Origin of the sequence: Amycolatopsis melonis, assembly GCF_040064235.1 — a bacterium.
Classification (GTDB): Bacteria; Actinomycetota; Actinomycetes; order Mycobacteriales; family Pseudonocardiaceae; genus Amycolatopsis; species Amycolatopsis melonis.
In genome coordinates this window covers 1-56,198 of sequence record NZ_JBDZYD010000011.1, presented here as the reverse complement: position 1 = coordinate 56,198, position 56,198 = coordinate 1, and the positions used below count along the sequence as shown (strand labels likewise).

The 56,198-nt window shown below is 72.1% G+C and carries 56 protein-coding genes (1 of these 56 running past the window's edge); 33 read left to right on the top strand and 23 right to left on the bottom strand.

From position 1 onward, the window contains the following. Positions 1-654: the 3' portion of an ATP-binding protein gene (locus tag ABJI51_RS27975; protein WP_348954038.1), read on the top strand. 648 nt of this gene lie to the left of the window's left edge; only the last 654 of its 1,302 coding nucleotides appear in the window; the start codon falls outside the window, past its left edge; its stop codon occupies positions 652-654. A 19-nt stretch (positions 655-673) separates the two neighbouring features. Next, entirely contained in the window at positions 674-1,342 is a 669-nt protein-coding gene (locus ABJI51_RS27970; protein ID WP_489617907.1) for a response regulator, read from the top strand. Here ABJI51_RS27970 and ABJI51_RS27965 read toward each other — a convergent pair. Then, positions 1,339-2,250, bottom strand: a complete 912-nt coding sequence (locus ABJI51_RS27965; RefSeq protein WP_348954036.1) for a DMT family transporter — start codon at positions 2,248-2,250, stop codon at positions 1,339-1,341. The genes ABJI51_RS27970 and ABJI51_RS27965 overlap by 4 nt on opposite strands. A 105-nt stretch (positions 2,251-2,355) precedes the next feature. Here ABJI51_RS27965 and ABJI51_RS27960 point away from each other — a divergent pair, with 105 nt between their 5' ends. Together ABJI51_RS27960 and ABJI51_RS27955 are read left to right on the top strand one after the other, a co-directional pair. Next, complete coding sequence (locus tag ABJI51_RS27960; protein ID WP_348954035.1) at positions 2,356-3,258, top strand: LysR family transcriptional regulator; 903 nt, start codon at positions 2,356-2,358, stop codon at positions 3,256-3,258. 85 nt (positions 3,259-3,343) lie between these two features. Beyond that, the gene (locus ABJI51_RS27955; RefSeq protein ID WP_348954034.1) at positions 3,344-3,613 is read left to right on the top strand and encodes a hypothetical protein; all 270 of its coding nucleotides are present in this window, start codon (positions 3,344-3,346) and stop codon (positions 3,611-3,613) included. Here ABJI51_RS27955 and ABJI51_RS27950 read toward each other — a convergent pair. The 7 genes from ABJI51_RS27950 to ABJI51_RS27920 all read right to left on the bottom strand — a co-directional run bounded on the left by ABJI51_RS27950 (position 3,610) and on the right by ABJI51_RS27920 (position 10,830). Further along, on the bottom strand, positions 3,610-4,707 hold the full coding sequence (locus ABJI51_RS27950) for a serine/threonine-protein kinase (RefSeq protein ID WP_348954033.1): 1,098 nt from the start codon (positions 4,705-4,707) through the stop codon (positions 3,610-3,612). The genes ABJI51_RS27955 and ABJI51_RS27950 overlap by 4 nt on opposite strands. 13 nt (positions 4,708-4,720) lie before the next feature. Further along, on the bottom strand, positions 4,721-6,346 hold the full coding sequence (locus ABJI51_RS27945) for a serine/threonine-protein kinase (RefSeq protein ID WP_348954032.1): 1,626 nt from the start codon (positions 6,344-6,346) through the stop codon (positions 4,721-4,723). A gap of 215 nt (positions 6,347-6,561) precedes the next feature. Further along, positions 6,562-7,416, bottom strand: a complete 855-nt coding sequence (locus tag ABJI51_RS27940) for a hypothetical protein (protein WP_348954031.1) — start codon at positions 7,414-7,416, stop codon at positions 6,562-6,564. Positions 7,417-7,678: 262 nt separating this feature from the next. After that, positions 7,679-9,244, bottom strand: coding sequence for a hypothetical protein (locus ABJI51_RS27935; protein WP_348954030.1), 1,566 nt, complete (start codon positions 9,242-9,244; stop codon positions 7,679-7,681). A gap of 334 nt (positions 9,245-9,578) precedes the next feature. Beyond that, positions 9,579-9,893, bottom strand: a complete 315-nt coding sequence (locus tag ABJI51_RS27930; protein WP_348954029.1) for a hypothetical protein — start codon at positions 9,891-9,893, stop codon at positions 9,579-9,581. A gap of 52 nt (positions 9,894-9,945) precedes the next feature. After that, positions 9,946-10,242 (bottom strand): chorismate mutase, encoded by a 297-nt coding sequence (locus tag ABJI51_RS27925; RefSeq protein ID WP_348954028.1) that lies wholly within the window; start codon positions 10,240-10,242, stop codon positions 9,946-9,948. A 162-nt stretch (positions 10,243-10,404) separates the two neighbouring features. Next, on the bottom strand, positions 10,405-10,830 hold the full coding sequence (locus tag ABJI51_RS27920; protein ID WP_348954027.1) for a DUF1707 SHOCT-like domain-containing protein: 426 nt from the start codon (positions 10,828-10,830) through the stop codon (positions 10,405-10,407). A 160-nt stretch (positions 10,831-10,990) separates the two neighbouring features. Here ABJI51_RS27920 and pcrA point away from each other — a divergent pair, with 160 nt between their 5' ends. Beyond that, the gene (pcrA, locus tag ABJI51_RS27915; RefSeq protein WP_348954026.1) at positions 10,991-13,402 is read left to right on the top strand and encodes a DNA helicase PcrA; all 2,412 of its coding nucleotides are present in this window, start codon (positions 10,991-10,993) and stop codon (positions 13,400-13,402) included. Positions 13,403-14,479: 1,077 nt separating this feature from the next. Here pcrA and ABJI51_RS27910 read toward each other — a convergent pair. After that, the gene (locus tag ABJI51_RS27910) at positions 14,480-15,160 is read right to left on the bottom strand and encodes a M23 family metallopeptidase (protein WP_348954025.1); all 681 of its coding nucleotides are present in this window, start codon (positions 15,158-15,160) and stop codon (positions 14,480-14,482) included. Positions 15,161-15,967: 807 nt separating this feature from the next. Here ABJI51_RS27910 and ABJI51_RS27905 point away from each other — a divergent pair. The 9 genes from ABJI51_RS27905 (at position 15,968) to ABJI51_RS27865 (ending at position 26,083) form a co-directional block, all read left to right on the top strand. Further along, positions 15,968-17,797 carry a hypothetical protein gene (locus ABJI51_RS27905; protein ID WP_348954024.1) on the top strand — a complete coding sequence of 610 codons (1,830 nt, stop codon included), beginning with the start codon at positions 15,968-15,970 and terminating at the stop codon, positions 17,795-17,797. Continuing rightward, positions 17,787-18,110 carry a hypothetical protein gene (locus ABJI51_RS27900; protein WP_348954023.1) on the top strand — a complete coding sequence of 108 codons (324 nt, stop codon included), beginning with the start codon at positions 17,787-17,789 and terminating at the stop codon, positions 18,108-18,110. Before ABJI51_RS27905 ends, ABJI51_RS27900 begins: the two co-directional genes overlap by 11 nt. Before the next feature lie 117 nt (positions 18,111-18,227). After that, positions 18,228-19,397, top strand: a complete 1,170-nt coding sequence (gene sucC / locus ABJI51_RS27895; protein ID WP_348954022.1) for an ADP-forming succinate--CoA ligase subunit beta — start codon at positions 18,228-18,230, stop codon at positions 19,395-19,397. Position 19,398: 1 nt separating this feature from the next. Then, entirely contained in the window at positions 19,399-20,289 is an 891-nt protein-coding gene (sucD, locus tag ABJI51_RS27890; RefSeq protein ID WP_348954021.1) for a succinate--CoA ligase subunit alpha, read from the top strand. A gap of 206 nt (positions 20,290-20,495) precedes the next feature. Then, the gene (locus tag ABJI51_RS27885; RefSeq protein WP_348954020.1) at positions 20,496-21,269 is read left to right on the top strand and encodes a DUF5336 domain-containing protein; all 774 of its coding nucleotides are present in this window, start codon (positions 20,496-20,498) and stop codon (positions 21,267-21,269) included. Between the two features lie 267 nt (positions 21,270-21,536). Next, positions 21,537-22,994, top strand: a complete 1,458-nt coding sequence (locus tag ABJI51_RS27880) for a cell division protein PerM (protein WP_348954019.1) — start codon at positions 21,537-21,539, stop codon at positions 22,992-22,994. A 77-nt stretch (positions 22,995-23,071) separates the two neighbouring features. After that, positions 23,072-23,689, top strand: a complete 618-nt coding sequence (gene purN, locus ABJI51_RS27875) for a phosphoribosylglycinamide formyltransferase (RefSeq protein WP_348954018.1) — start codon at positions 23,072-23,074, stop codon at positions 23,687-23,689. Next, complete coding sequence (gene purH / locus ABJI51_RS27870; RefSeq protein ID WP_348954017.1) at positions 23,679-25,247, top strand: bifunctional phosphoribosylaminoimidazolecarboxamide formyltransferase/IMP cyclohydrolase; 1,569 nt, start codon at positions 23,679-23,681, stop codon at positions 25,245-25,247. The genes purN and purH overlap by 11 nt, the downstream gene beginning before the upstream one ends. A gap of 68 nt (positions 25,248-25,315) precedes the next feature. Further along, positions 25,316-26,083: a hypothetical protein gene (locus tag ABJI51_RS27865; RefSeq protein WP_348954016.1), complete on the top strand. Its 768-nt coding sequence runs from the start codon at positions 25,316-25,318 to the stop codon at positions 26,081-26,083. 18 nt (positions 26,084-26,101) lie between these two features. Here the strand turns inward: ABJI51_RS27865 and ABJI51_RS27860 are convergent, their stop codons facing one another. Together ABJI51_RS27860 and ABJI51_RS27855 are read right to left on the bottom strand one after the other, a co-directional pair. Then, a complete protein-coding gene (locus ABJI51_RS27860; RefSeq protein ID WP_348954015.1) occupies positions 26,102-26,860 on the bottom strand; it encodes a hypothetical protein in 759 nt (252 codons plus the stop codon). A gap of 63 nt (positions 26,861-26,923) precedes the next feature. Next, positions 26,924-27,385 carry a GNAT family N-acetyltransferase gene (locus ABJI51_RS27855; protein ID WP_348954014.1) on the bottom strand — a complete coding sequence of 154 codons (462 nt, stop codon included), beginning with the start codon at positions 27,383-27,385 and terminating at the stop codon, positions 26,924-26,926. A 54-nt stretch (positions 27,386-27,439) separates the two neighbouring features. Here ABJI51_RS27855 and ABJI51_RS27850 point away from each other — a divergent pair, with 54 nt between their 5' ends. From ABJI51_RS27850 to ABJI51_RS27830, 5 genes are all read left to right on the top strand, one after another. Continuing rightward, positions 27,440-28,000, top strand: a complete 561-nt coding sequence (locus tag ABJI51_RS27850) for an HD domain-containing protein (RefSeq protein WP_348954013.1) — start codon at positions 27,440-27,442, stop codon at positions 27,998-28,000. Between the two features lie 153 nt (positions 28,001-28,153). Beyond that, positions 28,154-28,846 (top strand): hypothetical protein, encoded by a 693-nt coding sequence (locus tag ABJI51_RS27845; protein ID WP_348954012.1) that lies wholly within the window; start codon positions 28,154-28,156, stop codon positions 28,844-28,846. Positions 28,847-29,237: 391 nt separating this feature from the next. Continuing rightward, positions 29,238-30,833, top strand: a complete 1,596-nt coding sequence (locus tag ABJI51_RS27840) for a DNA polymerase Y family protein (RefSeq protein WP_489617906.1) — start codon at positions 29,238-29,240, stop codon at positions 30,831-30,833. Between the two features lie 2 nt (positions 30,834-30,835). After that, positions 30,836-31,252, top strand: a complete 417-nt coding sequence (locus ABJI51_RS27835; protein WP_348954011.1) for a Rho GTPase-activating protein — start codon at positions 30,836-30,838, stop codon at positions 31,250-31,252. Further along, complete coding sequence (locus ABJI51_RS27830; RefSeq protein ID WP_348954010.1) at positions 31,253-34,558, top strand: error-prone DNA polymerase; 3,306 nt, start codon at positions 31,253-31,255, stop codon at positions 34,556-34,558. On the opposite strand, the gene ABJI51_RS27825 is transcribed toward ABJI51_RS27830, so the two are convergent. After that, a complete protein-coding gene (locus tag ABJI51_RS27825) occupies positions 34,541-35,272 on the bottom strand; it encodes a class I SAM-dependent methyltransferase (RefSeq protein ID WP_348954009.1) in 732 nt (243 codons plus the stop codon). The genes ABJI51_RS27830 and ABJI51_RS27825 overlap by 18 nt on opposite strands. 69 nt (positions 35,273-35,341) lie before the next feature. Here ABJI51_RS27825 and ABJI51_RS27820 point away from each other — a divergent pair, with 69 nt between their 5' ends. Together ABJI51_RS27820 and ABJI51_RS27815 are read left to right on the top strand one after the other, a co-directional pair. Continuing rightward, a complete protein-coding gene (locus tag ABJI51_RS27820; RefSeq protein ID WP_348954008.1) occupies positions 35,342-35,824 on the top strand; it encodes a VOC family protein in 483 nt (160 codons plus the stop codon). A gap of 44 nt (positions 35,825-35,868) precedes the next feature. Next, a complete protein-coding gene (locus ABJI51_RS27815) occupies positions 35,869-36,456 on the top strand; it encodes a pentapeptide repeat-containing protein (RefSeq protein ID WP_348954007.1) in 588 nt (195 codons plus the stop codon). A 64-nt stretch (positions 36,457-36,520) separates the two neighbouring features. Here the strand turns inward: ABJI51_RS27815 and ABJI51_RS27810 are convergent, their stop codons facing one another. After that, on the bottom strand, positions 36,521-39,499 hold the full coding sequence (locus ABJI51_RS27810; protein ID WP_348954006.1) for a TNT domain-containing protein: 2,979 nt from the start codon (positions 39,497-39,499) through the stop codon (positions 36,521-36,523). Between the two features lie 223 nt (positions 39,500-39,722). On the opposite strand from ABJI51_RS27810, the gene ABJI51_RS27805 reads away from it, so the two are divergent. Beyond that, entirely contained in the window at positions 39,723-40,577 is an 855-nt protein-coding gene (locus tag ABJI51_RS27805; protein ID WP_348954005.1) for a bifunctional methylenetetrahydrofolate dehydrogenase/methenyltetrahydrofolate cyclohydrolase, read from the top strand. Then, complete coding sequence (locus ABJI51_RS27800) at positions 40,577-40,900, top strand: DUF3017 domain-containing protein (protein ID WP_431605667.1); 324 nt, start codon at positions 40,577-40,579, stop codon at positions 40,898-40,900. Before ABJI51_RS27805 ends, ABJI51_RS27800 begins: the two co-directional genes overlap by 1 nt. Here the strand turns inward: ABJI51_RS27800 and ABJI51_RS27795 are convergent. Next, positions 40,897-42,084, bottom strand: a complete 1,188-nt coding sequence (locus tag ABJI51_RS27795; RefSeq protein WP_348954003.1) for an MFS transporter — start codon at positions 42,082-42,084, stop codon at positions 40,897-40,899. The genes ABJI51_RS27800 and ABJI51_RS27795 overlap by 4 nt on opposite strands. A 183-nt stretch (positions 42,085-42,267) precedes the next feature. Next, on the bottom strand, positions 42,268-42,591 hold the full coding sequence (locus ABJI51_RS27790; protein WP_348954002.1) for an ArsR/SmtB family transcription factor: 324 nt from the start codon (positions 42,589-42,591) through the stop codon (positions 42,268-42,270). A gap of 108 nt (positions 42,592-42,699) precedes the next feature. Here ABJI51_RS27790 and ABJI51_RS27785 point away from each other — a divergent pair, with 108 nt between their 5' ends. Next, entirely contained in the window at positions 42,700-43,878 is a 1,179-nt protein-coding gene (locus ABJI51_RS27785; protein WP_348954001.1) for an MFS transporter, read from the top strand. Positions 43,879-43,884: 6 nt separating this feature from the next. On the opposite strand, the gene ABJI51_RS27780 is transcribed toward ABJI51_RS27785, so the two are convergent. Beyond that, positions 43,885-44,073 (bottom strand): DUF1918 domain-containing protein, encoded by a 189-nt coding sequence (locus ABJI51_RS27780; protein WP_348954000.1) that lies wholly within the window; start codon positions 44,071-44,073, stop codon positions 43,885-43,887. 257 nt (positions 44,074-44,330) lie between these two features. Between ABJI51_RS27780 and ABJI51_RS27775 the strand changes: the two genes are divergently transcribed. Together ABJI51_RS27775 and ABJI51_RS27770 are read left to right on the top strand one after the other, a co-directional pair. Further along, positions 44,331-44,681 (top strand): TrmH family RNA methyltransferase, encoded by a 351-nt coding sequence (locus ABJI51_RS27775; RefSeq protein ID WP_348953999.1) that lies wholly within the window; start codon positions 44,331-44,333, stop codon positions 44,679-44,681. Between the two features lie 13 nt (positions 44,682-44,694). Continuing rightward, on the top strand, positions 44,695-45,243 hold the full coding sequence (locus ABJI51_RS27770; RefSeq protein WP_348953998.1) for a hypothetical protein: 549 nt from the start codon (positions 44,695-44,697) through the stop codon (positions 45,241-45,243). Here the strand turns inward: ABJI51_RS27770 and ABJI51_RS27765 are convergent. The 3 genes from ABJI51_RS27765 to ABJI51_RS27755 are packed head-to-tail and all read right to left on the bottom strand — an operon-like array spanning position 45,240 to position 46,921. Next, on the bottom strand, positions 45,240-45,821 hold the full coding sequence (locus ABJI51_RS27765; protein WP_348953997.1) for an HhH-GPD-type base excision DNA repair protein: 582 nt from the start codon (positions 45,819-45,821) through the stop codon (positions 45,240-45,242). The genes ABJI51_RS27770 and ABJI51_RS27765 overlap by 4 nt on opposite strands. Positions 45,822-45,825: 4 nt before the next feature. Next, positions 45,826-46,128 carry a DUF2165 family protein gene (locus ABJI51_RS27760; protein WP_348954328.1) on the bottom strand — a complete coding sequence of 101 codons (303 nt, stop codon included), beginning with the start codon at positions 46,126-46,128 and terminating at the stop codon, positions 45,826-45,828. A 16-nt stretch (positions 46,129-46,144) separates the two neighbouring features. Further along, complete coding sequence (locus tag ABJI51_RS27755; protein ID WP_348953996.1) at positions 46,145-46,921, bottom strand: helix-turn-helix domain-containing protein; 777 nt, start codon at positions 46,919-46,921, stop codon at positions 46,145-46,147. A gap of 50 nt (positions 46,922-46,971) precedes the next feature. Here ABJI51_RS27755 and ABJI51_RS27750 point away from each other — a divergent pair, with 50 nt between their 5' ends. Further along, positions 46,972-47,385, top strand: coding sequence for a DUF2000 family protein (locus tag ABJI51_RS27750; RefSeq protein WP_348953995.1), 414 nt, complete (start codon positions 46,972-46,974; stop codon positions 47,383-47,385). 25 nt (positions 47,386-47,410) lie between these two features. On the opposite strand, the gene ABJI51_RS27745 is transcribed toward ABJI51_RS27750, so the two are convergent. Genes ABJI51_RS27745 through ABJI51_RS27735 form a run of 3 tightly spaced genes read right to left on the bottom strand, consistent with a single transcriptional unit; the run spans position 47,411 to position 48,963 of the window. Then, a complete protein-coding gene (locus tag ABJI51_RS27745; protein WP_348953994.1) occupies positions 47,411-48,037 on the bottom strand; it encodes a class I SAM-dependent methyltransferase in 627 nt (208 codons plus the stop codon). A 10-nt stretch (positions 48,038-48,047) separates the two neighbouring features. After that, positions 48,048-48,428 carry a DUF2203 domain-containing protein gene (locus tag ABJI51_RS27740; protein WP_348953993.1) on the bottom strand — a complete coding sequence of 127 codons (381 nt, stop codon included), beginning with the start codon at positions 48,426-48,428 and terminating at the stop codon, positions 48,048-48,050. Positions 48,429-48,453: 25 nt separating this feature from the next. Then, positions 48,454-48,963 (bottom strand): hypothetical protein, encoded by a 510-nt coding sequence (locus ABJI51_RS27735; protein WP_348953992.1) that lies wholly within the window; start codon positions 48,961-48,963, stop codon positions 48,454-48,456. A 237-nt stretch (positions 48,964-49,200) separates the two neighbouring features. On the opposite strand from ABJI51_RS27735, the gene ABJI51_RS27730 reads away from it, so the two are divergent. Beyond that, positions 49,201-50,424, top strand: a complete 1,224-nt coding sequence (locus ABJI51_RS27730; protein WP_348953991.1) for an NADP-dependent isocitrate dehydrogenase — start codon at positions 49,201-49,203, stop codon at positions 50,422-50,424. Between the two features lie 194 nt (positions 50,425-50,618). Further along, positions 50,619-50,915 (top strand): SH3 domain-containing protein, encoded by a 297-nt coding sequence (locus ABJI51_RS27725; RefSeq protein WP_348954327.1) that lies wholly within the window; start codon positions 50,619-50,621, stop codon positions 50,913-50,915. A 626-nt stretch (positions 50,916-51,541) separates the two neighbouring features. Here ABJI51_RS27725 and ABJI51_RS27720 read toward each other — a convergent pair. After that, positions 51,542-52,312: an MBL fold metallo-hydrolase gene (locus ABJI51_RS27720; protein ID WP_348953990.1), complete on the bottom strand. Its 771-nt coding sequence runs from the start codon at positions 52,310-52,312 to the stop codon at positions 51,542-51,544. A 71-nt stretch (positions 52,313-52,383) separates the two neighbouring features. Between ABJI51_RS27720 and ABJI51_RS27715 the strand changes: the two genes are divergently transcribed. The 4 genes from ABJI51_RS27715 to ABJI51_RS27700 form a co-directional block, all read left to right on the top strand. Next, positions 52,384-53,214 carry an exodeoxyribonuclease III gene (locus ABJI51_RS27715; RefSeq protein ID WP_348953989.1) on the top strand — a complete coding sequence of 277 codons (831 nt, stop codon included), beginning with the start codon at positions 52,384-52,386 and terminating at the stop codon, positions 53,212-53,214. Positions 53,215-53,545: 331 nt separating this feature from the next. After that, a complete protein-coding gene (locus ABJI51_RS43605; protein WP_431605666.1) occupies positions 53,546-54,259 on the top strand; it encodes a hypothetical protein in 714 nt (237 codons plus the stop codon). 46 nt (positions 54,260-54,305) lie between these two features. Then, the gene (gene trpS / locus ABJI51_RS27705) at positions 54,306-55,340 is read left to right on the top strand and encodes a tryptophan--tRNA ligase (RefSeq protein WP_348953988.1); all 1,035 of its coding nucleotides are present in this window, start codon (positions 54,306-54,308) and stop codon (positions 55,338-55,340) included. A 51-nt stretch (positions 55,341-55,391) separates the two neighbouring features. After that, the coding region (locus ABJI51_RS27700; RefSeq protein WP_348953987.1) for a YhjD/YihY/BrkB family envelope integrity protein at positions 55,392-56,198 on the top strand (807 nt) is incomplete at its 3' end.

Genomic DNA, 56,198 nt, shown 5'->3' with positions numbered 1-56,198 from the left:
ATCCCCTTCTGGCTGCGGCTGGTCCGGGACCTCTCCGACGAGCGCAAGGCCCGCATCCGCACCGACGAACGCGCCGAGATCGCCGCCCACCTGCACGACTCCGTGCTGCAGACCCTCGCCCTGATCCAGAAACAGAGCGAGTCGCCGCGCGAGGTCGCGCGGCTGGCGCGCAGCCAGGAACGCGAGCTGCGCGGCTGGCTTTACGGTCCCAACGGCTACGGCAAGCCTGCCGAGAAGATCGAAGAGGCCGCGGGCCAGCTGTCCGAAGCACTCGCCACGGCCTGCGGCGAGGTCGAGGACACCTTCGCGATCTCCGTCGGCCAGGTCGTCGTCGGGGACGCCGCACTCGACGAGTCGCTGGTCGCGCTGGTCCAGGCCGCGCGGGAGGCCATCGTCAACGCCGCCAAGCACGCCGGGGTCGACGAGGTCAGCGTCTACGCCGAGGTCGAACCGACGTCGGTGACGGTCTTCGTCCGCGACCGCGGCAAGGGCTTCGACCCGGACCTCGTCCCGGACGACCGGCACGGGCTGGCCGACTCCATCCGCGGCCGGATGACCCGGCACGGCGGCACCTGCAAGGTCCGCACCGCGCCGGGCGAGGGCACCGAGGTGCAGCTCGCCATGCCGGTGAAAGCGGGCAAGGGTGCGGCGTGAGGCGGCTATGCTCGACGACGTGACGCAGAGCCAGCGGGAACCGGTCAAGGTCTTTCTCGTCGACGACCACGCGCTGTTCCGCGCCGGGGTGCGCACGGAACTCGACTCGATCACCGACGAGGTCCGCGTCGTCGGCGAGGCCGGGTCGGTCGCCGAGGCGGTCGCGGGCATCGCCCGGACGAAACCGCAGGTGGTGCTGCTCGACGTCCACATGCCCGACGGCGGCGGCGCCGAGGTGCTGCGCCGGGTGCGGCCCGAGCTGCCGGACGTGGTGTTCCTGGCGCTGTCGGTGTCGGACGCGGCCGAGGACGTCATCGCGGTCATCCGGGCCGGCGCGCGCGGGTACGTGACGAAGACGATCTCGTCGAAGGAGCTGGTCCGCGCGGTGGTCCGGGTCGCGGACGGCGACGCGGTCTTCTCGCCGCGGCTGGCGGGGTTCGTCCTGGACGCCTTCGCCGACCGCCCGGGATCGGCCCCGATCAACGACCCGGAGCTGGACCTGCTGACGCCCCGTGAGCGTGACGTCCTGCGCCTGCTGGCGCGGGGCTACGCGTACAAGGAGATCGCGTCGGAGCTGTTCATCTCGGTGAAGACGGTGGAGACGCACGTGTCGAGCGTGCTGCGGAAGACCCAGCTGTCGAACCGCTACGAGCTGTCCCGCTGGGCTTCCGACCGCCGCCTCGTCTAGACCGGCTCCTCGATCCGCACCGGCACGGGTGCCGGGACCCGTTTCGGCAGCCGCGTCAGCGCGACGCCGCCGAGCACCACGACCATGCCCGCGATCACCCGCAGGTGCAGTTCCTCGCCGAGGAACAACGCGCCCAGCAGCACCGACACCACCGGCAGCAGGTACCCGACGACCGAAGCCGCGACCGCGCCTTCGCTGGCCAGCAGCTGGTAGTTCAGCGCGAACGCGATGCCCGTCGAACCGAGGCCGAGCACCAGCACTGCCAGCAGCGGCCCGGTCGACACGTGCACCGGCGCGAACCCGCCCAGCGGCAGCGCCAGCACCAGGAAGCCGCTGGCCAGCAGCATCTGGCCGGCCGCGATCGCGTACGGCGAGTCGCCGGTGCCCGACAGGTACTTGCCCTCGTAGACGAACGCGAAGCCGTAGCTCGCCGCCGCCGCGAGGCAGGCCAGCGCACCCCAGCTGAGCAGGCCCGACGCCTGCCACGGCGCGAAGATCAGCAGGATCCCGCCCAGGCCGACGACCAGCCCGGCCACGCGGGTCCCGGTCATCCGCGACGACGTCCCCATCATCGGCGCCGCCAGCAGCACCCACAGCGGCGTCGTCGAGTTCAGCACCCCGGTGATCCCCGAGTCGACGGTCGTCTCGCCGACCGCGAACAGCAGGAACGGCAGCGCGTTGTGGAAGAACGCCGCCACCGCCAGGTGCCCCCACATCCGGCGGCCCCGCGGCAGCCGCGCCCGCTGCAGCCGGCACAGCAGCACCAGCGTCGCGGCGCCCAGCACGAGCCGCGCCAGCACGAGCTGCACCGGCGAGAACATCCCCAGCCCCAGCTTGATCCAGAAGAAACTCGAGCCCCACATCAGCGCCAGCGCGGCAATCCTGAGCAGGGTCTTCGTTTCACCCACCCCAGTCCTCCTTCGACGATCCCGCGTCAGCTTCGCCGGAGCCAGACGTAAGGACAAGCGAAAATAACTGCAGGAACGCTTAAGCCCAGCTGTACGATCAGGGCCATGCTCGACGTCCGCCGCATGCAGGTCCTGCGTGCCGTGATCACCAGCGGGTCGATCACCGCCGCGGCCCGCAACCTCGGCTACACGCCGTCCGCGATCAGCCAGCAGCTGTCGGCGCTGGAACGCGAAGCCGGTACCGAGCTGCTCGAACGCGTCGGGCGCGGGGTCCGGCCGACCCCGGCGGGTGCGCTGCTGTCGGAGCACGCCGAGACGCTGAGCGCCGAGCTCGCGAAGGCCGAGGCGGCGCTGGCCGAGCTGAAGGCGGGCCGCACCGGCCGCGTCGCCATCCGCTACTTCGCCACCGCCGGCGCGTCGCTCGTCCCGCCCGCCATCGCCGCGGTGCGCCGCGAGCACCCGGGCGTCCAGCTCGACCTCAAGCTCGTCGAGCCCGACGACCCGATGATGGACGTCGAGGCGGGCAACGCCGACGTCGCCATCACGGTCTTCCCGCGCAGGACCCCGCCCGGCAAGGGCGTCGAGCTGGTGCACCTGCTCGACGACCCGTACCGCGCCGTGCTGCCGAAGGCCCATCCGCTGGCCCGCAAGCGCGTGCTGGACCTGACCGAGTTCGCCGAGGAGCCGTGGGTCGGCGTCGATGGCCTTCCCGGCGTCTGCCGCGACATCCTCGACAGCGCCTGCGCGTCCGCCGGGTTCGCGCCGAACATCGTGGTCGAGTCCGAGGACTACCAGACGGCGCAGGGGTTCGTCGCCGCCGGCATCGGCGTCGGCCTGATCCCGGAGCTGGGCCTCGGCGCGCAGCACCCCGGCGTGGTCGTCCGCCGGATCCGGAACCCGGAGCCTGCCCGCGCGATCCACGCCGCGGTCGCATCGCGGGCCTGGGGTCATCCGGCCGTCCGCACGCTGCTGGAAGCCATGCGCGCGGCGACCGCCAAGGTCGCCTGATCTCCTCATCGCGGTGGATGCGGTCACCGCCCCGCGCGTCCTATGTTCGACGGCCGTTGCAGTAACCACACGAAAGAACGGCTTGATGAACAAGGTGGAACGAGCGGCGTCCGGCCACACCGGCCTGGCGCCCCTGGAGCTGACCGTCCCCGCGCAGCCGGCGCTGTGCCTGGCCCAGGCGGCCGAGTGGGCCGTCCGGGTCATCGCGGAAGCCCGCTACGCGACCCGTCACGCTGCCGAGTTCGGCAGGCACCACGACACCGGGACGTTCACCCGGAGCACCGCGACCGGCTCGGTGGCGGGCAGCGAACCGATGGCGTTTTCGCGCCTGCTGGAGCAGTTCTCCGGCTGCTAGACGAAGAACAGCTCCGAGACGAGGATGCCGACCAGCACCGCGGCCAGGATCGCGGCCACGGTGACCAGCGTCTTCTTCGACACCGGCAGGTTCCACTCCTCGGCGGGCTGCGCCGGGGGAACGGGCGGCGGCACGTACTGCGTGGCCTGTGCCGCGTTCGGCACCGGCGGAATCTGCTGCGTCGCCCCCTGCAGGGGGTAGCCGGGCGGCGGGGTCACGTGGAGCTGCTGCTGGAACTGCGGTCCCGACGGTGGCATCGGGGGACCCGCGGGGTGCCTCGGCGGCGGCCCCGCGGGCATCGTCGGGATCGCGGGCGCGGTCGGCGGGATGAACGCCGTCTCGCGCCCCTCGGTGATCGCCTTCATCGAGCGGACGGTGTCCGCCATCGTCGGCCGGGTCACCGGGTCCTGCCGCAGCATCTTCCGCAGCGCCTCGGTCAGCACGCCCGCGTTGTGCGGCGGGCGTTCGGACGACTGGCCGTCGTCGCCGAACGGCGGCACGCCCTCGACCGCGGTGTACAGCGTCGCGCCGAGGGAGAACACGTCCGCGGCCGGCGTCGGCGGCAGGCCACGGGCGACCTCGGGCGCCACGTACGCCGGGTTCGGGCCGCCGCCGCTGATGCCGATGTCGGTGAGCTTGACGCCGCCGTCGTCGGCCAGCAGCACCGTGCCCGGTTCGAGAGTGCGGTGCACGAACCCGGCCGCGTGCATCGCGGCCAGCGCGTTCCCGAGCTGGATGCCCAGCAGCGCCGCCTGGTCCGGGGTGAGCCTGCCGTGCTCGGAGAGGAACGTCGCCATGCTGCGCGACGGGATGTACTCCATCACCAGCCAGACGTCCTGGCCGTCCGGCAGCACGTCGAACACCTTGATCGCGCACGGGTGCTCGATCCGCGCCGCGTCCTTGCCCTCCTGCATGGCGGCGGCCCGCGCCTGCTCGGCCCGCTCACCACCGCCGACGGGCAGATACATCCGCTTCATCGCGACGGTCCGGAACAGCCGCGTGTCGAACGCCAGCCACACGATGCCCGCGCGGCCACGGCCGATCGGCTGGTCCAGCCGGAACCGGCCGCCGACGATGGTGCCTTCAGAACTCAAGGTTTACCTCGGGTCACGGCGTGGTGGGGGTGGTCGGCGTGGACGGTGTGATCGGTGTGGTCGTGTTGTCGCTCGTCGTCTCCGGCGGCGTCGACTTGGGCGTCGACTTCGGGGTCGTGGTCGGCGCCTCTGCGGTGCTCCGCGGCGTGGTCGTGCGCTTGGCCGAGGAGGTCGTCTCCGACACCGGCGGCGGCACGTCCGCCGTGCTGACCGGATCCTCCGTCGTGGACGGCGCCGACTCCGTCGTCGCGACGGGCGTCGGCTTGGTGCTCGACACCGGCGCCGCCGGTGCCTCCGGGTTGTTCGGGCTGAGCAGCCAGACGACCAGCGCGACCAGGCCCACGACCACGATGCCGCCGATGATCGCCGGCCGCTTCCAGGCGCCGGGCTTCTCGTCGTCCTCGTCGGCCGGGCTCGTCTGCGGACGCTGCCGGGGCGGGGGCGGCGGGGCGGGCTCGTCTTCGTAGTCGTCGTACGGGTCGTCCGCGTACGGGTCCTGGCCGTGCGGCGGCACCGGCACGGCACGCGTCGCGGCCAGCCCCGGCGGCACGTTCCCGGCCGCGTACTGGTTGTGCTCCGGGTAGCGGTCGTACCCGTCGTAGTCGTCCTCCGGGTAGCCGGTGGCTTCCGGGTAGTCGTCCTCGTCGTAGTACGGGACGGCCTGGGTCGGGGCCGCGTCGCCGAGCAGCGTGCCCGAGTGGCCCGCGGGGACCTCGTCGAACATCTGGGTCGCGCCGGGGTCGGCGGCGGCCGCGCCGAGGACACCCGCCGACGGCGCCATCATCGTCTCGTCCGCCGGGGCGCCGAGCGGCGTCTCCCCGCGGGCGACGGCCGCCAGCAGCTCCTCGCACTCCTCGGCGGTGGGGCGGTGCTGGACGTCCGGGTGCAGCAGCACGGCCAGCACGCTGGCCAGCGGCCCGGACTGGCGCGGCGGGATGATCTGCCCGGCCGCGACCGCGTGCAGCAGGCTCAGCGTGTTCTCCGACAGCCCGAACGGCGGCTGGCCCTCGCACGCGGCGTAGAGCGTCGAGCCGAGCGAGAAGACGTCGGACTCCGGCCCGGGCTCGCCGCCGATGGCGACCTCGGGGGCCAGGTAGGCGGGCGTGCCGGCGATCATCCCGGTCTTGGTGACCGTGACGTCGTCCTTGGCGCGCGAGATGCCGAAGTCGGTGATCTTCACGGTGCCGTTGCCGGCGAGCAGGATGTTGCCCGGCTTGATGTCGCGGTGGACGATGCCGACCGCGTGGGCCTCGCGCAGCGCCGCGGCGACCTGGGCGCCGATGCGCGCCACCTCGGTCGGCGGCAGCGTGCGGCGTTCCTGCAGCACGGCGGCCAGGCTGGTGGAGTTGAGGTACTCCATGATCAGGCACGGCTGGCCGTTGTCGTCGGTGACGACGTCGAAGACGGAGATCGCGTTCGGGTGGTGCAGCCGGGCCGCGATCCGGCCCTCGCGCATGGTCCGCTGCCGGGCGTCTTCGGCCTCGTGCTCGTCCAGGTGCGGCTGCAGCAGGAGCTGCTTGATGGCCACGGTGCGGCCCAGGACCTCGTCGTGCGCCTGCCAGACGGCCCCCATCGCGCCCGTGCCGATCCGGCCGACGATGCGATATCGACCGGCGACCAGACGACCCTCGTCGCTCACGCGACCTCCCTTTGGGCTCCGACTTCACCAGGGCGTGAGGATCGGTGCCTGGTGACGCGGCCACGAACACGCCGCTTCGCTGGAGCGTATGCACATGTCGTGGGCTCTGTGCCGGCTTTTCCGAGACCGGCCCGTGACAAGGCTAGGCGCTCACTCTGCGCACACGAATTCGGCACGGGCACTTGAACCAGGGGTGAAGGGATGATCGCGGTGGGCTACATGTACTGGGCCGAGACGAGCTCGGCTTCGGTGATCAGCCCGCCGGCGTCGGCGACCCGGAACAGCTGGGTGACGCGCAGCAGGGCGCCGTCGGGCCGGTGCATCGTCGCGACCGCGAGGATCGAGCCGTCGGGGTTGATCCGCGTGTCGGCTTCCTGGACGTCGATGGCGTCCATGCCGCTCCAGGTGCGGACCAGCTCGCCTGCCGGTCCGTCGGCCAGCACCGGGCTCAGCAGCGCCAGCGCGCCCGCCGAGTTGCCCGCGACGGCGGCGTAGAAGTCCTTGACCGCCTGGATCTTCTTGGCCGCGCTGCGCGCGTCGACGGCCTTGTCCGGCACCGGCGCCTGGTTCGGCGCGGCCTGGGGCTGCGGGTTGCCGACGGGCGGCTTGGCGGACGGCGCGGTGCTCTCGGCGTGGGCGTCCGGCGTCGTCCCGCGCCGCTCCGGCGTGCCACCGCCGGCCTGGTGCTGCGGGACGGCGAGGCCGCCGAGCTCGGCGGCGCCGGTGAAGCCTGCCGGGGTGGGCTGGGCGCCCGGTGTGGCGGCACGGTGCGCGCTGGTCAGCATCGGGGCGGCGATCACGGCGCCGGTGAGGAGCGCGCCGGCGGCGACGAGCCCGGTCAGCTTGGCGCGGCGGGCGAACCGGCTCTCCGGCTCACCGGGGTCTTCGGCCTGCGCCGGCTCGGGCGTGGGCTCGGGCCGCGGCGGCAGGAACTTCTGCGGGTCGCGGAAGACCTGCTCGAGATAGTCGCGGTCGGCGTCGGCGACGCCGTCGAGAATCTCGGCCGGGATGACGTCCTCGACGCGGACGGCGTGGGGTGTCTCACGCCGTGTGCGCTGCCGATCAAGCACGAAAGTCCTCGCTCTGGGGGTTCGGGGACGGTCACTCCGCCGTTCGGCTTCGTGTCCGTTGGTCCGGACGGCCGGTTCGTGACCGGATTCCGGATCCGCTGTCGTCAGGTAACACCTGTGCGGACACCGGCCACCAGGCTCTGTCGCCGGAATGCCGTCGCCACACGACGAGCGGCAGCTTATGTCACCCACCCGGACCAGGCATAACCGCTCGGCGCACCGCACGTGCATCGGAACGGGCGAACGGCACGTGCAGGTTTGGCTACTGCCCGTCAGCAGTGATCTTGTCGCCGTCCCCGAACGTCAGCGTGCGCTGCTCGATCGTCTTGGTCCCGTCGGTGTGCGTGACCTCGACGGTGTTCACGGTGACGCCGCGCTGCTGGTCGATGCTGATCTTCTTGACCTCGAAGTAGGCGATGCCGGCATACCGCTCGGCGAGCGCCTGCGGCCCGCGGTCGTGCAGGTCGCCGGTGGTCACCGAGGACGCCGCGGCGGGGTCGGTGGTGACGGTGTTGAAGAACTTCTCGGAGTTGTCGCCCATGGTCTGCGGGTCCGGCGGGAAGGAGTACCACCAGGGCGCCTTGGCTTGGGTTTCCCGCTGGGCGGGCGTGATCGGCGGCTTCTGCGGCGCACCGGTCGGCGTGGCCGTGCCGGGCGCGGTCGTCGCGTCGGGCCCAGGGGTGTGCTCGGCAGGCGGGGGAGCGACGCCATCGACGGGCCCGGCACCCCCGCCACTGTCGGCCGTCCCGGCGGTGACGGCCGGCCGCGAGGACCGATCCGGCCCGCCACCCGACCCGCCCTCGGAGGGCGGCTGCAGGTCCCCGGTGGGATCGACGACGGTCGGCGCGCCCTGGTAGCCGGGCCAGGCACCCTGAACGGCCTGGTCCATCGACGGTTTCCCGACGAGGAAGGACCCGGCGCACAGAAGCCCGACGACCACGGCCCCGGAAGCGCCGGTGGCGAACCAGGCGGCCTTCCGCCAGGTCTTGGGCGGGGTCACGGAGGCGGGGACGGAGCCGATGGTGAAGCCGCCCAGCCCACCGATGGGAGGCGCGGAGTAGACGCGGACATCGTCGTCGTCCAGGTCGACAGCGCGAGGTTCGGGCGTGGCCAGCGTGACCCGGGTCCGCCGCGCAGCCCGATCGGCGGGCGATTCGGCAGGGGGGTCGAAGTCCTCGCCGGGAAGGTCGCCGAGGGGGAGGTGGCCGCGGTCGGCCGGATCCTGCGGGACGTCGGTGAGCGGCAGCTTGCCTTGTGCGGTGCCGGTGGTGATTCCGAGCAGTTCGGTGCCGGGACTGCCGAGTGCGGGGCTGCCGTTGGCGATGCCACCCAGCGCATCGGCGCCGGGGCCGCCGAGCGGGGGTCCGCCCGGGGCGCCGCCGCCGAAGCGGGTGCCGTTGGCGGTGCCGCCCGCCGCGAAGCCGCCGGTGCCGGGACTGCCGAGCGGAAGCCCGCCCGGGGCGCCGCCGCCGCCGAAGGGGGCGCCACCCACCACGAAGTCACCGGAGCCGGGCGTCTCCAGCGGAAGCCTGCCCTGCACAGCCCCACCGCCATACGGAGAACCAAGCGGAAGTTCCCCCCGGATCCCCCCGTCGGCGGCCGGGGGCGGCGGCGCGGGCCACCGGTCCCGGGGCTGGGGCAGCGGCGGCCGGGGCACGGGAAGGGACCCGGACATCGGCGGGTCGGCAGGCGGGGGCCCGCCCGCGCGGTGCCGGACGGGACGGCGCTGCGGCACCGGCGGCGTCCAGCCCTCGGCTGCGCCGAGCCGGTGCCGTCCGGGATGCGCGGGCGCGCTGCCGCGTCCGTGGAACTCCGTGCCGTTGCTCATGTGAGTTCGACCACCCGGCCCAGTGGCCCTGACGCCGTCCGGCGGCAGGTCGACCCGATCGGAGCATCCTCACGCGCGGAATCTCGTTCGGAATCTCGCGCAGATGCACGCGCATGCGAAAGTGGACGCGCGGGGCCAGTGCCCCCACGCGTCCCGCGGGCATCGCCCGACCCAGACGCAAGGGTCCTCACGGCGTCAACCCTAGGAGCATCCGGCGGCGAAAGTCGCCCCCAAACCTGCAAGTTGCAGAGGTTTCACTCTCTCGGGCGCGACCGAACGGGCGAAGGTGACGCTGCGAAGTTTCACGCAGCGCCATCGCCGCACGTCGGGGAAATCAGCCTCCCGTGCGGTAACGATCACGGGTGGACTGCAGCGCCTTCGTCGCCACCACACCGCTACCCGCAGCAATGACGATCGAGACGATGTCGAGTGTGGGTCCCCCGACCGTGAGCAGCCAGGCGAACAGCGACGCGGCAGTGGTACCGCCGGCAACGGCCCACCGGCTGCGGACGTACTCCGCGACGGGAGCGCCCCCGGCGCGCTTACCCGCCGCATTGTTGAGCAGCGCCAGATACCCCACATGGCCCAGCGCGGCCAGCACGCTCGCGAGCGCGACGAGGACGGCGATGAGGTTCACGAGCCATTCCATGAACCCAGTCTGCCCGCAGCCGGGCCACCGGTGCCTCAGGGAAGTCCCCGAATTACCGGCCGAGCCTGCCCCGGCCGAGGTTGAGCAGCGCCATGGCCAGCTGCCGTCCTTCGGGACCCAGCTCGCGGTAGCGCGCGAGGACGTCCATCTCGCGGTTGTAGACGATGCGCGTGCCGCCGGCGGCCATCCGCGCGGCCCCGATCGTCTTGGAGACCTCGACCCGGCGTTTCACCAGCCGCAGGATCTCCTGGTCCAGCCAGTCGATCTCCTGCCGGAGCGCCGCGATGTCGTCCCCGGCGGGGGTGTGGTCGGCGGGCTGGCCGTCGGCGTTCGTCGCTTGTGCGTTCATCGGGACCTCTTCCTCGAATCCCGGACCCGGCCCCAGGGACGGCGACAGCCCCGGGTCCGTGGACTCCGGGGCTGGCGGTGATGGCGGTTCGGGCACTACGCGATCACGGGAGCCGGAGTCCGGGTCCCGTAAAAAAATCGTTCCGTGTGGTGCCGCACGAGATCAGTATGGCACAGCGGTTCCGGCGCGCTCGCGCAACGAGCGGACCCGAGCATGCACGAAGAGGCTCACCGCGAGCCAGAACAAGGGGAAGACCGGCCAGAAGAAGCCGGCACCCAGCACGGCCCAGCGCACGATCAGCAGCACCGCCACCGCGACGGCCACGGCGAGGTGGACGCGCAGCGCGGGATGCCGCCGCAGCGCGTCACGCGTGAGCGGGAAGCCGGGCCGGGGCGGCGCGGGCCGCGGGAGATCCGTGGTGAGGGCGGCCAGTTCGTCGGTGAACTTCGCCGCGTAGACGCGGCTGAGGCGCTGTTCGACCTCTTCGAGGGTGAGCCGGCCTTCGGAGCCGGCGGTCTGGACGGTCTGCGCGACGCGCTCGCGATCGGCGTCGGCGGCCCGGATGCGGGCGGGGTTCGGTGTGTTCATGTCCGCCGATGCTCCGCGCGGACGGCGCGTGGCGCGTCGGGCGCCAGGCGACACCTCCGGCTACGCCCGCCGCGGTAGCCGGGCCACCGACGCCGAACCAGCGGACCGGCCGGGCACGCTCTGCCGGGCGCCTGCCCACCCGGGGTAGCGTGGACAGGCGATGGACACCCTCTTCGATCTCCCCGCCGCGACCCCCGTGCGCAAGCCCGCCGCCGGCGGGCAGGCCGAGCTGCTCGACGACCTCAACCCCGCCCAGCGCGAAGCCGTCACCCACGCCGGTGGCCCGCTGCTGGTGGTGGCGGGCGCGGGCTCGGGCAAGACCCGGGTGCTGACCCGCCGGATCGCCTACCTGCTCGCCGAACGCCGCGTGCACCCCGGCGAGGTCATGGCGATCACCTTCACCAACAAGGCCGCCGCCGAGATGCGCGAGCGCGTCGCCGCGCTCGTCGGGCGCCGCGCGAACGCGATGTGGGTCTCGACGTTCCACTCGATGTGCGTGCGGATCCTGCGTCGTGAGGCCAAAACCCTCGACATGTCGTCGAGTTTCTCCATCTACGACTCCGACGACACCAAGCGGCTGATCACGCTCGTCGCGCGGGATCTCGACATCGACCCGAAGCGCTACGCCGCCCGCACGCTCGCCGTGCACATCTCGAACCTGAAGAACGAGCTCACCGACCCGGAGACCGCGGCGGCGAACGCGGGCAACGACCTCGAGCGCCGCGTCGCCGAGGTCTACGGCGAATACCAGCGGCGGCTGAACCAGGCCAACGCCTTCGACTTCGACGACCTCATCATGCGCACGGTCTCGCTGCTGCAGGCCTTCCCGGACGTCGCCGAGTACTACCGGCGGCGGTTCCGGCACGTGCTGGTCGACGAGTACCAGGACACGAACCACGCGCAGTACACCCTGGTCCGCGAGCTGGCCGGGACCGCGCCGAACGAGGCGGGCGTCCCGCCTGCCGAGCTGGTCGTCGTGGGTGACGCGGACCAGTCGATCTACGCCTTCCGCGGCGCGACGATCCGCAACATCGAGGAGTTCGAGCGGGACTTCCCGAACGCGAACACGATCCTGCTGGAGCAGAACTACCGGTCCACGCAGACGATCCTGTCCGCGGCCAACGCTGTCATCGAGCGGAACCCCAACCGCCGCGCCAAGCGGCTGTGGACGGATTCGGGCGACGGCGAGAAGATCGTCGGCTACGTCGCGGACAACGACCACGACGAGGCCGCGTTCGTCGCGGGCGAGATCGACGCGCTGGCGGAGAAGGGCGAAGCCGACTACTCCGACGTCGCCGTCTTCTACCGCACCAACAACCAGTCCCGCGTCTTCGAAGAGATCTTCATCCGGCTCGGCCTGCCGTACAAGGTCGTCGGCGGCGTGCGGTTCTACGAGCGCCGCGAGGTCCGCGACATGATCGCGTACCTGCGGGTGCTGGCGAACCCGGAGGACACGGTCAGCCTGCGGCGCGTGCTGAACGTGCCCAAGCGCGGCATCGGCGACCGCGCCGAAGCCGTCGTGGCGACGCACGCCGAGCGCGAACGGATCTCCTTCGCGCAGGCGCTGCGGGACGCCGCCGAAGGCAAGGTGCCGCTGCTGAACCCGCGCTCGGTCAAGGCGATCGGCGGGTTCGTGGCGCTGCTCGACGAGCTGGGCACGCTGGTCTCGGACGGCGCGGAGGTGCACGACGTCCTGGAAGCCGTGCTGGAGAAGACCGGCTACCGCGTCGAGCTGGAGGAGTCGGAAGACCCGCAGGACCACACGCGCGTGGAGAACCTCGACGAGCTGGTGACGGTGGCGCGCGAGTTCACCGAGCTCACCGCCGAGGTCGCCGCGGACGAGAACGCCGAGCTGATCGTGGAGGAGGGCGTCCCGGCCCCGGGTTCGCTGCCCGCGTTCCTCGAGCGCGTTTCGCTGGTCGCGGACGCCGATTCGGTGCCTTCGCCCGACGGCGGAGAGGAAGGCGACGGCGGCGCGGGCGTGGTCACGCTGATGACCGTGCACACCGCGAAGGGCCTGGAGTACCCGGTGGTGTTCTGCACCGGCTGGGAGGACGGCGTCTTCCCGCACATGCGGGCCCTTGGCGACCCGACGGAGCTGGCCGAGGAACGACGGTTGGCGTACGTCGCGATCACCCGGGCCAGGAAGCGCCTGTACGTCTCCCGCGCGATCACTCGCTCGGCGTGGGGCCAGCCGTCGATGAACCCGGCTTCGCGGTTCCTGGACGAGCTGCCGTCCGACCTCGTCGACTGGCGGCGGCTGGAGCCGTCCAGCCCCGGTTTCGGCTTCGGCTCCGGCTCCCGCGGAACACCGCGGGCGGCGACCACCTGGGGCGGCCGCCGGTCTTCTTCGCCGTCTTCGTCGGCCACGCCGTCGTTCGGCAAGGGCTGGAAGGACACGGTGGCGCTGAAGCTGGACGTCGGCGACCGGGTCAGCCACGACAAGTACGGCCTGGGCACGGTGCTCTCCTGCGACGGCGTCGGCCCGCGCGCCACGGCGACGATCGACTTCGGCGCGGCGGGCAAGGTCCGCCTGATGCTCATCGGCAGCGTGCCGATGGTGAAGCTCTAGCGTTACCCGGACGAGTGAATCCGGCGGCGATCCCGGCGATCGCCGCCGGAATCGTCGTACCCACCCGGTAGAACCGACCCTGTACTCGAACACGAGTTCGACGAAAGGGGTAGGGTGGTGTGGACGCGGTGCTGTTTGGCCTGCTGGCCGAAGGGGTACAGAAATACCTGCGAGGAGTCCTGGGGACGACGGTTCCGGATCGGGGTCGGGAGCCTTCGGGGGCTTCAGGAAGTTCTTCGCGTGCGGGAGCGGAGGCGTGCCGGCTGGCCGCCGCCTGGCGAGCGCTGCTCAGGCAGCACGAGCTGGGCGCGGACGGGCGCTGCGTCGCCTGCGGACGGGGACGCCGCTGGACGACGAGGGCCCGGAGTGCCGGGCGTGTCCGCTCCGCGGGGGGCGCAGGGGGAGCTGCGCCCTGGGGCTGGGTGCCGGTGCGCCGGCCCGCGGAGCTGTGCACGGTGTGGCAGGTCGCGGTGGCGTACTTCATCCGGCGGCTGCCGGGCGGACAGCGCTAGCCGGTTGCGGGCGCTGAGGAGCCGGTGGACGGTTTTTCGCGGCCTGCCGAGGGTTCTGGACGCCGGGCGGGCTCTGGCGCGGCCTGAGGGTGGTTCTGTGGTTCTCGGCAGTCTGTTGCGCGCGTTCTCCGGTGGTTGGCGTGGCGCTGCGGAGGTTCACTCGGCCGGGGAACGTCTTCGGCGTGCGTGGCGCGTTCTGGTGCGGCCTGGCGGCGGCTCTGCGGTCCTCGGCAGCTCGGCCGGGGAGCGTCTTCGGGGCGCGTGGCGCGTTCTGGTGCGGCCTGGCGCCGGTTCTGCGGTCCTCGGCAGCCTGCTCCGCGGGTTCCCCGGCGGTCGGCGTGGCGCAGCGGAGGATCGCTCGGCCGGTGAGTGTCTTCGGCCTGCGTGGCGTGTTCTGAAGTTGCCTGGCGGCGGTCCCGCGGTTCTTGGCGGCCTGCTTCGCGCGTTCTCCTGCGGCCAGCGTGGCGCTGCGGAGGTTCGCCCGGTCGAGGAGCGTCTTCGGTCCTCAGCGGCGGAACTCGGCGCTACGGCAGGGTTTCCGGTCCACTCGGCACCGGAATCCGGATCAGATGACGACGCCGCGCGCGGCCAGCCACGGCCGGGGGTCGATCTTCTTGGTGCCGTTCTGCCACACCTCGAAGTGCAGGTGGGGGCCGGTGCTCTGGCCGCGGTTGCCGATCTCGGCGATCTGCTGGCCGCACTTGACCTTCTGGCCCTCCTTGACGGAGAAGCTGTTCATGTGGCCGTAGACCTGGATCGTGCCGTCGTCGAGCTGGATGCGGACCCAGAGGCCGAAGCCGCTGGCCGGGCCTGCCTCGATCACGGTGCCGTCGGAGGCGGCGTAGATCGGGGTGCCGATCGCGTTCGCGATGTCGATGCCGAGGTGGCTCGTGCCCCACCGGGCGCCGAAGCCGGAGGTGAAGGTGCCGTGGGCCGGCAGGCAGGTCTTCGGACGGGCGGCCTCTTCGGCGGCCCGCCGGGCGGCGTCGGCTTCGCGCTGCTCGCGGGCCTGGGTGATGGAGGCGCTGTCGGCGAGCTTGGCGGCCTCGGCGGAGGCGTCGACGGTGTGGCCGGTCGGCAGGAGTTCCGGGGCGCCCCCGGAGCCCGCACCTCCCGCGGTCAGCGAAGCGCTGGCGTCCTGGCTGTTGGCCAGCGGCGTGACGGCGGTGCTGGAGTCGGTGACCGTCTTGAGAGTCGAACCCGCAGCGGCGGCGGCGAACGCACCAGCCGCGACAGCGGCAACCACGACACGGCCGCGAAGGGCCGAAGAGGGCGGAGCGATGCGGTGCGCGCCCCGGACACGGACGACCGCGCCTTCGAGCGCGTCCTTCAGTGCCGGGGAAGGAGCTTGGCCGCCGGGGGAGCGGTGTGAAGCCAAGACAGAGCCTTCCATCGTCGGGGAGCCGGGTCGGAGGACGCGGGCGGGGGAACCCGGTGAGCCAACCTCGGGGGCGGTTCGCTCGGTGTCCTACTTCGTGACCTGACTGTAATGGGGACCCGGGGACAGTAACGAAGGGGCACCGTTGTCGGCAAGATCTGCCCCCGGCGGCGGCCGATCGGGTGGCAGGCCCAAGGCGATTACCTGTGCGGATTACCGAAAGTTAGGAGGTGTTTACTGCTTTCGTTGTGACTTGCCTTACAGCCCTTGCGGCCCGTTCGGGCCGCCTCATGGGCCCGTGGGGCCGACAGGGCGGGAATAACGGTTTGCCAGGGGATGTTCAAGCATCTTCGACGTCCCAGGCGGCCGGACGAGGCCCTTCGAGGCCCTGCGGTCCCGGCTGGCGCGCGGGTGCGAGACGACCGTTCGGCGACGCATTCGAACCGTTCGCCGACCGATCTTGAAACCCGACGTTTAGGTGTCCGTTTTGGCCGGTTTTCGGGTCTTGCGTCCCGCGACGCCGACGTGATGCCCGCCCAATCACGAGTGATGCCTCTCCAGACACGAGTGATGCCCGCCGGATCACGCGTGACCTCCGGCGAGCCACGGGCCGACCGGCGACTCGCGCCCCGCTGACACCCCCGTCCGCGCCCGGGCTTGCTAGCGTCGCGGGCAATGCCCCCACGCTCAGAACCTCCCGGCGGGAGCACCCCGGACTCTCCGGACGCCCCGGCCACCCCGCACGACCCCGCGGCCACCCGTTCCTCCGGCATGCGGCAGTCGTCTCGCGCGCCGCAGCCACCCGACTGGGCCGAGCCGGATTCGCGCGGCTTGACCGTCGCGCTGGGGCTCGGTGCCCTCGGGGCGGTCGCCCTCGCTGGCGGTGGCCTGGTCCCCGCCTCGCCTGCCGCCGGGCCCGGGTTCACCGCCTGGCCGTGGCTGGCCTTCCTCGCCCTCGCCCCGATCGCCGTCGCCGCTTGGGCCGCGGCCCGGCGACCCGGCGTGGGCGGCGGCATCCTCCTCGGCCTCGCCGCCCTGGCGCCCGGACGGCTGGTGCTGGACCTCCAGTTCGCCGTCAACGGCCCGCTCACCATCCGGCCCGAGCTCTACCTGCCCGACCGCTTTCTCGGCAGCTCCGCCGTCGGGGCCGGGTTCTGGCTGCTCGTCGCCGGGCACGTCCTCACCGCCGCCGCCGGCGTCCTCGCCTGGCGGGCGCTGCGCAGCGGCGAAGAGCCCGAACGCCGCCGGTGGCGGTTGCTCGCTCCGCTGCTCGCCGTTCTGGCCGGCGTCGGGCTGCTGACCGCTCCCGTCCACTCCGAGAACGGCTTCCTGCTCGCCCGCGGCGCCTTCGAAGGACCATGGCCCGCACTCGGCGGCTACCTCCTGCTCGCCGCCGCGCTGCCGCTGACCGCTGTCGCCGCGCTCGCCGCTCCCGCCGAACGAACCGCGCGCGGGGCCCTGCTCGGCCTGACCGCCGGTGCCTTCGCCGTCGCCGTGCCGCCCGTGCTCGGCGGGCTCTTCCGGCCGGACCTGCACGTCACCTGGGGGCCCGTCCTCACCCTGCTCGCCACGGCCGCCATCGGCGCGCTCGCCTTCACGCCGCTGGCCGAAAAGCCGAAGACCGACGCCGAAGTGCAGGTGCCCGGCCTGTTCTGGTGGCGGCTCGTGACCGGTGTGCTGGGCCTGCTGACCGCCGTCGCCGCGGTGATCGGCAGCTTCGCGCCGCAGGTCGCCGTCACCGCCGTGACTCCGGGTGCCGTCGCGCCGGTCCGTGCCGCCGCCGAAAGTCCCGCCCGCTGGTTCCTGCTCGCCGCCGCGCTCGTGGTCGCCGTCCTCGCCGCCGGGACGCTCGTGCCGAAGACCGCCTCCGTCGCGCGGACGCTCGCCGGGGTCGGCTGGGCCGGGATCGTCCTGGCAGGCACCGCCGTCCTCAACACCGCGCTCACCGCCACCCAGGCCGGCAACCTCGCCGGCTTCGGCGCGGAAGCGGCCCCCGCCTTCACCTACGACCTCGGGGCAGGCGCCGGCTGGACGTTCGCCGCGCTCGTGCTCGCCGCGCTGCTCGCGCTCGCCGCCGTCGGCACCGGGGTCGTCGAACGTGAAGACGCCGGGACCGGCACGGCCGACGGCAGTGTCCTCACACCCGTCGTCGCCGGGGCCGTGCTGGCCGTCGCCGCGTTCGGGCTGCCCGTCTTCAGCGTCCCCGGATACGTCGCGCCGGGGCTCTGGTCGGACTTCGACACGCCTTCGTGGGGACTGCTGACCGCCGCCGTGGTCGTCGTCGGTGCCGCTGCGCTCGCGCTGCGGTCCCGGCCGAAGCCCGCCGCCGCCCTGCTCACCGGGGCGGCTTTGCTCACCGGCCTGCACGCCGCCGAACTGCCGCTCGTCGGTGGCACGCTCGGCGGCGCGAGCCCGGCGACCGGGTTCTGGCTCGCCCTCGCCGCCGCGGCCGCGCTGCTCGTCGCGGCGGGCATGGCTCTGGCCGGGGAACGCCGTGCGCCGTGACCGCCCGCGGGTGCTCCTCGTCGAGTTCGCCCGGCCCGACCCGGCCGCCGTCGCGCTGGGCCGGGTTCTGCGGGACGCGGGCGCCGAGGTCGTCCACGCCGGACCGCTGGACACCGCGGAACAGATCGTCCGCACCGCCGAACAGGAGGATCCGGACGCCGTCGGCGTGCTGGGCGCCGGGCCGCCGTCCGGCCTCGCCGAAGCGCTCGGCGACGTCCCCGTCTTCACGGCGGAAACGGCCGCGGAAGCGGTGGAACGGCTCACCGGTGGGCGGTCTCACACCGCTGAAGCACCGTCTGACCGCGCACGGTGACCGACTTCACCAGGTGCGAGGTCCCCTGCGTCTGCGCAGGTCGCTAACCTCGACTGGTCCGACAGCGCGGTCCGGAAACGGACCACCACAGTGGCGTGTCGTCAGGAGACTGGAGTAGTGGACCTCTACGAGTACCAGGCGAGGGATCTCTTCGCCGCCCACGGAGTACCGGTTCTGCCGGGCGCCGTGGCTAGCACCCCCGAAGAAGCCAAGGCCGCAGCCGAGCAGATCGGCAACCAGGTCGTCGTCAAGGCTCAGGTGAAGACCGGTGGCCGCGGCAAGGCGGGCGGCGTCAAGCTGGCCCAGACGCCGGACGAGGCGAAGGAGAAGGCGGAAGCCATCCTCGGCCTCGACATCAAGGGCCACATCACGCGCCGCGTGCTCGTGGCGGAAGCCTCGGACATCGCCGAGGAGTACTACTTCTCCTTCCTGCTGGACCGGGCGAACCGCACGTTCCTCGCCATGGCCTCCGCCGAGGGCGGCATGGAGATCGAGCAGCTCGCCGTCGAGCGCCCCGAAGCGCTGGCCAAGATCCCGGTCGACGCGATCGCCGGTGTCGACAAGGCGAAGGCCGTCGAGATCCTCACCGCGGGCAAGTTCCCGGAGAAGGTCGTCGACGAGGCCGCCGACGTCGTCGTGAAGCTCTGGGAGACCTTCGTCTCCGAGGACGCCACCCTCGTCGAGGTCAACCCGCTGGTCCGCGACCCGCAGGACAAGATCATCGCCCTCGACGGCAAGGTCACCCTCGACGAGAACGCCTCCTTCCGCCAGCCGGGCCACGAAGCCCTGGTGGACAAGGAAGCCGAGAACCCGCTCGAAGCCAAGGCCAAGGCCAAGGACCTCAACTACGTCAAGCTCGACGGCGAGGTCGGCATCATCGGCAACGGCGCGGGCCTCGTGATGTCCACTTTGGACGTCGTGGCGTACGCGGGCGAGAAGCACGGCGGCGTGAAGCCGGCGAACTTCCTCGACATCGGCGGCGGCGCGTCGGCCGAGGTCATGGCGGCCGGCCTGGACGTCATCCTCAACGACACCGACGTGAAGAGCGTCTTCGTCAACGTCTTCGGCGGCATCACCGCCTGTGACGCGGTGGCGAACGGCATCGTCGAGGCGCTGAAGATCCTGGGCGACGAGGCCACCAAGCCGCTGGTCGTCCGCCTGGACGGCAACAACGTCGTGGAGGGTCGCAAGATCCTGGCCGACGCGAACCACCCGCTGGTCACCGTGGTGGACACAATGGACAACGCGGCCGACAAGGCTGCCGAGCTCGCCGCGGCAGGTGCGTGAGATGTCGATCTTCCTCAACGAGAACAGCAAGGTCATCGTCCAGGGCCTCACCGGCTCCGAGGGCATGAAGCACGCCACCAAGATGCTGAAGTCCGGCACGAACATCGTGGGCGGCGTCAACGCCCGCAAGGCCGGCCAGACGGTCACCATCGAGGGCAAGGACCTCACCGTGTTCGGCACGGTCGAGGAGGCCATCAAGGAGACCGGCGCCGACGTGTCGGTCATCTTCGTGCCGCCGAAGTTCGCCAAGGACGCGGTCATCGAGGCCATCGACGCCGAGATCCCGCTCGCCGTGGTCATCACCGAGGGCATCCCGGTGCACGACTCGGCCTACTTCTGGGCGCACGCGGTCGCCAAGGGCAACAAGACCCGCATCATCGGCCCGAACTGCCCCGGCGTGATCAGCCCCGGCAAGTCGAACGCCGGCATCATCCCGGCCGACATCACCGGCCCGGGTTCGATCGGCCTGGTGTCCAAGTCCGGCACGCTGACCTACCAGATGATGTACGAGCTGCGGGACATCGGTTTCTCGACCGCGGTCGGCATCGGCGGTGACCCGATCATCGGCACCACCCACATCGACGCGCTCGAGGCGTTCGAGAAGGACCCCGAGACCAAGGTCATCGTGATGATCGGCGAGATCGGCGGCGACGCCGAAGAGCGCGCCGCGGCCTACATCAAGGAGAACGTGACCAAGCCGGTCGTCGGCTACGTCGCGGGCTTCACCGCGCCCGAGGGCAAGACCATGGGCCACGCGGGCGCCATCGTGTCGGGCTCCTCCGGCACGGCCGCCGCGAAGAAGGAGGCCCTCGAGGCCGCCGGCGTCAAGGTCGGCAAGACCCCGAGCGAGACCGCCGTCCTCGCGCGTGAGCTGTACAACAGCCTCGGCTGAGCATTCCGCGTAACTCCTGGTGAGGCCGGGTACCCCATGGGTGCCCGGCCTTTCCGCGTCCGGCGGCGAAACCCGCCGGGGTATTCACGCGTCTGGTGGGCTGACGGCGGGGGAGTGCGCTAGCGTTCTGCGCACACAAGCCGCCTCGTCTTCGCCCGGGTGCCCGCGCGCCCGGAGTGCCGGTCGAACCGACAGGAGTGCATCCGATGACCTTCCCCAGCGGCGGGCCTGGCCACCCCCAGCAGGGTGGCGGCCAGCAGCCCCCCGGACCGCCGTCCACCGGTGGCTTCCCGCAGCAGCAGCACCAGGCGCCGTCGTCGGGCCCCGGAGGCCTGCCGCAGAACCTGCCGCTGCTGCTCGCCCTGGTCGTCACCGTCCTCGCCGTCGTGCAGTACTTCCTCGGCTTCTCCGACAACGGCGACGTCGGCATCGGCGGGGTGTTCCTGCTGGGCGGCGGTCTGCTCGCGGCGATGCACGCGCTGCCGAAGGGCCCGAAGACGCTGCCGTTCGCGGCGCTGTTCAGCGTCCTCGGCGCGCTCGAGGTCCTGGACACGCTGATCGGCCTGCAGACGACGCCGGGCATCGTCACCGTCATCCTGATCCTGGGCATCCTGCAGATGCTCGCCGCGGTCGGCGCGCTGCTCATCGCGTACGACGTCGTCAAGCCGCCGTCGCCGAAGCCCGCCGCACCGTCCTACAGCGGGCAGTACGGGCAGCCGGGCCAGCAGCAGTTCGGCCAGCCCGCCCCGCAGCAGCACCAGCAGTTCGGCCAGCCCGGGCACGGTCCGGGACCGGTCGCCCCTGGCGGTGAGACGCCGTTCTCGCAGCCGGGCCAGTACGGCTCGCCGAACCCGCCGTCGACCACGCCGCCGCCGGGTCAGCAGGCCACGACGTACGCGCCCCAGCAGGGCCAGTTCTTCCAGCAGCCGCCGTCGGACAACCCGGGCACGCCGCCCGGAGGCTTCGGCAAGTCGAGCTGACGCAGCGCCGTCCCGGAACGCCCGTGGTGACAGTCGGTCACCGCGGGCGTTCCGCGTTCCGGTTTCTTCAGCGACCGGGTCTTCGCGTCAAAGGTGCCGCCACCGAGCAGGTGCGGCATCGAAGAGTTCACGGTCGGCGCGGTCGCCGACCAGGCTGGCCTACCTGCGCAAACCAGCCCGCAGCTGACACCCGACCGGGTGGGTTGACTTCGTCACGCAGGCTCGCGGCGGCGAGCCTCACCCGTACGGACCAGCCCGGATGTCAGGGTGCGGATCATGGACCTGCTCACCGACTCCCGCGAAGAGCGTGAAGAGCCGGTGGGCGACCTCGAACCCGACGTCGGAGTCTCCCGGGCGGCACGGGTCCGGGTGTTGCTCGCCGCCGCCCTCGGGCCGTTGCTCACCGGCTATGCCGCCATTGCGACCCTGCTGGCTCTCGCCGTCGTCACCGCCGGGCGCGGCTCCTTCTCCGGCGCCGGCGTGCTGCTGGCGGCCGCGCCCGGCTGGCTGGCCGCGCACCAGGTGCGGCTCGGCCTCGGTGGTCATCCGCTCGGTGTGTTGCCGCTGCTGCCGACGCTCGGCGTCGTCGTGCTGGCCGCGCGGACGGCGTCCGGCGCCGCGCGGCGGCTCGGCTGCCGCTCGGCTCGTGATGCCGTGCCCGTCCTGGTCACCGTCACCGCCGCGCATGCCCTGTTCGGGCTGGCCGTCGCGCTCGGGGCGCGTGGCTCGTCCGTCACGGCCGACCCGGTGGCCGCCTTCGCGGTGCCCGGCCTGCTCGCCGCCGCCGCTGCGTTCGCGGGCGTCGTCCGGACGTGCGGGCTGCCGGAGGTGCTCGCCGAGCGGCTCGACCCGCTGGCCCTGCGCGGCCTCCGGGCCGGCGCGCTGGGCCTCGCGGTGTTCCTGGCCTGCGGAGCCGCCGTCTTCACCGTCGCGACCGCGGTGTCCTGGACGACCGTGTCCGGCATCTTCGAACCCGCGCTCGGCAGCAGCTTCGGGCTCTTCGTCCTCTCCGTGCTGTACCTGCCGAACGCCGTCACGGCCACGCTGTCGTTCCTCACCGGGCCCGGCTTCTCGATCGGCGACCTGCACGTCGGGATGTTCGGCTACCGCGGCGGCGCCGTGCCCGGCGTCCCGCTCCTCGGCGGCCTGCCCGAACACCACTCCGCGTGGTGGTCCGCCCTGCTCGTGCTGCCCGCGGCGACCGGCGTGCTGATCGGCTGGACACTACGCAAGGTCGACGCCGACCCCGCGCAGCGCATCCGCGCGGTCGCCGTGGCCGGTGCCGTCGTCGCGCTCGGCTGCGTGCTGCTGGGCACGCTGGCAGGCGGCCGGCTCGGCGACGGCCCATTCGACCCGGTGAGCGTCCCGGTCGGCGTCGCCTCGGTCGTCGCGTTCTGCTGGATCGTCATCCCGGGCTCGTTCGCCGCGTTCTTCGCCGGCGAGCACGAGCCGCCCGCGCCGCCGCCCGAAGCGCTCGAAGACAACCAGGCGTTCGAGGACGCCGAAGCCGTCGACGCCGAAGCCGCGTCCGAAGCCGTCGAAGAGCTGGAAGCGTCCGAAGAGGACGAAGAAGACGAAGAGGGCGAAGAGCCGGAAGAAGTCCCCGAAGAAGAACCCGCTGAAGACGCCGAACCGGGCCTCGACGACGAGCCCGAAACCCCGGAAGCTGTGACCGGAGGCACCGAGACCTGCGGCGACGTCGAGCCGGACTCCGGCGACCGTTAGGGTTGAGGCGACCTGGTGAAGCGCCGTGCGCCCGGCTGCGCACCGCCCGCGGCAAGGAGCCCGCTCTGTCTCAACGGTTGGAGCTGCCCACTCCGGTGAAGCTCGTCGTGCTCGCGTCGGGCTCCGGCACCCTCCTACAGGCCGTCCTGGACGCCACCGGGCGGTCCGGCTTCCCGGCCAAGGTCGTCGCCGTCGGCGCCGACCGCACCGGCATCGAGGCCCTCGCCCGCGCCGAACGGCTGAGCATCCCGTCGTTCACCGTCCGCGTCGCCGACCACCCCGACCGGGCCGCCTGGGACAAGGCGCTGACCGAGGCGGTCGCCGCGTACCGGCCCGACCTGGTCGTCTCGGCGGGCTTCATGAAGATCCTCGGCGAGCAGTTCCTCGGCCGGTTCACGGTGATCAACACGCACCCGGCGCTGCTCCCGTCCTTCCCCGGGATGCACGCGGTGCGCGACGCCCTCGAAGCCGGGGTGAAGGTCACCGGCTCGACTGTGCACTTCGCGGACGCCGGGGTCGACACCGGGCCGATCATCGCCCAGGAAGCGGTCGTCGTGGAAAGCGACGACACCGAAGACGTCCTGCACGAACGGATCAAGGCCGTCGAACGCAGGCTGCTGGTGGAAACGATCGAGCGACTCGGCCGCGGTGGCTGCACCGTGGACGGACGAAAGGTGACATTTCGTGAGCACTGACCTGGGACGGCGCCCGGTCCGCCGGGCGCTGATCGGCGTCTCGGACAAGGCGGGCCTCCTGGACCTCGCGACCGGCCTGCACGCGGCCGGCGTCGAGATCGTCTCCACCGGCGGCACGGCGAAGGTCATCGCCGACGCGGGCGTCCCGGTCACGCCGGTCGAGGAGGTCACCGGCTTCCCCGAGTCGCTCGACGGCCGCGTCAAGACGCTGCACCCGCGCGTCCACGCCGGCCTGCTCGCCGACCAGGGCAACCCCGACCACGTCGAGCAGCTGCGCAAGCTCGACATCGCGGCGTTCGACCTGCTGGTCGTGAACCTCTACCCGTTCGCGCAGACCGTCGCGTCCGGCGCGAGCCCCGAGGACTGCGTCGAGAACATCGACATCGGCGGCCCGGCGATGGTCCGCGCGGCGGCGAAGAACCACGGCAGCGTCGCGGTCGTCGTCGACCCGGCCCGCTACGCGTGGGTGCTCGAGCGCGTCGCCGACGGCGGGTTCGACTTCGAGGACCGCAAGCGCCTCGCCGCGCAGGCGTACGCGCACACGGCGGCGTACGACACGGCGGTCGCTTCGTGGTTCGCCAGCGCGTACGCTCCCGACGAGAACGCTGCCGACGTCGGCTTCCCGGACTTCCTCGGCGCCACCTGGGAACGCGCCGACGTCCTGCGCTACGGCGAGAACCCGCACCAGAAGGCCGCGCTGTACAAGAGCGACCGGCCCGGTCTCGCGCACGCCGAGCAGCTGCACGGCAAGGCCATGTCGTACAACAACTACGTCGACACCGACGCCGCGCGCCGCGCCGCGTTCGACTTCGCCGAGCCCGCCGTCGCGATCATCAAGCACGCCAACCCGTGCGGCATCGCGATCGGCGTGGACGTCGCCGAAGCGCACCGCAAAGCCCACGCATGCGACCCGGTTTCGGCCTACGGCGGCGTGATCGCGACGAACCGGCCGGTCAGCCGCGAGGCCGCCGAGCAGATTGCCGAGGTCTTCACCGAGGTCGTGCTGGCGCCGGACTTCGACGCCGAGGCGCTGGAGATCCTGCAGCGCAAGAAGAACATCCGGCTGCTGAAGCTGCCCGAGGCCCCGGCGCCGAAGGTCGAGTTCCGCCCGATCTCCGGTGGCGTCCTGCTGCAGACGGTCGACGCGATCGACGCGCCGGGCGACAACCCGGCGTCGTGGACGCTGGCAACCGGCAGCCCAGCCGACGAGCAGACCCTGCGCGACCTGGAATTCGCGTGGCGCTCGCTGCGCGCGGTCAAGTCGAACGCGATCCTGCTGGCCGCCGACGGCGCGACCGTCGGCGTCGGCATGGGCCAGGTCAACCGCGTCGACTCCTCGCGGCTCGCGGTGTCGCGCGCGGGTGACCGGGCCAAGGGCTCGGTCGGCGCGTCGGACGCGTTCTTCCCGTTCCCGGACGGCCTGGAAGTGCTGGTCGAGGCGGGGGTCCGCGCGATCGTGCAGCCCGGCGGCTCGGTCCGCGACCCCGAGGTCATCGCGGCCGCGGAGAAGGCCGGTGTCACGATGTACCTGACGGGGACGCGCCACTTCGCGCACTGACCGCTCGCGGGGGCTCCGGGGCGAAGCCCCGGATGTCACCGACCCCGCGCTTCGAGAGGGAGGGCTCGATGCAGCAGCCGCCGCCGTACGGCCAGCAGCCGCCGTACGGCCAAGGTCAGCAGGGGTACCCGGGCTATCCGCAGCAGCCCGGGTACCCACCCCCGCAGGGCTATCCCCAGGGCTACCCACCGGGGTATCCGCCCGCCGGTTACGGCCCGCCGATGCGGCCGCCGAAGAAGAAGCGCACCGGGCTGATCTTCGGCATCATCGGCGGCGTGGTCGTCCTGCTCGGCGCGGGCATCCCCCTCGCGATCTTCGCGAGCGACTACTTCAAGAGCACCGGCGCGACACCGTCGTCGTCGCCGGTGCCCGCCGAATGCCAGCTGCCGCCGGAGGTCCTGGCGAAGGCCGGTTACCCGAGCTTCGTCCTCGGCGGCCCGTCCGCCCAGAACGTGCCGGGCCTCAAGGACATGGGCTGCAACTGGAAGCCGGGGCCGGACGAGAACGTCCGCGACGCCCAGCTGCACGTCCAGATCACGCGCTACTCCGGGCCGGACGGGCGACGGCGGGCGGGCGAGGCGTTCATGCCGACGAAGCCGGAGATCGCCCCCACCGACGTCCGCGGCATCGGCGACAAGGCGGCACTGGTCCGGCTGGCCACCGACAGCGCCTTCAGCGGCGCCGAACTGCACGTCCTGAAGGGCTCGACCGTCGTCATCGTCGAGGTGTCCGGCTGGGACAAGGGATTCTTCTCGAACTCCCCGATGCCCCAGCAGGAGTCCGACGCCACCGTGCAGGCGATCGGCGCGGAGATCGTCAAGAAGCTGCCGGGCTAGCCGCCGCGGCAGACCTCGCTACGCGGGCGCGGGCAGCGTCTTGCAGAGCGCGACCGGGAACTTCGGGTCCGCGGCCCGGATCTCCGCGCACCCGGCCGAGCGGACCTGCGCGAACGACGTCCAGCCCGCGTCGCTCCAGCGGAACACCGCGCGGGACGGCGGGTCGGCCTGGCGGACGAGCAGGTCGACGACCAGCCAGTCCGGATCGCACACCCGCGTCGTGCCCGCGCTTTCGGCGCCCGCGGCGGACACCGCGGCACCGATCCACGCGGGATCGCAGTGGTCGGCGGGCGGGGCGCAGGTGCCCTGGCGGTCGCAGTGCCCCCAGCCGGCGCCGAGCTTGTGCCAGGCGTTGCCGGTGTCGCCGTTGAGGATCACCGTCCGGTCCTTGATCGCGGCCGTCGTGGACAGCCGCAGCTCGGCGGGCACCTTGTCCTGGCAGCCGCCCGCCGCGGGCCGCGTCGAGTAGACGACGTCGGCGCGGATGTCCGTCTTCGCCTCCACGATCTGCTCGATCCGCGGCTCACGGACGCAGCCGGGGTCCTTGCCGGGCAGCGCGACCTGCACGAACAACGTCGTGTCGTCCGGGCCGGGACGGATCCCGGTCACGTCGGCGCGGAACGAGCGCCACTCCGCGCCCATGGTCGTCGGCGGCGGCGCCGCGGCCGTGGCGCCGGGCACCCCGTTGCCGGCGGTCAGCACGACGGCGACCACCGCTCCCGCCGCGACGAGCGCACCGGCGATCCACAGGATCGGCCGTCTCCGCCGTTCGGTCATCGCCACCCCCCAAAGTCCACCGGCAATCTAGCCGACCACGGTCCGTCCGGGTGGCGGACCGGGTTATTGCCGGGCTTTTTCCAGATGGACCGCGCCACGGATGTGGCCGTCGACCGCGGGTGCGTCGGTGAGCCGGTAGCCGGCACGCTGGTAGAGCGCGATGTTGCGGGTGCTGCGCGCGCCGGTGAACAGGACGAACCGCCGCGCTTCGGCGGGCGCCCCGGCTTCGGCGTGGGCGAGCAGCCGCCGTCCCAGCCCGCGTCCGGCCAGGTCCGGCGCGACCATCAGCCTGCCGATCTCCCAGCGGTCACCGTCGAGCCGCGCCCGCACGCCGCCGACCAGCCGGTGCCCGTCCCGCAGCACCCACACCGACCAGGTCTTCGTCCAGTCGCGCACGTCTTCGAGGGTTTCGTGCAGGGCCGGGATGTCGAGGGTGTCGTTGAGGATCGCTTCCTGGACCCAGCAACACCGTTGCAGGACAAGCAGTTCGGGACAGTCCTCGGGCCGGGCGTCGATCAGCTCCACGCCCGTCTGTCTAGTGACGGGCGGCGCCGGGGGCAACTTCATTACCGTGGCGGGGTGACCGATCGGCTGCGCAGTGCCCTCGACGCCCCCGGCTTCGCCCCGCTGCCCGGCCGGGCCCGCGTGCTGCTGGAAGAGCTTGGTGCGCAGCCACGGCTGGGCGCGCACCTGCGCGTGGTGCACGACGTCGCCGTCGCGCTGACCGGCTGGGCGCGTCCGCGGGCCGCCTTCGACGTGACCGTCGTCCTCTTCGGCGCGGCCACGCACGACATCGGGAAGATCCGGCACCCCGAGGAGCTGTCCGGGCCGGGGGCGCGGCACGAGCCCGCGGGGTACTCGATGCTGCTGGAGCAGGGTGTCGAGGAGGCTTCGGCGCGGTTCGCGCGGACGCACGGTTCGTGGGACGCGCCGGACGTCACGCTCGAAGACCTGCTCGTCTCGCTGGCGGACAAGGTGTGGAAGGGGAAGCGGGTTCCCGGGCTGGAGGAGCGGGTCGCCGGGCTGCTCGGCGGGCCGCGCTGGGAGACGTTCCTGGCCCTGGACGACGAGCTGGAACGCCTTGCCGCGGGGGCGGACGCTCGGCTGGCTTTCCAGGCTTCGTACCCCACCATCGAGTGACTTGACAGGTCCGCCGGTTCGCGATTGACTGGGTTACGTCGAACACGTGTTCGACGTAACCGCCGCCTTCCCCGCGGCGGGCCAGGTGTCGGCGGTCGTGTTTTGGGAGAGGCCCGGCCGCCGGCGTGAGTCCGTGGTGGGGAGGTGCGTGCGGTGACCGCTGTGGTGGAGCCGCCGGTGGCCCGGCTGGCGGCCCTGCCCGGGGTCAGCACGGCAAGCCGGGTGGCAGCCCGGGCCGAGCGGGCCGGCGTGCCGGGAAGGGTGCTCCCGGTCGCGCCGGCGCTGGCCGGGCTGCTGCCCGCCGCCGGGCTCCGGCGCGGGAGCACGGTGGCGGTGCACGGGGCCACGTCGCTGCTGCTCGCGCTGCTCGCCGAGGCCACGAAGGCGGGATCGTGGGCCGCGGTGGTCGGCATGCCGTCGCTGGGGGTGGCGGCGGCGGCCGAGTACGGCGTGACCCTGAGCCGGCTGGCGCTGGTTCCGCGCCCGGGCGTGGAACTGCCGTCGGTGGTGGCGGCCCTGCTGGACGGCGTGGACGTGGTGGCGGTCCAGCCACAGACGCTCCAGCCCGCCGTGGCGCGCCGGCTGTCGGCCCGTGCCCGCCACCGCGGGGCGGTCCTGCTGGCAGCGGGGGCATGGCCGGGAGCGGACGTCGAGCTGTCGTGCCGCCGCGACTCCTGGACGGGCCCGTCCGAGGGGTACGGGCACCTGACCGAGCGCCCGGTCCAGGTCCGAGCCCACGGCCGAGGCGCGGCAGCCCGCCCGGCCACGGCCACCCTCCACCTCCCGTCGGCCACCGGCTTGCCGACGCTCCTGACCACGCAGTCCCGCACCGAGGCAACGGCATGAGCCGCATTCGTCCACAGTGGACTCCCGCCGGAAACCCCCAACCCGCGATCCGACCCTCCAGGTACGCGAGCCGACTCTCCGGGTACGCGTGTCGACTCTCCGGGTACGCGTGTCGACCCTCCAATCACGCGAGTCGACCCTCCAGGTACGCGAGCCGACCCTCCGGGTCCGCGAGTCGTCCCTTCAAGCACGCGTGTCGACTCTCCAATCACGCGAGTCGGCTCTCCAGTCACGCGAGTCGACTCTCCGGGTACGCGTGTCGACTCTCCGGGTACGCGTGTCGACCCTCCAATCACGCGAGTCGACCCTCCAATCACGCGAGTCGGCTCTCCAGCCACGCGCGCCGCCCCCTCGGCCACGCCCACCCGCGCGGGCCGCTCGGGGAGGTCCCATGACCGTCCCAGCTCAGCGCGGCACCTCCGCCGTCCCCACCCGGATGCTGGTCCTCTGGTGCCCGGACTGGCCCGTGGTCGTCGCCGCCGCCGTCAGTGGGGTTGCCGTCACCGCGCCCGCTGCCGTCATCAGCGCGAACCGGGTTGCCGCCTGCAACGCCGTTGCGCGCCGGAGTGGTGTGCGGCGGGGGATGCGGCGGCGGGAAGCCGAGTCGAACTGTCCGGAGCTGGCCGTCTTTCCCGCCGACGACGGCCGGGACGCTCGGCTCTTCGAGGCCGTTGCGCGGGCCGTCGAGGCGCTCGTCGTCGGGGTCGAGGTTGTACGGCCGGGCCTGGTTGCCGTGCCCGTTGCCGGGGCCGCGTCCTACTTCGGCGGTGAGCACGCCCTCGTCGAACGGCTTCTCGACGAGGTGCCCGTCGAGTGTCAGGTCGGCGTTGCCGAAGGGCTCTTCGCCGCGACGCTCGCCGCGCGGTGCGGGCAGTTCGTTGAACCCGGGCGGGCCGCCGACTTTCTCGCGCCGCTGCCCGTCACCGAACTCGACCAGCCGGGGGCCGACCGTGCGGAGCTCGTCGACCTGTTGCGCCGCCTCGGGTTGAAGACGCTCGGGGCCTTCGCCGCCCTGCCGGAACGGGACGTCGTCAACCGCTTCGGTGCCGACGGCCTGCTCGCCCACCGGCTCGCGCGCGGGCTTTCCGAACGGCCGCCGCTGCGGCGCCGTCCGCCGCCGGAGCTGACGCTGGTCGAGGAGTTCGATCCGGTTGTCGAGCGGGTCGACGTCGCCGCGTTCCTCGCCAAGGGCCTGGCGGCGCGGTTCTGCGCGGGACTCGCCGCGCACGGCCTGGCCTGCACCCGCCTCGGCATCCACGCCGTCACCGAAGACGGCGAGCACCTCGGCCGGGTGTGGCGGTGCGCCGAGCCGCTGACGCCCGGCGGCGTCGCCGATCGCGTGCGCTGGCAGTTCGAGGGCTGGCTGCGCGCGGCGCCGGGGGAGCGCCCGACGTCCGGCGTGGTGCGGCTGCGGCTGGAGCCGGAAGAGACCGTCGAAGGCCGGTCGTTGCAGCTCGATCTGTGGCGCAACGGCGGTTCCGCCGAGGACGACGAGCGCGCCGCCCGCGCGTTCGTCCGGGTCCAGGGCCTGCTCGGGCCGGACGGCGTGCTGACCCCGGTGCTCGACGGCGGCCGCGACCCGGCGGGCCGGGTCCGGCTGGTGCCCTGGGGCGACCCGCGCGAGCGCACGACACCGCCGGACGCGACCTGGCCGGGACGCCTGCCGTCCCCGTCCCCGGCGACGGTCCTCGACCGGCCGGTGCCCGCCCAGGTCTTCGACGCCCAGGGCAGGCCGGTCGGCGTCACGGACCGCTTCCAGGTGACGGCCCCGCCGCACCGGCTGACCATCGCGGGCGGCGCAGGCCGCGACGTCGTGGGCTGGGCCGGTCCCTGGCCCGCCGCGGGCGACCGCCGCCGCCCGGGTCCGCCGCGAGCGCGGCTGCAACTGGTGCTGGCCGGCGGAACCGACGAGCCGCCCGAGGCGGTGCTGGTGCACTGCGCGGGCCTGGAAAATCCACTGTGGACGGTCGAGGGAGTGTACGACTGAGCATGGACGAGAACTACGCACGCCGCCTGCGAGACTGGCTGCAAGCCGAACCCGGCGCAACGGCATCCGAGGAGCGCCGGTGGCTTCGCGAGATCCCCGAGCCCGCCGCACAGACAGGCCAGCCGCTGCACGGCGACCACCACCCGGCTCCCACGCCGGATGCGCAGCTCGCGCCGGACCAAGGTGCGGTGAACGGGCAGCTGCCCGCAGCCGACGAGGACTGGATCTGCCCGGTGATCGCGCTCCCGGTTCCCCGAGTGTCGGAGGAGAACGGCTGCCGTATGAGCGAGGCCGAGTCCCACAACCGCCGCCCCATGAGCGAAGCCGAAGCCCGCAGCCGCTGGAATCATCCCAGCAACTGGCACCGTCGCCGCCGGGCCGAGGACCTGCGCCGCCGGGACCAGCCCGGGAGTCGCTGAATGGGCTGGAACAACCCTCCCGTCCGGTGGAAGGACCTCGCTCGGACCCTCGCCGGCGGGCTTCCTCCCGGCGACCACGGCGACAGCCCCGCCTGGGGCCGCCGTCGTGAGGGCTACCGGCGGCCCGAAGACCTCCCCGCCCGCGGCAGCGACGACGGCGGCGAAGCCGTCCGCGTCCCCTATGCCGAACTGCACTGCCACTCCAACTTCAGCTTCCTCGACGGGGCCAGCCATCCCGAAGAACTCGTCGAGGAAGCCGCACGCCTCGGGCTCGACGCCATCGCCCTCACCGATCACGACGGTATGTACGGTGTCGTCCGCTTTGCCGAGGCCGCGCGGGAACTCGGCGTCAACACCGTCTTCGGCACCGAACTCAGCCTCGGCCTCCGGGCCCCGCAGAACGGCGTCGCCGATCCCGAAGGCGAGCACCTCCTGCTCCTCGCCCGCGGCGACCAGGGCTACCGGGCCCTCTGCCGCGCCATCACCGCCGGCCAGATCCACCGGGACGCCGAGAAAGGCAAACCCAGCTACGACCTCGACGCGGTCGCCGAGGAGGTCGCCGGGCAGTGCGTGGTGCTGACGGGCTGCCGCAAAGGCGCGGTGCGCTCGGCCCTCGTCACGCACGGCCCGGCGGCCGCTGCCGAAAAGCTCGCCGAACTCAAGGAACGCTTCGGCGCGGACAACGTCTACGTCGAACTCACCGACCACCGCCAGCCCCTCGACAGCACGCACAACGACCTCCTGACGGAACTCGCCGACGAGTTCGGCCTGCCGACCGTCGCCACCACCGCCGCGCACTACGCCCGGCCCGAACGCGCTCCGCTGGCCGACGCCCTCGCCGCCATCCGGGCGCGGCGGGGGATCGACGAACTGGAAGGCTGGCTGCCCGCGGCCGGGACCGCCTTCCTGCGCAGCGGCGCCGAAATGGACGTCCTGTTCCGGCGCTACCCCGGCGCCGTCCGCCGCGCCGCCCTGCTCGGCATGGAATGCGCTTTCCCGCTCAAGCTCATCGCGCCGGAGCTGCCGCCCTTCGACGTCCCCGACGGCTACACCGAGACGACCTACCTGCGCCATCTCACCGAAGAAGGCGCGAAGGAACGCTTCAAAGGCAAGCCGCACGAAGAAAAAGCGAACGAGCAGATCGAGCACGAGCTGGCGATCATCGAGGAACTCGGCTTCCCGGGCTACTTCCTCATCGTCTGGGACATCGTGCGGTTCTGCAACGACAACAACATCCTCTGCCAGGGCCGCGGCTCGGCCGCGAACTCGGCCGTCTGCTACGCGCTCGGCATCACGAAGGTCGACTCCGTCGCCTACGAGCTGCTCTTCGAGCGCTTCCTCGCCCCGGACCGCGACGGCTACCCGGACATCGACCTCGACATCGAGTCCGACCGCCGCGAGGAAGCCATCCAGTACGTCTTCCGCAAGCACGGCCGCCTGCGCACCGCCCAGGTCGCGAACGTGATCACCTACCGCGCCCGGTCGGCCGTCCGCGACGCCGCCCGCGCGCTGGGCTACTCCCCGGGCCAGCAGGACGCCTGGAGCAAGCAGATCGACCGCTGGGGTTCCCTGCGCAGCACCGAAAAGGACCACGACCACGACATCCCGGACGACGTCGTCCAGCTCGCCTTCGCCCTCGAGGACTTCCCGCGGCACCTGGGCATCCACTCCGGCGGGATGGTCATGTGCGCGGAACCGGTGAGCCAGGTCGTGCCGGTCGAGTGGGCGCGGATGGCCGACCGCAGCGTCATCCAGTGGGAGAAGGAGGACTGCGCCGCCGCCGGGCTGGTGAAGTTCGACCTGCTCGGCCTCGGGATGCTGTCCGCTCTGCACTACATGATCGACCTCGTCGAAGAACACAAGGGCACGAAGGTCGACCTGGCCGAGCTCGATCTCGCCGACCGGAACATCTACGACATGCTGTGCCGCGCCGACGCGATCGGCGTGTTCCAGGTGGAGAGCCGCGCGCAGCTGGCGACGCTGCCGCGGCTGCAACCGCGCGAGTTCTACGACCTCGCCGTCGAGGTCGCGCTCATCCGGCCGGGCCCGATCCAGGGCGGCTCGGTGCACCCGTACATCCGCCGCAAGCAGGGCCGCGAGAAGTGGACCTACGACCACCCGCTGCTGGAACGGGCCCTGCACAAGACCAAGGGTGTGCCGCTGTTCCAGGAACAGATGATGCAGATCGCGCTCGACGTCGCGAACTTCACCGCGGCGGAGGCAGACCAGCTGCGGCACGCGATGGGGTCGAAACGCTCGGACCGCCGGATGGAGCGGCTGCGGCAGCGGTTCCTCGAGGGCGCCGCGGCGAACGGCGTCGACGACGAACTCGCGCAGAAGATCTTCCTGAAACTCAAGGCGTTCGCGAACTTCGGCTTCCCCGAAAGCCACGCGCTGAGCTTCGCGCATCTGGTGTTTTCCAGTGCCTACTTCAAGTTCTACCACCCGGACGCGTTCCTGGCCGGCCTGCTGCGCGCGCAGCCGATGGGGTTCTACTCGCCGCAGTCGCTGGTCGCCGACGCGCGGCGCCACGGCGTCACCGTGCACGGCCCGGACATCAACCGCAGCCTGCCGCACGCGACGCTGGAGCCGGGCACCGGGAAGTTCCACGACGTGCGCACCGGGCTGAGCACCGTGCGGCGGATCGGCGAAGACCTCGCGAAGCGGATCGTCGCCGAACGGCAGGAGCACGGCGCCTACACCGACATGGCCGACGTCGCCCGCCGCGTCCGGCTGACCACCCCGCAGATCGAGGCACTGGCCACGGCCGGCGCGTTCGCCGGCTTCGGCGGCGACCGCCGTCAGGCGCTGTGGACCGCGGGCGCGGTCGCCGGGGAACGCCCGGAGCGGCTGCCCGGCCTGATCAGCGCGCAGGCACCGGTCCTGCCCGGGATGGACGGCCTGGACGTCGCCGCGGCCGACGTCTGGGCGACCGGCGTCTCCCCGGACAGCTACCCGACGGAGTTCATCCGCGACCGTCTCGACGAGCTCGGCGTCGTCCCGGCGGCCCGCCTGGCCGACCTCGACGACGGCGCACGCGTGCTGATCGGCGGCGCGGTCACGCACCGGCAGCGCCCGGCGACCGCGGCAGGCGTCACCTTCCTCAACATCGAAGACGAAACGGGGATGGTCAACGTGATCTGCACGCTCGGCCTGTGGCAGCGCTACCACCGCGTGGCGCGCGGCAGCGCGGCGCTGCTGATCCGCGGGGTGGTGGAGAAGGCCGACGGCGTGGTGAGCGTGCTCGCCCACCGCGTCGAGCCGCTGCCGATGCGGATCAAGGCGAAGTCACGGGACTTCCGGTGAAGGCCGCCGCACGATGCTGATGATCTCGGGACTGGCGGCGGTCACCGGCGAGCGGTCCCAGTAGCCGTACTGCTTGTCGACGACCAGCCCGGCTTCTTCGACGAAGGCGTTCAGCGCGGGAACGTCGAGGAAGCGCAACGTGCTTTCGCTGTACCGCGGCGCGTCCCAGCGCGGGCTTTCGTACGTCGTGGTGAAGCGGACGTACCCGTTCTCGAACGGCCCGGCGTCGTTCCACGACCGGACGTCCCCGGCTTCCCAGACGAGCGAAGGCGTCCAGCGCTCCCAGGCGCGCGCGGTGGGGTTGCGCGTCTCGAAGCCGAACCGGCCGCCGGGCTTGAGCGCGCGGCGAATCGCCGAGAACGCCGTCCGCAGCTCTTCGTCGGTCAGCAGCACCTGGAACGCGTGCCCGCTCATCACGGCGAAGTCGAACTCGCTCTCCCACGACACGGTCGACAAATCGCCGAGCACCCACTCGATGTCGTCGCGGCGGCGAGCCTGGATCAGCATGCCCTCGGCGGGATCGAGACCGACCAGGCGCCCGGTGTGGCCGGATTCCCGGGCAAGGTGCAGCAGCGAACCGGTGCCGCAGCCGACGTCCAGCACCGCGTCCGCGGCCAGGATCATCGGCAGATAGAAGTCGAAGTCGTCGGAGCGCGGATTCATCGCGTCGTACAGCGAGGCGAGATCGGGATCGGCGAAATGCTCGTCGGGCATGGTTTCACCATAGGCCAAGATCTGACCTATATGGGTTCTAGCCTCGGGACACCCAACCGAGGAGGAACCATGGTCAACCCCGTGCCCGACGGCTACACGACCGTCACCCCGTGGATCATCGGCCGCGACACCGCCGGCCTGCTCGACTTCCTGAAGCGCGCCTTCGACGCCGAGGAACTCGGGCGGGTCGTCGGCGAGGACGGGAAGATCGGGCACGCCGAGGTGCGCATCGGCGACGCCGTCGTGATGGCGTTCGACAGCCGGGACGACTGGGCCGACACCCCCGCCTACCTGCGGCTCTACGTCCCGGACAGCGAGGAGACCCAGCGGCGGGCGATCGAAGCGGGCGCCACCGAGGTGACGCGCCAGACCGTGCTCTTCTTCGGCGACCGCGTCGGGCGGGTGCGCGATCCCTTCGGCAACCTCTGGTGGATCCAGACCCGGCTGGAGGACCTCGACGAGGCCGAGCTGATCCGGCGCGCGCAGCTGCCCGAGTACATCGAGGCGATGGCCTACGTCCAGAGCACGCAGCTGGTCAACGGCCGTCCATAGTGGACGGATGACGGGCGGGACCGGTGGTGTGGCACCCTGGGGCCGTGCTGGAGACCGGGGAGGACTACCGCGAAGCGGTGTTGTCCGGGCAGTGGTGGGAAAAGCGCCGGTTCACCGGCTGCGACTTCACCGGCGCGGACCTGAGCGGCCTGCGGACGCGCGGCTGCACCTTCGACGACTGCGTGTTCAGCCGCGCCGATCTGTCGCGCTCGCGGCACGACGCGTCGGCGTTCCGCTCGTGCACCTTCGAACGGACGGTGCTCGCCGAAAGCCGCTGGACGGGGTGCTCGCTGCTGGGCTCGTCGTTCACCGACAGCGGGTTCGGCAGGATCGCGCTCACCGAGTGCGACCTCTCCCTCGCGTCGCTGACGCGGGCGCGGCTGCGCAAGCTCGGGCTGTCCGGCCTGCGGCTGCGGGAAGCCAACCTGATGGAAGCCGACCTCGCCGGCGCCGACCTCCGCGGCAGCGACCTGACCGGCGCCCGCCTGCAGGGCGCGAAGTTCGAAGGTGCCGACCTGCGCGGGGCGCGTCTCGACGCGAACGCCCTCGTCCAGGCCGACCTGCGGGGTGCGGAAGTCGACATCGAGACGGCGATCGCGTTCGCCGCCGCCCACGGCCTCGTCGTCCGCTGAAAGCCTCTGAAGGCCACCATCAGGGCACTGGATGCCGTGATGGTGGCCTTCAGAGGCAATCGGGTCAGTCGATCGGGGGTTCGCCCGGGTCCAGCTCGATCAGGTCGCCCTCGGCGAGGAGTTCCTCGATCGACGCCGGCAGCAGGTACGCCGACCCGCCGCCCGGCTGGTTGAACCACGGGATCGCGACGCCGGCCAGCGCCTCCAGGGGCCGCTGCACCCGGTAGACGTGGTACGGGCGGTTGACCCACTCCGGCACGAGCGACCGCTCGGCGAACGGCGTGCCCGCCGCGTACGTCAGGTTGCCGTTCGGGCCGCCGAAGCGGTCCAGCTCGCTGCCCGCGGGCAGCTCGCGCAGCTCCTTGCCGCGGAACAGCGTCAGCGGCGGCTCACCGGCCAGCGGTGCGATCGGCCACTGCTGCTGGCTCCCGCCGCCGTTGACGGCCGGGCGGGCCGGTTCCTCGCGGCGCGGCGGCGCGGGTGGCGGGGCGGCCGGGGTGACCGCCGGAGCCAGCACGGTCGGGGCGGCCGGCGGCGGTTCACGCCGGGGCGGCGCGGGCGCGGCGGGCGGCGGACCCGCCTGCTGCTGGGCCACCGGCGGCGGCCCGGCGGGCACCGGCGCGGGCGGGGCGGGCTGCCGCGGCGGGGCGGGCGGCTCGTCCTCGTCGAGGTCCCCGAACAGCTCTTCGGCGCTGGTGAACGCCGTCTGCTCCTGGGCGGGCACGGGATCGGGCTTGCGGACCGGGTAGGAGCCGGTCGCGATCTCCGGCGACAGCGTCGCGACGACCCGCTGCGGCGCCGGTTCGGGCTCGGGTTCCGGTTCGGGCTCCGGCGCGGGCGGCTCCTCGGCGGGCACGTGCCCCTCCGGATTGAGCAGCACCTTGCCGAGCATGAACGCGGCCGCGTCCTCGGCGTCGCCGAACACCGCGGGGTTGCTGAGCTTGCCGTCGTACCAGCCGACGCGCCAGCTGTCGCCGACCTGCTCGACGCTCCACCCGTGTTCGGCGGGCTCGCCCAGCTTGTAGCTGCTTTCGGGGACGTCCAGCTCGTCGAGCTTGGCCTGCAGCCCGGCGAGCACCGGGTGGTCGGGGACCTCCCGGCGCAGCGCACGGCGGCCAGGGCGCGGCGGCTCGGCCTGCGCGGCGGGCTGCGGCGCGGGCGGCTCCGGCACGGGCAGCACGCCGGGCACCTCGGGCTGGGTGATCATGGTCGGCGGACCGGGATCGAACGCGGCAGGCTCCTCCCGCCGCGGCGGCTGACCGGGCTGGAACGCGGCCCGCTCCTCCTCGTGCCGCGGCGGCTGGAAGGCCGCGTGCTCATCGTCCGGCCGCGGCGGCTGGAAGGCGGAGTGCTCCTCCTGCTGGGGCTGGAAGGCGGCGTGCTCGTCCTCGTGCTGGGGCTGGCCTTGCTGGTAGGCGACGTGTTCGTCGTGCGGCTGGCCTTGCTGGAACGCTGCGTGCTCGTCGTGGGGCTGGCCTTGCTGGTAGGCCGCGTGCTCGTCGTGCTGGGGCTGGCCTTGCTGGAACGCTGCGTGCTCGTCGTGCGGCTGCTGGCCCTGCTGGAAGGCGGCGTGCTCGTCGTGCTGCTGCGGCTGTCCCTGCTGGAACTCCTGCTGCCGCGGCGGCTGGAAAGCGTGTCCGTCCTCCTGCCGCGGCGGCTGGAAGGCGTGCTCGTCCTCGTGCCGGGCCGGCTGCCCCTGCTGCTGGAACGCCGCGTGTTCCTCCTCGTGCCGAGGCGGCTGGAACGCGGCGTGCTCGTCCTCGTGCGCCTCTTCGTGCTGCGCGGCGTCGAACTCGGCCTGCTCCTCCTGGCCCGCGGGCTCCTCCTCGCGGTGCGGGAAGGGCTCGCCGTCCTGCTGGTGCCCGATCGGCTGGTCGGGGACGTACTCCGCGGTCTCCTCGATGTCGGGGACCCGGCCCGGCTCCGGCGTCGTGCCGTTCGAGCCCGCGGCGTGCTCGGCCTGCTCGTCGTACTGGTGGTCTTCCTCGGCGAAGCGGTCGTCGAACTCCTGCTCGTCGTAGGCCTCTTCGGCGTACTCGGCCGGGGCCTCGGGTTCGCTCGGCGCGTGCACCGAAAGCGGTGCCTCCACCGGCGCGGGCGGGGGTGGGGCGACAGGCGGCGGGCCCGCGGGCGCCTGCTGCTGGGGCGGCGGAGGCGGCGGCACCTGCTGCTGCGGCGGCGGGCCGGGCGGGCGCTGCGGCGGGGGCGGCGGCTGGTTGCCGCGGGTCAGGTACGCGGCGGCCGCCTGCAGGGTCGGCTCGTCGACCGGCGGCAGCTTGAAGCCGACCGCGCGGACGTGCTCGACGAGGTCCGGTTCGGGGGAAACGCCGTACTTGTGCAGATAGAAATTGACGGCGGCGGGCCAGATCCACTGGCCGTCGCTGTGGAAGGCGACCGGGACCGTCGCCTCGGGGGCCGCGGCCAGGCGGTCGATGTCGTACCCGCGCTCGGGCACCACCAGCGGCGCGCGCTCGAGGTACTCCAGCAGCCGGTCCTGCTCCTCGACCTCCAGGTCGGGGCGGTTGATGACCGGGCGGCCCGCCGGGCCGACGGTGTCGAAGATCCGGGCGATCCGGAAGTGCGGCCCCGGCTGCTCCGGGCCGAGCCCGGACATCCGCCGGATCAGCCATTCGGGGACGTTCTCCTCGGTGCGCGGGAACATCCGCAGCTCGTCGGAGTAGGCCTGCGGCGGCGGCGCGAGGTTCCACACCGGCTCGTCGCGGTTGTACTCGAGGTTGTAGCTCGACGGGTGGTCGAGCTGGTAGCGCGCGTTGAACCACGTGCCGCGGCCGTCGCGGTACATGCCGCCGCGGAGCCTGCCGAACAGCGTCGCGATGTCGTGCGTGGCCAGCCACTCGTGCACCGTGCCGTCCTCGGTGACGATCTCGCCGGTCAGCTCGTGGTACCGGCCGACGGCTCGGTACTCCGCGACCACTTTGCGCCAGTCGCGCGGGGCGGCACGGAGCAGGGCAAGGCCGATCTGCTTGACCAGGGTGTCCTGCTCGGTCGCGTTCAGCTGCGTCGTCGGTTGTGCCACCCGCACATTTTGACTGTTCGCGCGCGCGAGTGCACCCCGCATGTGGGTTTTGCCGCTCGGCCACCCGCCGGCACACGGTCTGACCTCGCGAGATGCGGAGTGTCATGGATCACAGCTCGATCGCGGGGAGCGTCGCGAGTGGACCGTCCGGGGTAGTGGCCAGTCTACGGGCTGCGACGACCCGCGCCTGGAAGCGACGCGCGGGGGTCGCTTTGCCAGAATAGGCGTCGTGACGGCGAAGATTCTCGACGGCAAGGCCACCAAGAACGCCATTTTCGCGGAGCTCGAGCCCCGCGTCGCGGCCCTCGCCGCGAAGGGGGTGACGCCCGGCCTCGGCACCGTCCTGGTCGGCGACGACCCGGGGTCGCACTCGTACGTGCGGATGAAGCACGCCGACAGCGGCAAGATCGGGATCAACTCGATCCGCCGCGACCTGCCCGCCGACATCACCCAGGAGAAGCTCGAAGCCGTCATCGACGAGCTGAATGCCGACCCGGCCTGCCACGGCTACATCGTGCAGCTGCCGCTGCCGAAGCACCTCGACGCGAACCGCGTCCTGGAGCGGATCGACCCGGAGAAGGACGCCGACGGCCTCGCGCCGGTCAGCCTCGGCAGGCTGGTGCTCGGCCAGCGGGGCGCGCTGCCGTGCACGCCGTACGGGATCATCGAGCTGCTCAAGCGGCACGGCGTCGAGCTGAACGGCGCGCGCGTCACGGTCGTCGGCCGCGGCATCACCGTGGGCCGCACGCTGGGCCTGCTGCTGACCCGCCGCAGCGAGAACGCCACCGTCACCCTGTGCCACACCGGCACCCGCGACCTCGCCGCCGAGGTCCGCCGGGCCGACATCGTGATCGCCGCGGCGGGCGTGCCGGGGATCATCACGCCGGACATGGTCGCCCCGGGCGCCGCGGTGCTCGACGTCGGCGTGTCCCACGTGGACGGCAAGCTGACCGGCGACGTCCACCCGGACGTCGCCGAGGTCGCAGGCTGGATCTCGCCGAACCCGGGCGGGGTCGGGCCGATGACGCGGGCGATGCTGGTCAGCAACGTCGTCGAGGCGGCGGAACGCTCGGTCCAAGGCTGATGACCATGACCGAGGACCGGCGGGACATCGGCGACCGCCGGCGCAGGCAGGCCCGGTTCACCCAGCTGCCGTTCGCGGCGGTGCTGCTGGTGGTGGCCGTGGCGGCGCTGCGGATCGTCCAGTACCACTGGCGGGAGGGCGCGGCGCTGATCGGCGCCGCGCTCCTCCTCGCCGCGGTGCTGCGGGCGGTCCTGCCGACGGCCAGGGCGGGGCTGCTGGCCATCCGCGGCAAGGCCGTCGACATCGTGACCTACACGGGCCTGGCGGCGGCGGTGCTGTTCGTCGCCCTGACCATCATCGGCGGCCCGTTCAGTTCCTCTTAGGACGCCATCGCGAGCTCGCGACGGCGTTCGACGCGGGCTTCGCGACGGTCCAAAGTGCCCGAAACGACCGCCAGCGTCAGGCCGAACACGGCCAGCAGCGCGCCGACCCAGTTCGGCGCGACCAGGCCGAGCCCGCCCGCGATGACCAGGCCGCCGAGGTAGGCGCCGATCGAGTTGGCGATGTTGAACGCCGACTGGACCGCGGCCGACACCAGCGACGGCGTGCCGCCTGCCTTCTCCATGATCCGCGCCTGCATCATCGGGCCGATCATGAAGCCGGCGACGCCCACGAAGAAGATCGTGACCGCGGCACCGACCTTGCCCTGCGCGGTGACGGTGAAGACGCCCAGCACTGCTGCCAGCGCCAGCAGCGCGATGTAGAGGCTCGGCATCAGCGCGCGGTCGGCGAGCCGTCCGCCGAGCAGGTTGCCGATCGTCATGCCGACGCCCGCCAGCGACAGCAGCAGCGTGACGTCCGAAGGCGCGTAGCCGGCGACGTCGGTCAGCATCGGCGTGATGTAGGACAGGCAGGCGAAGACGCCGCCCAGCCCGAACGTGACGATCGCCAGCGCGAGGTGGACCTGCGGCCGCTTGAACGCGCCGAGCTCGTTGCGCAGCGACGCCTCGGCGGCGGGCTTGCCCTGGTGCGGGACGAGCTTGGCGATGGCGGCGATGGCCACCAGCCCGATCACGGCGACGACGCCGAAGGTGGCGCGCCAGCCGACCCGCTGGCCGAGCAGCGTGCCCAGCGGCACGCCGATGACGTTCGCCAGGGTCAGGCCGAGGAACATCAGCGACACGGCCTTCGCGCGCTGGCCGGGGCCGACGAGGCTGGAGGCGACGACGGCACCCGCGCCGAAGAACGCACCGTGCGGCAGGCCGGCGAGGAACCGGAACGCGACGCCGAACTCCTGGCTGGGGGAGAGCGCGAACAGGGCGTTGCCCACGGTGAACAGGCCCATCATGGCCAGCAGCATGGTCTTGCGCGGCAGCCGGACGGCGACCGCGGTGAGCAGGGGGGCGCCGATGACGACGCCGAGGGCGTAGGCGGAGATCAGGTGGCCGGCGGTCGGGATGTCGACGCCGAAGTCGGCGGCCGCCTGGGGCAGCACGCCCATCATGACGAACTCGGTGGTCCCGATGCCGAAAGCTCCGATGGCGAGCGCGAGCAGCGCGACGGGCACGGCACTCCTTCCAGGGTGGGTAAACGATTACCAAGCCGATCTCTGGATCGGTTCAGTACGGGGGCATAAAAGAAGACAGCCGATCGGCCCCAGCGCCGTGAGCTGCCTACGCCCTAGTCCAACAAGCGAAGGGGGCCGTTGTCATCCCGATATCGGGTGACGATCCACACCGTAACGCCGTGCTCAGCGCGGAGCGGCCAGAACGCCGTCCAGCAGGCCCGGGAACAGGGCGTCGAGATCGTTGCGGCGCAAGGAGTTGAACCGCGTGGTGCCTTCCTGGCGGCCGGCCACCACGCCGGCCTGGCGCAGGATGCTCAGGTGGTGGGTGAGTGTGGACTTCGTCACCGGGACGGTCAGCCCGCCGCACGCGATCTCCTGATCGGTGGCCGCCAGCTGCCGGACGATGGCCAGCCGCACCGGGTCGGCGAGGGCGCGGAGCACGCCTTCGACGGTGATCTCCTCCCGCGCCGGGTGGACGAGCGGGGGCAGGGCGGCGGTCTTGGCCATGGGTCCATTGTACGACGCAGGTCGAAATTGCGGCAGCGGCTTAGTACGGTGATCGTCGAACTACGACGTTCATCGAACCAATCCCTGCTTCGCTTGGGGGCCACACCCATGTCCGCACCTACGTCTCCGAGAATCTCGGTCCTCGCCTTCGGCGCGTTCGGCGTCGGGACCAGCGGCTACATCGTCGCCGGGCTGCTGCCCGCGCTGACCGGCGAGCTGCACGTCTCGGCCACCGCGGCGGCGCAGCTGGTGACCGCCTTCGCCATCGCGTACGCGGTCGGCTCGCCGGTGTTCGCGGCCGCCACCGGCACCTGGGAACGCCGGACGCTGCTGGTCGCCGCGCTCGCCGTCACCGGCGCCGGCAACCTGTTCGCCGCGCTCGCGCCCGGCTACGGCTCACTGCTGGTGGCCCGGGTGGTGACCGCGGTCGGCGCCGCGGTGTTCACGCCCGCGGCCAGCGCGGTGGCGGCCGAGCTGACCGTGCCGGAACGCCGTGGCCGCGCCGTCGCGCTCGTGTTCGGCGGCCTGACGGTCGCCCTCATCTTCGGTGTCCCGCTCGGCAGCCTCATCTCCCAGCACCTCGGCTACCGGACGGCGTTCGCGCTGGTCGCGGCGTTCTCGCTGGCGAGCGCGGTGGCCGTGCGGCTGGCGCTGCCCACGGTCGCGCCCCCGCCGCGGGTCCGGCTGGCCGAGCGGTTCGCCGCCGGCCGCGACCCGCGTGTGCTGGTCATGCTGGCCACGACGGTGCTCGCGTGCCTCGCGGCGTTCATGGTCTACACGTTCGTGTCGCCGCTGCTGGCCGCGACCGCGGGCGTGCACGGCACCACGGTCACGGTGCTGCTGTTCTGCTACGGCGTCGGCGGCGCGGTCGGCAACTTCGCGGGCGGCCGGGCGACCGACCGCTGGGGATCACGGGCGCCGCTGCTCGTGGTCGTCGTGGCCATCACGATCGTGATGGCGCTGCTGCCGCTGACCACGGCGACGCCGGTCGCGGCCGGGATCTCGCTGTTCGTGTGGGGCCTGGCGACGTGGTCGTTCAACCCGCCGGTGCAGCACCGCCTGATCGAGCTGTCGCCGGGCCACGCGGGGCTGGTGCTGTCGCTCAACGCGTCCGCGATCTACCTCGGCGTCGGCCTGTCCGGCGTGGTCGGGGGAGCGGTGCTGGCCTCCGGCGGGCCGCTGCTGCTGCCCGAGGTCGCGGCCGCCCTGACGCTGGTGGCCCTGCTGCTGGTGGGCGCGGCGTGGGGACGGGTCCGCGAACCCCGGGAACCGGTCGCGGTCGGCTAGCGCGGGCTATTCGGCGTGGGCCTGGACTTCGCAGTCGGGGCCGGGGTAGACGAGCGCCTCGTGCCCGTCGGCGAACCGGACCAGGTAGGGCGGCGTGCCGTCGGGTCCGCGGACTTCGAGGATCTCGCCGCGCTGCTCGGCCGAGCCGACCGTCCGGCCGTGCACCTGGATCTCGTCTCCTACTGTGGCGTGCATGGGCTTCACCTCCGGTTCCAGGGTAGGAGCGGGCCCGGACGCCGGGTAGAGTCAGCCGCATGATCAGCGAATCCGGAGGCGCCGCGCCTCGGCGCCGGTGAGCCCCGCTGTCCGGGTCCGCACGCCTCGAGAGCTGCAGAAGACCCGGCGAAGCACGTCGCATTCCTGTTGGGGTCACCTGGTGGCCGCCCCGCTGTGGCCGTTGCACGGCGCGAATCTCGGCACGCTCCTGCGCACCTGCGACGCGGTCGGTGGCCGTGCCGCGGTTCCCGTGGGTGCCCGAGGCGCTGCGGCGCGGGAACACGTTGCGGCGCCCGGCATGCGTGCACTGGGTGCACGATCCGCCGGGCTGGCTGGCGCGCGAGCGGGCCGCCGGCACGCAGGTGGTCGGCGTCGAGCTGGCCGAGGAAGCGGTGCGCCTGGCCGACCTGCCCGCCGCCCGCGGCCGCACGATCGCCGTGCTCGGCCACGAGCAGACCGGGATCCCGCCGGAGGCGCTCGACCTGCTCGACAGCGTCGTGGAGATCCCGATGGTGGGTACCGGCGCGAGCCTCAACGTCGCGGTGGCGGGAAGTCTGGTGCTCTACAAGCTCGCCGGCCTGCTGTGAGAGGGTCGCAGTGGTGGAAACGGAACTGGCGATCGCGGAGAACGCCGCCTGGTGCGACCTGGTCTGCGGCGGGCAGTTCCGCGCGCGGGCCTGGACGAGCCCGCGGCGCACGCCGCCGTACTACCCGGACGCGGTGACCCTGACCCCGGACGCCACGGCCGCCGACATCCTCCCGTTCGTCGACGGCTCGGCCGGGTGCTCGGTGAAGGACAGCTTCGCGACGCTGGACCTGCCCGGCTTCTCGGTGCTGTTCGAAGCCACGTGGATTGCTTGCGGCGCAGGGATTCCCGAACCGGGCTGGCAGCGTGCCGCGTCGCCCCTCGGGAACACGGTGGCGCTGCTTTCGCGCGGCGAGAACGTGGTCACGGCTCACCGCGGCGACGGCGTGGTCGGGCTGTCCAACTTCGCGGGACCGGACGCGGGCTGGCCGGGCGCGGTCGCGGCGGTGGCCGCGGCCTTCCCCGGTCTCCCGGTCGTCGGCTACGAACACGGCGACGCGCTGCGGGTCGCACTGGACCACGGCGCGCGGCCGCTGGGCCCGCTGCGCGTCTGGGTGCGTTAGCCCGCCTTGGCCGCGGCCTTGGCGGCTTTCTTGAACGCGCGCACCTCGGCGAGCGTCTCGGCGCTGGTGACGTCCGCGATCGACCGGCGCGAGCCGCGGTCCCCGTACGCCCCGGCCGCTTCGCGCCAGCCCTTCGGCGTGACGCCGCGCTGTTTGCCCAGCAGCGCCAGGAAAATCTTCGCCTTCTGCTCGCCGAAGCCGGGCAGCGCCTTCAGGCGCTTCAGCACCTCCGGGCCGTCGGGCTTCGGGCGTCCGTCGAGCCAGATGCCTTCGGTACGCCCGTCGTAGTTCTCGAGGATGTGCTGCGCGAGGGCGTGGACGCGACGGGCCATCGAACCGCCGTAGCGGTGGATGGCGGGCGGCACCACGCACATCTCGACGAACGTCTCGACGTCGGTCGCGGCGATCTTGGCCAGCGAGAAGCCGTCCATCCGGTCGGCGATCTTGCGCGGGCCGGCGAACGCGTGCTCCATCGGGTACTGCTGGTCCAGGAGCATGCCGACGAGCAGGGCGAACGGATCGTCGTTGAGCAGCTTGTCCGCCGCCGGGTCGCCGGTCAGGTGCAGTTCGCGCAGCATGCCGTCATCTTGACACACCTTCGTGCCTCGGCAGCTGCGCGATGACCAGGGCCGCGACCGCGACGAGGAAGTTCTGCAGCGCCGGCTGCAGCCCGTTCCACTCGTCCGACTGCCACATCTGGAACCACTCGCCGCCGATGGCCAGGAAGCCGACGCCGAACAGCAGGACCCACATCACCCAGCCGAGTGTCGACAGGCGCCGCGCCGTCGCGTCCTTCGCGCGGATCCACGCCGCCAGCGCCGCGATGAGAACCAGCGCCGTCAGCGTCTCCCACGCGATGATCACGACATAGGCGGTGTTCTGCAGGCCGGGGCCGACGCCGTCACCGGCTTTTCGCGTACCGCGCGGGCGTCGTGCCCAGGTACCGCTTGAAGTGCCGCGTCAGATGGGCCTGGTCGGTGAACCCGGCCGCGGTGGCGACCTCGGCGGCCGGGGCACCGTCGAGCAGCAGCCGTCGCGCGCGGTCGACGCGGCGGCCGGTCAGGTAGCGGTGTGGCGGCAGCCCGAAGCGCTTGCCGAAGCACCGGACCAGGTACGCGGGATGCGCGCCGAGCTTCTCGGCCGCTTCGGCGAGCGTCACTGCTTCGGGGAGCTTCGCGTCGAGGAGGTCCCTCAGTTCGTCGGCGAGCCCGCGCTTCGGCTCGTGCGTGGCCGGGCGCCCGAGGTGGACGCGCAGCCGGTCGGCGACGAGGGCGAGCCGGCTCTCGGCCTCGAGCGCGTCACCCGGGTCGGCCAGCGCCGCGTGCAGCTGGTGGATCCGGGTCCGCAGCAGGTCGTCGGCGAGGCTCGGCCGGTCGACCGCCGCGCCGATCAGGTCCGTGCCCAGCACGGAGGTGTCCAGGTAGAGCACGCGCTTGCGGAAGCCGTGGCTGGTCGCGGCCCGCCCGTCGTGCGCGACGTCCGGCGGCAGCAGCGTCACGGCCGGGCCGAGCGCGCCGTGGTGGTGGCGGTCGAGGTCGTAGCGGATGACGCCGTCGTCGACGATCAGCAGCGTCCACGTGTCGTGCGTGTGCAGCGGGTAGGCGTGGGTGGTGAACCGCGCGTGGAAGACCTCGGCGATCCCGGGGACCGCCGGCCGCCAGGCTGCCACGTTGGCCATGTCAAGAACGTACAAGACGCGGGCGCCTCGGCCGGGTGAGTCTTGCGGGCATGAGTTCCTTCGACACGAAGATCGCCGTCCTGCTCCGCGACGACCTGGCGTCCTGGCAGCGGCTGAACGTCACGGCGTTCCTGGTCAGCGGAATCGCGCACGTGACGCCGGAGCTGATGGGTGCGCCTTACGAGGACGCCGACGGCACGCAGTACCTGCCGATGTTCGGCCAGCCGGTGCTGGTGTTCTCGGGCACCGCGGACGTCCTCACGGCGGCGCACGCCCGGGCGCTGGGCCGCGGGCTGCGGTTCTCGATCTTCACCGACGAGCTGTTCCACACGGGCAACGACGCCGACAACCGGGCGGCGGTGCGCGCGGTGCCGGGCGAGAAGCTGGCGCTCGCGGGCATGGCGGTCCACGGCCCGAAGAACGCGGTGGACAAGATCCTCAAGGGCGCCGCGCTGCACGGGTGATCCACTACGTCTCGAAGCCGGCCAGTCACGGCTTTCCGGGAGCCGTCGCGTGCACCAGGAGGACGCTGCGGACCCGGTCCCCGGCGTCGAAGGTGAAGGTCCGCGCCGAGGCGTCCGCGAAGCCGGCCGAAGTGGCCAGCGCCGCGGCTCCGGCCTCGTCGTGCGGGAACTCCAGGTCCGTCGGCACGAAGTCCGCGAACGGCCCCGACGGCTTGAACCGCGCTCCCGACACCACCGAGAACGCCAGCCGCCCGCCCGGCTTGAGCACCCGCAGCCAGTCGGGGAACGCCGTCGCGCCCAGGAAGTGCAGCGCGGACGCGCACAGCACGACGTCGGCCGTGTGGTCCCTGGCGGGCATCGGCACCGCGGGCGCGACCTGCCACGTGATCACTCCCGAAGGGTCCAGCGAAGGCGCCTTCGCCTCGGCGCGGGCGAGCATCGCCGGCGAGACGTCGACAGCGAGCACGCGAGACGGCTTCAGCCGCAACGCCGCGTACGCCGCGAAGCCGGTCCCGGTGGCGACGTCGAGAACGAGGTCCGGGCCTTCGGGCAGCCCCTCGACCAGAGCCTCCGCCACGCGCAAGTGGAAGGTGTCTTCGTCGTAGTGCTCGGCCGTGCCGTCGAAGAAGGCGGCTCTCGATTCGTGGTCCACGAATCCCAACCTAGCCGGGTCCACCAGCGGTTTTCAGCGGCCGACGGCCCGCGAAGCCCAGGTCGGCGCGGTGGTACCAGCCCAGTTCGCGGTCGCCTTCGAGCCAGCACAGCAGCACGTCGGTGCCGTCGATCTCGGCCGGGAAGTCGACCAGCAGCGGCGCGAACCCCTTCAGCTCGGCGCCGGTGCGCTGGACGGTCGTCATCAGGTCGTCGAGCCGGGCCTGCGCGGCCTTCCACTCGGGCAGCCCGCCCAGCTCGGTGGTCCGCCCGCCGGGACGCAGCGCCGCCGCCAGCTCGGCCGCGTCGGCACGGACGCGGACGAGTTCGTCGAGGACCGGCCGCAGCCGCGCCAGTTCGTCCCGTGCCTCCGCGACGGTGAACAGTCCCATCCGCCGATGATGCCACCGGCGCGGGTCAGGCTTCGCGGCGCCGCCGGACCAGTGCGCCGGCCAGCCCGCTGCCGACGAGCAGGAAGCCGATGCCGAGCAGCCCGCCGATGAACAGGAAGTCCATGACGCCGTACGCGATGTCGCTCTTGGGCATCAGGTTGACCAGCCGGAACCCCCATTCGGGCACGGCCATCGCGGCCACGCCGGGCAGCACGCCGTAGAGCAGCCCGCCCAGGATCGGCCCGGACGCCGACAGCGCGCCGAGCGCGGCGACGGCCAGCAGCAGGATCGCCCCGCCGGCCAGCAGCGCGATGCCCGGCGCGTCGCGGTTGGTGCTCAGCGTCGCCTGGATCAGCTGCTGCTGGCGCAGCCCGCCCCAGCTCAGCAGGCCGAGCGCGACCGGGGTCAGCACGAGGCCGCCGAGCGCGCTGACCACGTGCGCGCCGGCCCGGCGCGGCCGCTCGTCGACGACGTCGGTGGTCTCTTCGTACTCGTCGTAGTCGTCTTCGTACCCGGCGTACCGATGGGTCGACATGGCCGTCACCTCCCGTACCTGGAATGCACGGTCGGCATCGTCCCCCGGTTCAGTCCCCGGCGCGACGGCCGCGCGCCGAACGGTCGGCCGGACCCGTGATCCGTGCCACAAACGGCGGGTGGAGACTTGATACCGACCACTACTGGAACCATCAAGCTGTGCCAAGCAGTACGCTTGTACCGCTACCGGCGAGCCGAAGAAGTAACGCGAAGATCCGCGGAAGGAGCACCGCTGCTCATGGCCAAGATCAAGGTCCAGGGCACCGTCGTCGAACTCGACGGCGATGAGATGACCCGCATCATCTGGCAGTTCATCAAGGACAAGCTGATCCACCCGTACCTGGACGTGAACCTGGACTACTACGACCTGGGCATCGAGGAGCGGGACCGCACCGACGACCAGGTCACCATCGACTCCGCGAACGCCATCAAGAAGCACGGCGTCGGGGTCAAGTGCGCCACGATCACCCCGGACGAGGCGCGGGTCGAGGAGTTCGGCCTCAAGAAGATGTGGCTGTCGCCCAACGGCACCATCCGCAACATCCTCGGCGGCGTCATCTTCCGTGAGCCGATCGTCATCCAGAACATCCCGCGGCTGGTGCCGACGTGGACCAAGCCGATCATCATCGGCCGCCACGCACACGGCGACCAGTACAAGGCCACCAACTTCAAGGTGCCCGGCCCCGGCACCCTGACCATCAGCTTCACCCCGGAGGACGGGTCGGAGCCGATGGAGTTCCAGGTCGCGAAGTTCCCCGAGGGCGGCGGCGTCGCGATGGGGATGTACAACTACCGCAAGTCGATCGAGGACTTCGCGCGCGCGTCGCTGCAGTACGGCCTCGACCGCGGCCTGCCGGTCTACATGTCGACCAAGAACACCATCCTCAAGGCCTACGACGGCATGTTCAAGGACGTGTTCCAGGAGATCTTCGAGGCCGAGTTCAAGGCCGACTTCGACGCCAAGGGCATCTCCTACGAGCACCGCCTGATCGACGACATGGTCGCCGCGGCGATGAAGTGGGAGGGCGGCTACGTCTGGGCGTGCAAGAACTACGACGGTGACGTCCAGTCCGACACGGTCGCCCAGGGCTTCGGCTCGCTGGGCCTGATGACGTCGGTGCTGCGCACCCCGGACGGCCGGACGGTCGAGGCCGAGGCCGCGCACGGCACGGTCACCCGCCACTACCGCCAGCACCAGCAGGGCAAGCCGACGTCGACCAACCCGATCGCGTCGATCTACGCCTGGACCCGCGGCCTCGAGCACCGCGGCAAGCTGGACGGCAACCAGGAGCTGATCGGCTTCGCGAACACGCTGGAGCAGGTCGTCGTCGAGACCGTCGAGAGCGGCCAGATGACGAAGGACCTCGCGCTGCTCATCAGCAAGGACCAGCCGTGGCAGACGACCGAGGAGTTCCTCGCGACGCTGGACGACAACCTGGCGAAGAAGATCGCCCAGGGCTGAGTGTTTCCGCTCGGAAGCCCCCTTCCCCGTTCGCCGGGGAAGGGGGCTTTTCGTGATCACCGCCAGTCACCGGCGGGTGAGTTCACTGGCGCCTCCGGGTGGTTGCGGCATCCGGCGCTGTTCCTGCGGGTAAAGGATTGCCTACCCTTGGCGTGGGACGGGATCCGCGGTTGGAGGAAGACGTGATCCTCGGTATGTCGAAGAAGACGGCGCTCGTCGTCGGCGCGATCATCGCGATCATCGTCATCTACGCGCTGAACACCGACAAGAAGGCGGCAGGAGCCTCGGCCACCGGCTGCAAGGTCACGGTGACGGCCGACGTCCTGAACGCACGCGAAGCAGCCGACGGCAACGCGAAGATCGTCGGCAAGTATCTCCGTGACGCCCAGTTCGATGCGGTGCCAGGGGTTCAGAACGGCTTCCGGAAGGTGGCCGAGAACAAGTGGGTGGCCGCGGCGTTCACGCAGCCCGTGGAGGGTTCTGCCTGCTGAGCCTGCCGTTTCGGGTGGGTGTGGTTTCCGGCTCCGGGTGAGTCGTGCCTGGGCACATCTCGGTGGATTTCTCGTCCGCGCTGTCCGGGCACGCGTGGACCCCAGCGCGACCTCGCCCGCTGCCCGGCGGTTCGAGCCCGGTTCTGTCGCCGCTTTTCCCCTTCTGACCTGCGACGATCCGGTTTTTGTCGGTGCCCGGTGCTAGAACTGAGCACGTCGGAAACACCGGTCGGCGACCCGGGGTCGCAGGAGAGGAGGAACCGTCCGGGGACGGGCGACAACTGAATGCGGCACGAACGAAGGCAGCGATGTCCGCGGAGTCTCCAGGGGGAGTTTCGCGGGCAGGCACGCAACGCGGATCGGCAGCGGGGTTGCGCCCGGATGGGGATCAGGGCGCGCGCCGGTGGCGGGGTTCAGCGGATCGCGTCCCAAGGGGATCAGGGCGCGTCGGCGAACGGGCTTTCGCGGAGCGCTCGGTGGGGATCAGAGCGCAACCGTGAGGTCCTCCTCCGCGACCAGCACCTCGCCTCCGAATTGGGCGCGCGTCTCCTCGGCGGCTGCGGCGAGTCGCGTTTCGCGGAGCGGAGTCCGGCTGCGGTGAGGTTCAGCGGCGCGCTCGATGGGGATCAGAGCGCAACCGTGAGGTCCTCCTCCGCGACCAGCACCTCGCCTCCGAACTCGGCGCGCGCCTCCTCGGCGGCCGCGGTGCGGTCGGTGCCGGGCCAGAAGTGGGTGAGCAGGAGCCGGCGGGCTCCGGCCTTCTGCGCCCAGTGGCCCGCCTCCGCCGCCGTCATCAGGTAGCGGGGCTCCCCCTCCGGCGGTGGGGTGCGGAGGGTGGCGTCGCAGATGACCAGGTCCGCGTCGCGGGCGAGGTCGGCCAGCAGCGGCGACGGTCCCGTGTCGCCGGTGTAGGCCACGGTCAGGCCGGGTGCGGTGAGGCGGACGCCGAAGTTCGGCTGGTGGTGCGGCAGCAGGTACGGCGTCAGGCGGAACGGCCCGAGGCCGGCCGGTTCGCCGAGGTCGTGCACGGCGAACAGCTCCGCCGGGTGCGGGCGGGGCTCCATCGCCGCCAGCCGGCGGACGGTGCCGGGCGTGCAGTGCAGCGGCAACCGCGGCGGTGGCGAACCCGCCGGGGCGGCGGCCTGGACCGTGTAGTGCCAGGCCCGGCCGAGCGCGCTGACGTCGGCGCAGTGGTCCGGGTGCTCGTGCGTCACGACGACGGCGTCGGGCAGCCGGTCCCGGCAGTGCGCGAACAGCCGCGGGGCGGCGCCGTAGCCGAGGTCGAGGACGATGCGGAAGTCGTTGTGCGCCAACAGGAATCCGGCGCATGCTCGCCCGGGCTCCGGCCAGGCGCCGCAGCTGCCGAGGACGGTCAGCCTGCTCGTCGGTTCACCCATGGGCGGCAGTCTGGCAGAGCGGCCACGGGGTCCGGCCCCGATGCCGCGGCAGCGCCGGCCCGGCCGGTAGCGTGCGGGGCGTGCTGACCGTCTCCACCGTGAACGTCAACGGCCTGCGGGCCGCCGCCAAGAAGGGCTTCGTCGAGTGGCTCGCCGCCACGAAGGCCGACGTGGTCGCCTGCCAGGAGGTGCGGGCCGAGGCCGCGCAGCTCCCCGCGTCGGTCGTCGATCCCGAAGGGTGGTTCTCGGTGCACGCGCCGTCGGCCGTCAAGGGACGCAACGGCGTCGCCGTGTACAGCCGCGTCGAGCCCGAAGAGGTGCGCGTCGGCTTCGGTGAGCCCGAGTTCGAGGACAGCGGGCGTTACCTGGAGGTGCACCTGCCGAACGTCGTCGTCGCGAGCCTCTACCTGCCCAGCGGGGACGTCGGCACCGAACGCCAGGACGAGAAGGAACGCTTCATGGCCGCGTTCCTGCCCTACCTCGTCGAGCTGCGGGCGAAGGCCGCCGCGGCCGGGCGGGAGGCCGTCGTCGTGGGGGACTGGAACATCGCCTACGACACGGTCGACCTCAAGAACTGGCGCGGCAACCGCAAGAACTCCGGCTTCCTCCCCGAGGAACGCGCCTGGCTCGGCCGGGTCTACACGGAGGCGGGCTTCACCGACGTCCAGCGGCGGCTCGACCCCGAGGGCCCCGGCCCCTACACGTGGTGGTCCTACCGCGGGCAGGCCTTCGACAACGACTCCGGCTGGCGCATCGACTGCCAGCTCGCGACGCCGGGCCTGGCCGAGAAGGTCGTCTCGGTCGTCGTCGAGCGGGCCGCCACGTACGACCAGCGCTGGTCCGACCACGCGCCGGTCACCGCGACGTACGACATCGACTTCCCGGCTACGCAAAAGGCATAGACCGATCCCGAAAGAGTGAGCGGAACGCCGCCGCGATCGACGCGAACGGTACAGGCGAACGAGTGACGCCCAGCAAGGCGCCGTCCGGGCAACCTCTACTTCCAGTATCAGTGTTCCGCCATGCGCAACACCCACTCGGGCGAGTGCGGTGAACCCCGGGGGCGCCCGGGTCGTGTTCCTGAATGGGCGCTAGTCTCGGCGTCCGAGTCGATCAATACCGACAGGTCTTGACACGCTCGGTAGTTTTTTGACCAGTAGCACGCAGCGTCTCACTCGTATGGGTGAGCCATTGGGTGAAACGCAGCGCTCGTCACTCGCGGGAGGCACTCCGGTGCGCAACCCAGGTCATCTCCTGTTGCGGTCCACGCTGCGCGGCTTCCGCGCGGCCACGGTGGTCGCGCTGATCCCGGCGGGCCTCCTCCTGACCGGCGGCAGCGCCTTCGCCACCGTCACGACGACCGCGCAGGCCGACACGAACGCGGAGAGCTTCGGCGTACTCGGCCCGGTGGGCCTGGTCGCGGTGGCGCTCGGCATCGTCGGGATGACGCTGGGTGTGCTGCGCCAGCGCCGCAAGACCCGAGCGGCACTGGCCCTCACCGACGCGGCGCCCCTCGCCACAACGACCGACGCGCTGCCCAAGCCCGAGATTGCGGGCCGGACCGCCCCGGCGGCACAGCCCGAGATCTCGGCCCGGCCGACCCCGATGCCCGGCGCTGTTCTGGCGGAGCCGAACCGCCCTGGCCGGAGTGCTTCCGTGCCGGGCACGGCCCAAACCCCCGGCCGGACCGCCCCGACGCCCGGCGCGCTGTCGGCAGAGCCGAACCGCCTCGGCCGGACCGCCCCGATGCCCGGCGCAGCCGCACAGCACCCCGGGCTACCGGACCCCGAAGTGCCCGGCCCGGTCACCGCCATGGCCGAAGCGGTCCTGGCCAAGCCCGCCGAGCCCGAGGTCCCCGGCCCGGTCACCGCGATGGCCGAAGCCGTCCTCGCCGAGCCCGATGCCACGCCGACCCGGCCCTTCCTGGCCCCCGGCTCGCATGCCTGAGGCCCCTCGGCTCCCGTCTCCGCAGCTCGCCTGAAAGAATCCTGACGTGTCCGAAGAGCAGACCGTCGCAGCAGAGCGCCGTCCGCGGGTCCTGTCCGGGATCCAGCCCACCGCCGATTCCTTTCACCTCGGCAACTACCTCGGTGCGCTGCGCCAGTGGGTGCGGATGCAGGACACGCACGAGACCTTCTACTGCGTCGTCGACCTGCACGCGATCACCGTCGAGCAGGACCCGAAGGTGCTGCGTCAGCGCACCCGGGTCTCCGCCGCGCAGCTGCTCGCCATCGGCATCGATCCGCAGCGCAGCGCCCTCTTCGTGCAGAGCCACGTGCCGGAACACGCGCAGCTGAGCTGGGTGCTCGAATGCCAGACCGGCTTCGGCGAGGCCGGCCGGATGACGCAGTTCAAGGACAAGTCCGCGAAGCAGGGCGCCGACCGGTCCAGCGTCGGCCTCTTCACCTACCCCATCCTGCAGGCCGCGGACATCCTGCTGTACCAGGCCGACGCCGTCCCCGTCGGCGAGGACCAGCGCCAGCACCTGGAACTGACGCGCAACCTCGCGCAGCGCTTCAACAACCGGCTCGGCAAGACCTTCGTCGTGCCCGAGCCGTACATCATCAAGGACACCGCGAAGATCTACGACCTGCAGGACCCGACGAGCAAGATGAGCAAGTCCGCCTCCAGCGCGAACGGCATCATCGAACTCCTCGAAGACCCGAAGCGCTCGGCCAAGAAGATCCGCTCCGCGGTGACCGACACCGGCCGCGAGGTCAAGTTCGACACCGAAAACAAGGCGGGCGTTTCGAACCTGCTGACCATCTACTCGGCACTCACCGAGCGGTCGATCCCCGACCTCGAAGCCGCCTACGAAGGCAAGGGCTACGGCGACCTGAAGAAGGACCTCGGCGAAGTGTTCGTCGAGTGGGTCGCCCCGGTCCAGGAACGCGTGAAGTCCTATTTGGACGACGTTGCCGAGCTGGACAAGGTCCTCGCCGCGGGTGCCGAGCGTGCCCGCGAGGTCGCGGCGAAGACGCTGGCGAAGACCTACCAGCGGATCGGTTTCCTGCCCCCGGTGCGGTAACCCCGGCCCGCTCGCGTTGCGGGGTTCACTGCGCGTGGTTAGCGTTTCACGGTGGCGAACGAAGAGAAGGAAAAGCTGCTGCCGCGGCTGCGGCGGAAGTACCCCTGGCTCGACCATCTGATCCGGGCGAACGACGCCTTCACCGAGCGGTACGGCAACCACTACGCCGCCGCCATCACGTACTTCAGCGTGCTGTCGGTCTTCCCGCTGTTCATGGTCGCCTTCGCCGTCTTCGGGCTGGTCGTCAACCACGACCAGACGATCATCCACAAGATCACCGACGGCATCAACAACTCCGTCCCCGAGGGCCTGCGCGGCCTGGTCAAGAGCATCGTCGACGGCGCGCTCAACTCCGGCAGCGGCATCGGGATCTTCGGGCTGCTCATCGCCCTCTACTCCGGCGTCGGCTGGATGTCGAACCTGCGGGACGCGCTCACCGCGCAGTGGGGCCAGGAAAAGCAGCCGCAGCCGTTCGTCAAGCAGACGCTCAAGGACCTCGTCGCGCTGATCGGGCTCGGGGTGGCGCTCGTCGTCTCCTTCGGGATCACCGCCGTCGGCGGCGGGATCGGGCAGTTCCTGCTCGAACTCGTCGGGCTCGAACACGCCACCTGGGCGATCGTCCTGCTCCGCGGCGCCACCATCGTGCTCGGCCTGCTCGCCAACGCCCTCGTCTTCCTGTGGGTCATCGCGCGGCTGCCCCGCGAACGCGTGGCGCTGCGCAGTGCCGTGAAGGGCGCCGTCTTCGCCTCCGTCGGGTTCGTCATCCTGCAGCAGGTCGCGACGATCTACCTCGGGAGCGTCACGAAGTCGCCGTCGGCCGCGCTGTTCGGGCCGGTCATCGGCCTGCTCGTGTTCGCC

Excerpts from the sequence above, each read along its gene's own strand:
- ABJI51_RS27865 (WP_348954016.1), top strand. The coding sequence starts at position 25,316 with ATGCAGCAGCCGCCGCCGTACGGCCAGCAGCCGCCGTACGGCCAAGGT.
- pcrA (WP_348954026.1), top strand. The coding sequence starts at position 10,991 with ATGGACACCCTCTTCGATCTCCCCGCCGCGACCCCCGTGCGCAAGCCC.
- ABJI51_RS27825 (WP_348954009.1), bottom strand. The coding sequence starts at position 35,272 with ATGCCCGACGAGCATTTCGCCGATCCCGATCTCGCCTCGCTGTACGAC.
- ABJI51_RS27740 (WP_348953993.1), bottom strand. The coding sequence starts at position 48,428 with ATGGGACTGTTCACCGTCGCGGAGGCACGGGACGAACTGGCGCGGCTG.
- ABJI51_RS27790 (WP_348954002.1), bottom strand. The coding sequence starts at position 42,591 with ATGGCCAAGACCGCCGCCCTGCCCCCGCTCGTCCACCCGGCGCGGGAG.
- ABJI51_RS27840 (WP_489617906.1), top strand. The coding sequence starts at position 29,238 with ATGACCGTCCCAGCTCAGCGCGGCACCTCCGCCGTCCCCACCCGGATG.
- ABJI51_RS27935 (WP_348954030.1), bottom strand. The coding sequence starts at position 9,244 with ATGAGCAACGGCACGGAGTTCCACGGACGCGGCAGCGCGCCCGCGCAT.
- ABJI51_RS27800 (WP_431605667.1), top strand. The coding sequence starts at position 40,577 with ATGACCATGACCGAGGACCGGCGGGACATCGGCGACCGCCGGCGCAGG.
- ABJI51_RS27720 (WP_348953990.1), bottom strand. The coding sequence starts at position 52,312 with ATGGGTGAACCGACGAGCAGGCTGACCGTCCTCGGCAGCTGCGGCGCC.
- ABJI51_RS27820 (WP_348954008.1), top strand. The coding sequence starts at position 35,342 with ATGGTCAACCCCGTGCCCGACGGCTACACGACCGTCACCCCGTGGATC.
- ABJI51_RS27830 (WP_348954010.1), top strand. The coding sequence starts at position 31,253 with ATGGGCTGGAACAACCCTCCCGTCCGGTGGAAGGACCTCGCTCGGACC.
- ABJI51_RS27725 (WP_348954327.1), top strand. The coding sequence starts at position 50,619 with ATGTCGAAGAAGACGGCGCTCGTCGTCGGCGCGATCATCGCGATCATC.
- ABJI51_RS27755 (WP_348953996.1), bottom strand. The coding sequence starts at position 46,921 with ATGGCCAACGTGGCAGCCTGGCGGCCGGCGGTCCCCGGGATCGCCGAG.
- ABJI51_RS27735 (WP_348953992.1), bottom strand. The coding sequence starts at position 48,963 with ATGTCGACCCATCGGTACGCCGGGTACGAAGACGACTACGACGAGTAC.
- ABJI51_RS27860 (WP_348954015.1), bottom strand. The coding sequence starts at position 26,860 with ATGACCGAACGGCGGAGACGGCCGATCCTGTGGATCGCCGGTGCGCTC.
- ABJI51_RS27780 (WP_348954000.1), bottom strand. The coding sequence starts at position 44,073 with ATGCACGCCACAGTAGGAGACGAGATCCAGGTGCACGGCCGGACGGTC.
- ABJI51_RS27955 (WP_348954034.1), top strand. The coding sequence starts at position 3,344 with ATGAACAAGGTGGAACGAGCGGCGTCCGGCCACACCGGCCTGGCGCCC.
- ABJI51_RS27835 (WP_348954011.1), top strand. The coding sequence starts at position 30,836 with ATGGACGAGAACTACGCACGCCGCCTGCGAGACTGGCTGCAAGCCGAA.
- ABJI51_RS27930 (WP_348954029.1), bottom strand. The coding sequence starts at position 9,893 with ATGGAATGGCTCGTGAACCTCATCGCCGTCCTCGTCGCGCTCGCGAGC.
- sucD (WP_348954021.1), top strand. The coding sequence starts at position 19,399 with ATGTCGATCTTCCTCAACGAGAACAGCAAGGTCATCGTCCAGGGCCTC.
- ABJI51_RS27920 (WP_348954027.1), bottom strand. The coding sequence starts at position 10,830 with ATGAACACACCGAACCCCGCCCGCATCCGGGCCGCCGACGCCGATCGC.
- ABJI51_RS27905 (WP_348954024.1), top strand. The coding sequence starts at position 15,968 with ATGCCCCCACGCTCAGAACCTCCCGGCGGGAGCACCCCGGACTCTCCG.
- ABJI51_RS27960 (WP_348954035.1), top strand. The coding sequence starts at position 2,356 with ATGCTCGACGTCCGCCGCATGCAGGTCCTGCGTGCCGTGATCACCAGC.
- ABJI51_RS27885 (WP_348954020.1), top strand. The coding sequence starts at position 20,496 with ATGACCTTCCCCAGCGGCGGGCCTGGCCACCCCCAGCAGGGTGGCGGC.
- ABJI51_RS27785 (WP_348954001.1), top strand. The coding sequence starts at position 42,700 with ATGTCCGCACCTACGTCTCCGAGAATCTCGGTCCTCGCCTTCGGCGCG.
- ABJI51_RS27925 (WP_348954028.1), bottom strand. The coding sequence starts at position 10,242 with ATGAACGCACAAGCGACGAACGCCGACGGCCAGCCCGCCGACCACACC.
- ABJI51_RS27730 (WP_348953991.1), top strand. The coding sequence starts at position 49,201 with ATGGCCAAGATCAAGGTCCAGGGCACCGTCGTCGAACTCGACGGCGAT.
- ABJI51_RS27750 (WP_348953995.1), top strand. The coding sequence starts at position 46,972 with ATGAGTTCCTTCGACACGAAGATCGCCGTCCTGCTCCGCGACGACCTG.
- ABJI51_RS27765 (WP_348953997.1), bottom strand. The coding sequence starts at position 45,821 with ATGCTGCGCGAACTGCACCTGACCGGCGACCCGGCGGCGGACAAGCTG.